At 68.1% G+C, this 57547-nt stretch carries 51 protein-coding genes and 2 pseudogenes (1 of these 53 running past the window's edge); 16 read left to right on the top strand and 37 right to left on the bottom strand.

All coding sequences use genetic code 11. The features are described 5' to 3' along the window. The 5 genes in view from ACFVHY_RS13765 to ACFVHY_RS13745 are tightly spaced (at most 29 nt apart) and all read right to left on the bottom strand, a layout consistent with a single transcriptional unit that may run on beyond the window. A protein-coding gene (locus ACFVHY_RS13765) for an ABC transporter ATP-binding protein (RefSeq protein WP_390272558.1) crosses the window boundary here: on the bottom strand, positions 1-355 show its beginning. It extends 758 nt beyond the left edge of the window; the window shows 355 of its 1113 coding nt (coding positions 1-355); it begins with the start codon at positions 353-355; its stop codon lies beyond the left edge, outside the window. Beyond that, positions 348-1367, bottom strand: a complete 1020-nt coding sequence (locus ACFVHY_RS13760; protein WP_390272556.1) for an ABC transporter ATP-binding protein — start codon at positions 1365-1367, stop codon at positions 348-350. The genes ACFVHY_RS13765 and ACFVHY_RS13760 overlap by 8 nt, the downstream gene beginning before the upstream one ends. Then, on the bottom strand, positions 1364-2362 hold the full coding sequence (locus ACFVHY_RS13755) for an ABC transporter permease (protein ID WP_390272554.1): 999 nt from the start codon (positions 2360-2362) through the stop codon (positions 1364-1366). Before ACFVHY_RS13755 ends, ACFVHY_RS13760 begins: the two co-directional genes overlap by 4 nt. 29 nt (positions 2363-2391) lie before the next feature. Then, complete coding sequence (locus ACFVHY_RS13750) at positions 2392-3318, bottom strand: ABC transporter permease (RefSeq protein ID WP_137808530.1); 927 nt, start codon at positions 3316-3318, stop codon at positions 2392-2394. A 17-nt stretch (positions 3319-3335) separates the two neighbouring features. Beyond that, a complete protein-coding gene (locus tag ACFVHY_RS13745; protein WP_137808529.1) occupies positions 3336-4910 on the bottom strand; it encodes an ABC transporter substrate-binding protein in 1575 nt (524 codons plus the stop codon). Between the two features lie 370 nt (positions 4911-5280). Here ACFVHY_RS13745 and ACFVHY_RS13740 point away from each other — a divergent pair, with 370 nt between their 5' ends. Together ACFVHY_RS13740 and ACFVHY_RS13735 are read left to right on the top strand one after the other, a co-directional pair. Beyond that, entirely contained in the window at positions 5281-6321 is a 1041-nt protein-coding gene (locus ACFVHY_RS13740) for a 2-hydroxyacid dehydrogenase (protein ID WP_390272552.1), read from the top strand. After that, on the top strand, positions 6321-6716 hold the full coding sequence (locus tag ACFVHY_RS13735; protein ID WP_390272550.1) for a universal stress protein: 396 nt from the start codon (positions 6321-6323) through the stop codon (positions 6714-6716). The genes ACFVHY_RS13740 and ACFVHY_RS13735 overlap by 1 nt, the downstream gene beginning before the upstream one ends. Positions 6717-6856: 140 nt before the next feature. On the opposite strand, the gene ACFVHY_RS13730 is transcribed toward ACFVHY_RS13735, so the two are convergent. The 4 genes from ACFVHY_RS13730 to ACFVHY_RS13715 form a co-directional block, all read right to left on the bottom strand. After that, the gene (locus ACFVHY_RS13730; protein ID WP_390272547.1) at positions 6857-7750 is read right to left on the bottom strand and encodes a LysR substrate-binding domain-containing protein; all 894 of its coding nucleotides are present in this window, start codon (positions 7748-7750) and stop codon (positions 6857-6859) included. Positions 7751-7953: 203 nt separating this feature from the next. Next, on the bottom strand, positions 7954-9291 hold the full coding sequence (locus ACFVHY_RS13725; protein WP_390272545.1) for a glucarate dehydratase family protein: 1338 nt from the start codon (positions 9289-9291) through the stop codon (positions 7954-7956). A gap of 6 nt (positions 9292-9297) precedes the next feature. Further along, a complete protein-coding gene (locus tag ACFVHY_RS13720) occupies positions 9298-10230 on the bottom strand; it encodes a 5-dehydro-4-deoxyglucarate dehydratase (protein ID WP_390272542.1) in 933 nt (310 codons plus the stop codon). A gap of 25 nt (positions 10231-10255) precedes the next feature. After that, on the bottom strand, positions 10256-11866 hold the full coding sequence (locus tag ACFVHY_RS13715) for an aldehyde dehydrogenase (NADP(+)) (protein ID WP_390272541.1): 1611 nt from the start codon (positions 11864-11866) through the stop codon (positions 10256-10258). Between the two features lie 414 nt (positions 11867-12280). On the opposite strand from ACFVHY_RS13715, the gene ACFVHY_RS13710 reads away from it, so the two are divergent. From ACFVHY_RS13710 to ACFVHY_RS13680, 7 genes and pseudogenes are all read left to right on the top strand, one after another. After that, a complete protein-coding gene (locus tag ACFVHY_RS13710; protein ID WP_159370997.1) occupies positions 12281-12880 on the top strand; it encodes a hypothetical protein in 600 nt (199 codons plus the stop codon). A 1277-nt stretch (positions 12881-14157) separates the two neighbouring features. Beyond that, positions 14158-15417 carry a DUF222 domain-containing protein gene (locus tag ACFVHY_RS13705; RefSeq protein WP_390272538.1) on the top strand — a complete coding sequence of 420 codons (1260 nt, stop codon included), beginning with the start codon at positions 14158-14160 and terminating at the stop codon, positions 15415-15417. A gap of 449 nt (positions 15418-15866) precedes the next feature. Further along, positions 15867-17102 carry an alkane 1-monooxygenase gene (locus tag ACFVHY_RS13700; protein ID WP_390272535.1) on the top strand — a complete coding sequence of 412 codons (1236 nt, stop codon included), beginning with the start codon at positions 15867-15869 and terminating at the stop codon, positions 17100-17102. Next, positions 17099-17248 (top strand): annotated as a pseudogene (locus ACFVHY_RS13695) (rubredoxin); the annotation flags it as partial. The gene ACFVHY_RS13700 and the pseudogene ACFVHY_RS13695, both read left to right, overlap by 4 nt. 95 nt (positions 17249-17343) lie before the next feature. Then, entirely contained in the window at positions 17344-17523 is a 180-nt protein-coding gene (locus tag ACFVHY_RS13690) for a rubredoxin (RefSeq protein ID WP_058251790.1), read from the top strand. Further along, complete coding sequence (locus ACFVHY_RS13685) at positions 17520-18716, top strand: NAD(P)/FAD-dependent oxidoreductase (protein WP_390272533.1); 1197 nt, start codon at positions 17520-17522, stop codon at positions 18714-18716. The genes ACFVHY_RS13690 and ACFVHY_RS13685 overlap by 4 nt, the downstream gene beginning before the upstream one ends. Further along, on the top strand, positions 18713-19315 hold the full coding sequence (locus ACFVHY_RS13680; protein WP_390272531.1) for a TetR family transcriptional regulator: 603 nt from the start codon (positions 18713-18715) through the stop codon (positions 19313-19315). Before ACFVHY_RS13685 ends, ACFVHY_RS13680 begins: the two co-directional genes overlap by 4 nt. A gap of 2 nt (positions 19316-19317) precedes the next feature. Here ACFVHY_RS13680 and ACFVHY_RS13675 read toward each other — a convergent pair whose 3' ends face one another. Further along, the gene (locus tag ACFVHY_RS13675) at positions 19318-20802 is read right to left on the bottom strand and encodes a phospholipase D-like domain-containing protein (RefSeq protein WP_390272529.1); all 1485 of its coding nucleotides are present in this window, start codon (positions 20800-20802) and stop codon (positions 19318-19320) included. Positions 20803-20992: 190 nt separating this feature from the next. On the opposite strand from ACFVHY_RS13675, the gene ACFVHY_RS13670 reads away from it, so the two are divergent. The 4 genes from ACFVHY_RS13670 (at position 20993) to ACFVHY_RS13655 (ending at position 24833) form a co-directional block, all read left to right on the top strand. Beyond that, positions 20993-21586, top strand: a complete 594-nt coding sequence (locus tag ACFVHY_RS13670) for a CHAP domain-containing protein (RefSeq protein ID WP_390272579.1) — start codon at positions 20993-20995, stop codon at positions 21584-21586. A 2-nt stretch (positions 21587-21588) separates the two neighbouring features. Next, positions 21589-22224: a DUF2461 domain-containing protein gene (locus ACFVHY_RS13665; protein WP_390272526.1), complete on the top strand. Its 636-nt coding sequence runs from the start codon at positions 21589-21591 to the stop codon at positions 22222-22224. Between the two features lie 193 nt (positions 22225-22417). Continuing rightward, on the top strand, positions 22418-23815 hold the full coding sequence (locus ACFVHY_RS13660; RefSeq protein WP_390272524.1) for an amidohydrolase family protein: 1398 nt from the start codon (positions 22418-22420) through the stop codon (positions 23813-23815). 88 nt (positions 23816-23903) lie between these two features. Next, the gene (locus tag ACFVHY_RS13655) at positions 23904-24833 is read left to right on the top strand and encodes an antibiotic biosynthesis monooxygenase (RefSeq protein ID WP_390272577.1); all 930 of its coding nucleotides are present in this window, start codon (positions 23904-23906) and stop codon (positions 24831-24833) included. A 7-nt stretch (positions 24834-24840) separates the two neighbouring features. Here ACFVHY_RS13655 and ACFVHY_RS13650 read toward each other — a convergent pair whose 3' ends face one another. Beyond that, a complete protein-coding gene (locus tag ACFVHY_RS13650; protein WP_390272574.1) occupies positions 24841-25230 on the bottom strand; it encodes a YchJ family protein in 390 nt (129 codons plus the stop codon). A 113-nt stretch (positions 25231-25343) separates the two neighbouring features. Here ACFVHY_RS13650 and ACFVHY_RS13645 point away from each other — a divergent pair, with 113 nt between their 5' ends. From ACFVHY_RS13645 to eutC, 3 genes are all read left to right on the top strand, one after another. After that, entirely contained in the window at positions 25344-25571 is a 228-nt protein-coding gene (locus tag ACFVHY_RS13645; RefSeq protein ID WP_065632361.1) for a dodecin, read from the top strand. A 163-nt stretch (positions 25572-25734) separates the two neighbouring features. Then, the gene (locus ACFVHY_RS13640) at positions 25735-27144 is read left to right on the top strand and encodes an ethanolamine ammonia-lyase subunit EutB (RefSeq protein WP_390272522.1); all 1410 of its coding nucleotides are present in this window, start codon (positions 25735-25737) and stop codon (positions 27142-27144) included. Next, the gene (gene eutC / locus ACFVHY_RS13635) at positions 27141-27944 is read left to right on the top strand and encodes an ethanolamine ammonia-lyase subunit EutC (RefSeq protein WP_390272519.1); all 804 of its coding nucleotides are present in this window, start codon (positions 27141-27143) and stop codon (positions 27942-27944) included. The genes ACFVHY_RS13640 and eutC overlap by 4 nt, the downstream gene beginning before the upstream one ends. A 418-nt stretch (positions 27945-28362) precedes the next feature. On the opposite strand, the gene ACFVHY_RS13630 is transcribed toward eutC, so the two are convergent. The 26 genes and pseudogenes from ACFVHY_RS13630 to hisD all read right to left on the bottom strand — a co-directional run bounded on the left by ACFVHY_RS13630 (position 28363) and on the right by hisD (position 57446). Continuing rightward, positions 28363-28668 (bottom strand): SHOCT domain-containing protein, encoded by a 306-nt coding sequence (locus tag ACFVHY_RS13630; protein ID WP_065632358.1) that lies wholly within the window; start codon positions 28666-28668, stop codon positions 28363-28365. Positions 28669-28709: 41 nt separating this feature from the next. Then, positions 28710-29180: a DUF6325 family protein gene (locus tag ACFVHY_RS13625; RefSeq protein WP_390272516.1), complete on the bottom strand. Its 471-nt coding sequence runs from the start codon at positions 29178-29180 to the stop codon at positions 28710-28712. A gap of 53 nt (positions 29181-29233) precedes the next feature. After that, positions 29234-31063, bottom strand: coding sequence for an AMP-dependent synthetase/ligase (locus tag ACFVHY_RS13620; protein WP_390272514.1), 1830 nt, complete (start codon positions 31061-31063; stop codon positions 29234-29236). Positions 31064-31171: 108 nt separating this feature from the next. Further along, the gene (locus ACFVHY_RS13615) at positions 31172-33157 is read right to left on the bottom strand and encodes an ABC transporter ATP-binding protein/permease (protein WP_390272512.1); all 1986 of its coding nucleotides are present in this window, start codon (positions 33155-33157) and stop codon (positions 31172-31174) included. A 221-nt stretch (positions 33158-33378) separates the two neighbouring features. After that, positions 33379-33888: a hypothetical protein gene (locus tag ACFVHY_RS13610; protein ID WP_390272510.1), complete on the bottom strand. Its 510-nt coding sequence runs from the start codon at positions 33886-33888 to the stop codon at positions 33379-33381. Positions 33889-33913: 25 nt separating this feature from the next. Next, on the bottom strand, positions 33914-34795 hold the full coding sequence (locus ACFVHY_RS13605) for an acyl-CoA thioesterase (protein WP_390272508.1): 882 nt from the start codon (positions 34793-34795) through the stop codon (positions 33914-33916). Between the two features lie 64 nt (positions 34796-34859). Continuing rightward, positions 34860-36284, bottom strand: coding sequence for a pyruvate kinase (pyk, locus tag ACFVHY_RS13600; protein ID WP_390272506.1), 1425 nt, complete (start codon positions 36282-36284; stop codon positions 34860-34862). Positions 36285-36458: 174 nt separating this feature from the next. After that, on the bottom strand, positions 36459-37964 hold the full coding sequence (locus ACFVHY_RS13595) for a glutamate synthase subunit beta (protein WP_390272504.1): 1506 nt from the start codon (positions 37962-37964) through the stop codon (positions 36459-36461). Further along, positions 37957-42528 (bottom strand): glutamate synthase large subunit, encoded by a 4572-nt coding sequence (gene gltB, locus ACFVHY_RS13590; RefSeq protein ID WP_390272502.1) that lies wholly within the window; start codon positions 42526-42528, stop codon positions 37957-37959. Before gltB ends, ACFVHY_RS13595 begins: the two co-directional genes overlap by 8 nt. Positions 42529-42856: 328 nt before the next feature. Continuing rightward, a complete protein-coding gene (locus ACFVHY_RS13585; protein ID WP_390272500.1) occupies positions 42857-43432 on the bottom strand; it encodes a hypothetical protein in 576 nt (191 codons plus the stop codon). A 333-nt stretch (positions 43433-43765) separates the two neighbouring features. Then, positions 43766-44527, bottom strand: a pseudogene (lgt, locus tag ACFVHY_RS13580) (prolipoprotein diacylglyceryl transferase); the annotation flags it as partial. Positions 44528-44628: 101 nt separating this feature from the next. Further along, on the bottom strand, positions 44629-45438 hold the full coding sequence (gene trpA / locus ACFVHY_RS13575) for a tryptophan synthase subunit alpha (protein WP_390272498.1): 810 nt from the start codon (positions 45436-45438) through the stop codon (positions 44629-44631). Then, positions 45435-46781 (bottom strand): tryptophan synthase subunit beta, encoded by a 1347-nt coding sequence (gene trpB / locus ACFVHY_RS13570; protein ID WP_390272495.1) that lies wholly within the window; start codon positions 46779-46781, stop codon positions 45435-45437. Before trpB ends, trpA begins: the two co-directional genes overlap by 4 nt. A 62-nt stretch (positions 46782-46843) precedes the next feature. Next, positions 46844-47662, bottom strand: coding sequence for an indole-3-glycerol phosphate synthase TrpC (gene trpC, locus ACFVHY_RS13565; protein ID WP_065632347.1), 819 nt, complete (start codon positions 47660-47662; stop codon positions 46844-46846). Positions 47663-47827: 165 nt separating this feature from the next. Further along, positions 47828-48631, bottom strand: coding sequence for a TIGR02234 family membrane protein (locus ACFVHY_RS13560; protein ID WP_390272491.1), 804 nt, complete (start codon positions 48629-48631; stop codon positions 47828-47830). Next, complete coding sequence (locus tag ACFVHY_RS13555; RefSeq protein WP_390272488.1) at positions 48628-50202, bottom strand: anthranilate synthase component I; 1575 nt, start codon at positions 50200-50202, stop codon at positions 48628-48630. Before ACFVHY_RS13555 ends, ACFVHY_RS13560 begins: the two co-directional genes overlap by 4 nt. Then, positions 50199-50378: a tautomerase family protein gene (locus ACFVHY_RS13550; protein ID WP_004021167.1), complete on the bottom strand. Its 180-nt coding sequence runs from the start codon at positions 50376-50378 to the stop codon at positions 50199-50201. The genes ACFVHY_RS13555 and ACFVHY_RS13550 overlap by 4 nt, the downstream gene beginning before the upstream one ends. Before the next feature lie 75 nt (positions 50379-50453). Next, complete coding sequence (gene hisI, locus ACFVHY_RS13545; protein ID WP_390272485.1) at positions 50454-50855, bottom strand: phosphoribosyl-AMP cyclohydrolase; 402 nt, start codon at positions 50853-50855, stop codon at positions 50454-50456. 40 nt (positions 50856-50895) lie between these two features. Beyond that, positions 50896-51669, bottom strand: coding sequence for an imidazole glycerol phosphate synthase subunit HisF (hisF, locus tag ACFVHY_RS13540; RefSeq protein ID WP_390272483.1), 774 nt, complete (start codon positions 51667-51669; stop codon positions 50896-50898). Continuing rightward, positions 51666-52532, bottom strand: coding sequence for an inositol monophosphatase family protein (locus ACFVHY_RS13535; RefSeq protein ID WP_390272480.1), 867 nt, complete (start codon positions 52530-52532; stop codon positions 51666-51668). The genes hisF and ACFVHY_RS13535 overlap by 4 nt, the downstream gene beginning before the upstream one ends. Further along, entirely contained in the window at positions 52532-53275 is a 744-nt protein-coding gene (gene priA / locus ACFVHY_RS13530) for a bifunctional 1-(5-phosphoribosyl)-5-((5-phosphoribosylamino)methylideneamino)imidazole-4-carboxamide isomerase/phosphoribosylanthranilate isomerase PriA (protein WP_058251759.1), read from the bottom strand. The genes ACFVHY_RS13535 and priA overlap by 1 nt, the downstream gene beginning before the upstream one ends. Positions 53276-53355: 80 nt before the next feature. Continuing rightward, a complete protein-coding gene (locus tag ACFVHY_RS13525; protein WP_390272478.1) occupies positions 53356-53691 on the bottom strand; it encodes a hypothetical protein in 336 nt (111 codons plus the stop codon). Further along, positions 53688-54329, bottom strand: coding sequence for an imidazole glycerol phosphate synthase subunit HisH (hisH, locus tag ACFVHY_RS13520; protein WP_068970342.1), 642 nt, complete (start codon positions 54327-54329; stop codon positions 53688-53690). Before hisH ends, ACFVHY_RS13525 begins: the two co-directional genes overlap by 4 nt. Then, on the bottom strand, positions 54326-54964 hold the full coding sequence (hisB, locus tag ACFVHY_RS13515; RefSeq protein WP_390272475.1) for an imidazoleglycerol-phosphate dehydratase HisB: 639 nt from the start codon (positions 54962-54964) through the stop codon (positions 54326-54328). The genes hisH and hisB overlap by 4 nt, the downstream gene beginning before the upstream one ends. Further along, a complete protein-coding gene (locus tag ACFVHY_RS13510) occupies positions 54961-56106 on the bottom strand; it encodes a histidinol-phosphate transaminase (protein WP_390272473.1) in 1146 nt (381 codons plus the stop codon). The genes hisB and ACFVHY_RS13510 overlap by 4 nt, the downstream gene beginning before the upstream one ends. Continuing rightward, entirely contained in the window at positions 56103-57446 is a 1344-nt protein-coding gene (hisD, locus tag ACFVHY_RS13505; protein ID WP_390272470.1) for a histidinol dehydrogenase, read from the bottom strand. Before hisD ends, ACFVHY_RS13510 begins: the two co-directional genes overlap by 4 nt. Positions 57447-57547 lie beyond the last annotated feature (101 nt).

Raw genomic sequence — 57547 nt, 5'->3', positions numbered from 1 at the left:
CCTTGCCCTTGAGCCGGTAGGGGTCGGTGCCGTCCCAGCGGACGGTGCCGGTGTCGGGCCGCTCGAGCATCATCAGCGTTCGGGCGAGAGTGGACTTGCCGCAGCCGGATTCGCCGACCAGACCGAGTGTCTCGCCGCGGCGGAGATCGAGATCGATCCCGTCGAGCGCCCGGAGTTGTTTGCGGCCGCCCTTGCCGGACACCGCGAAGGTCTTTCCGACGTCGCGTACTTCGAGGACCCGGCTCGAGTCGAGCGGGGCCGCGGCACCGCGCGCCTTGTCGAGGCCGGGCGTCTTGGCGAGGCCGGGCGTCTTGGCGAGGCCGGGCGTCTTGGCGAGGCTGGTCGTCTCAGGCATTGTCGATCTCCTCCGAGAAGTGGCAGGCCGCGGCCCGGTTGGTGCCGGTGGTCGTCAGCGTCGGCCGTTGCTGCACGCACTGCGCGCGGGCCAGCGGACACCGCGCCTGGTACACACAGCCAGTCGGGATCGAGTGCAGGTCGGGCGGCGTACCGCCGATCGACTTGAGATCGGCCCCCCGTTCGGCGCTGACGGGAACGGAATCGAGCAGTCCTTTGGTGTACGGATGCTTCGGACTGCCGAAGACCTCGGCCACCGGCCCGGTCTCGACGACATTGCCCGCGTACATGATCGCGACGCGGTCGGCCTGCTCGGCGACGAGCGCGAGGTCGTGGGTGATCAGGACGACCGCCATGTCGTGTTCGGCCCGGAGGCGCCCCAGCAGCGCCATGATCTGGGCCTGCACCGTCACGTCGAGCGCGGTGGTGGGTTCGTCGGCGAGCAGCACCTTGGGGCTCAGCGCGACCGCCATCGCGATGAGCAGACGTTGCCGCATCCCGCCGGAGAACTGGTGCGGGTAGGAGTCGACCCGCGACTCCGGTTCCGGGATGCCCACGTGCCGCATCAGTTCGATCGCCTCGAGGCGGGCCTTCTTCTTCGACATCCCGCGATGGATGCGGAACGGTTCGGCGAGCTGGGTCCCGACCGGGTACACCGGGTTGAGGGCGGTCAGCGCGTCCTGGAACACGATCGCGAGTTCGGTGCCGGCCATCTCGCGTCGCTTCGACGCCGAGGCGGAGACGAGGTCGACGGAGTCGAGGACGATCGATCCGTCCGAGACCGAGGCGATCGGGTCGAGCAACCCGACGAGCGCCTGTGCGGTCATCGACTTGCCACACCCGGATTCGCCGAGCAGCGCCAGGGTTTCGCCACGACGGGCGCGGAAGGACACGTGGTCGACCGCCCGCACGGTACCGGTGGGCGTTCGCAGATCCACGGTCAGGTCGACGACGTCGAGTGCGACCCGGTCGTCGGTGCCGGCGTCGGGCCGGTCGAGGGCAGGAGCACTCATCGCAGCGCCTTTCGTGAGGAGAAGAACCGCTTCCGGGCGTTCGGGGTGGTCAGTCGCCACCGCTGACCGGGGTCGGTCGCGATGCGGGCCCACGCGGCCAGCATCGTGGCCGACACGGTCGTGATGACGATCGCCAGGCCCGGGAAGAACGACAGCCACCATGCGGTCTGCAGGTAGGTCCGGCCCTGCGACACCATCAGGCCCCAGCTGACGTCGGGCGGTTGGATACCGATGCCGAGGAACGACAGCGACGACTCCGCGAGCATCACGTAGCAGAAGTCGAGGGTGGCCACGGTGAGCAGCGTGGGGAGCAGGATCGGCAGGACGTGACCGCGGAGGATCGCACCGCTGCTCGCACCGAAGGTCCGCGCCGCGTCCACGAACACGCGACTCTGCAACTCGGCGGATTCGGCCCGCGCGGTCCGTAGGTAGATCGGGATCCGGGTGATCGCCAGCACCGCGATGATGTTGGCGGCGCTCGGCGAGAACACGTACAGGATCACGACTGCGAGCAGGAGCGACGGGAAGCTCATGATGACGTCGGCGATGCGCATCGCGGTGGTCTCACGCCAGCCGCGGTGGTATCCGGCCCACATGCCGATCGCCGAGCCCACGACGCACGAAATGATCACCGCGGGTAGGGAGACCATCAGCGTGGTCTGGCAGGCGACGATGAGCCGGGCGAGCATGCTGCGACCCAGTGGGTCGGTGCCCAGGACGTTCATCCAGCCCGTGTCGAGGTTGAACGGCGGGAGGTTCGACTCGTCCAGGTTCTGGTCGGTGGCGGCGTCCCCGACCAGCCACGGACCGAAGATCGCGGTGAGCAGGATGAAGGTCAGGATGCCGGCGGCGACGGTCGCGAACTTGTCGCGGAGCAGCAGCCGCCACAGCGGCAGTTGCCCGCCGGGCACCTTCTTGGTGGCGACGGAGTCGCCGGTGATGTCGGTCGAGGCGACGGGACTCGTCGTGTCGACGGGATCGGTGACGATGGACATGTGTCAGTACTCCTCGATGTGTCCGGCGACTAGACCGTGGCCTTGTCACGAACGCGTGGGTCCAGGAGGGCGAGACCCGCGTCGATGACGATGTTCAGAATGAAGATGCTGAGGGCGGTGAGGAGCACCGCGGCCTGCAGGACCGCGAAGTCGCGTTGCAGGATCGAATCGATCATCAGCTTGCCGATGCCGGGCCAGCCGAAGATGGCCTCGACGATGACCGCACCGTTGATCAGGCCGACCGCGAGGTCGCCGGCGACGGTGAGGGCGGGGGCGGCCGCATTGCGCAGTGCGTGGTGGGTGACGATCCGGAAATCTCCGGCCCCTTTGCTCCTCGCCACCTTGACGTAGGGGGCCGACAGGGCGGAGACCATGGCGCCGCGCACCACCTGGGTGAGAACGCCCAGCGGTCGGATCATCAGTGTCGCGATCGGCAGGACCCAGGCCAGCACCCCGCCGGTCCCGGACGTCGGCAGCCAGCCGAAGACAACCGCGAAGATCCAGATACCGGTGATCGCGAACCAGAAGTCGGGGACGCTGGCCGCGGTCATCGACAGCAGGCTCGAGAAGCGGTCGGCGAGTGAGTTCGGTCGGTAGGCCGCCCAGCAACCGATGATGATCGAGCCGAGGACGGACAGCACGAGCGTGACGAAGGCGAGCTGCAGAGTCGCCGGGAACGCTGCGAGCGCCATGCTCGCCGCCTGCTGGCCGGTCTTCAGTGACTCACCGAAGTCGAGGTGGAAGACGCCGGCGAGGTAGTCGGTCATCTGTTGCCAGATCGGTTTGTCGAGCCCGTTCGCGGCGGCGAACTCGGCGCGCTGCTCCGGGGTCGCGGAGACCGGGAGGTAGAGATTGGTGGGGTCGCCGGTGAGCCGGGCCATGAAGAACACGCCGAACAAGACGATGATCAGCGGGATCAGGCTGGTGAACATCCGGCGCCGGAGGAAGGTGAGCATCGGTCATCGCCTCTGTTTCAGTCGTTCTGGGCTGGCGCGTGGGTCATCTCGGCGAGACGCATCTCGTCACCGGTGGCCGAATTGGGCCGATAGGCAACACGATTCGCTTTCGCGAGAACTGCTTGCATGTGTGCGATATACGCGTACTGGCGGATCTCGCGCGGCTCGGCGGCCAGGACCGCGGCGAGTGCGTTCTGACGGGCCGGGCCGGTGAGGGCCTCGGCGGCACGGATCTGTTCGTCGTAGGCGGCTGTGCCGTAAGTGCTCTGGTAGCCGTCGGACAGCATGTACTGGTCGAGGGTGAACTGGGTGTCACCGGCCTGGTTGCCGTGCATGATCATCAGCAGCACCGGCCCCGACCCGGGCACGAAAGGCCGTGTCTGGTACTGCATCTGACCGGAGGTGTCCATCATCTCGATCTTGACGTCCAGCCCGATCTTGCTGAGCGTGAACTGCAGGTTCTCGATGGTCTCGTTGATCTTCGGGAACTGACCGGTACGGCCGATGAGGCGGATGGTCCGGTCGACCGGCACCCCGTCCGCACGGGCTTCGTCGACCAGGCGCTTGGCGCGGTCGAGGTCGTACGGCGTCGGGGTCAGCTGGTCGTTGTAGCCGACGATGCCCTCCGCGACCAGCTGGGCCGCGGGTGTACCGAGCCCCTGGAACAGGGCGTCGACGATGCCGACGCGGTTGACGGAGAGATCGATGGCCTCGCGCACCCGGTAGTCGGTCAGGGGCGCATCGGTGGCCTGCATGCGCAGGGCGGTCGTCTCGTTGTTGGTGTAGGCGATGCCGAGATCACCCGCTCCGTCTTCGGGGCCGAGTGAGGTGGCGATGTCCGCTTCGTCGTTGGACACCATCGCGGCACGGACACTGCCCTCCGAGCGCCATTGGTAGACGGCACGGGTGAATGCGGGGGCGTCGCCGTGATAGTTCGGATTGGCTGTCAACGCCACGCGCTGGCCCGAATCCCAGAAGTCGACCATGTAGGGGCCGGTCCCGATCGGCACGCGCACCTTGTCGTCGGCGACGGTGGTGCGCGGAACGATCTCGATGAACGACAGGCGCAGCGGGAGAATCGGGTCGGGGGTCTCCGTGCGGACCTCGATGGTGCTGGGGTCGACCACAGTCACCTCGCGGGTGCTGTCGTCGAAGACGTAGCCGTTGACGTCGCAGCCGATCGCCCCGTTGAACGTGCGGCGGATGGAGAACGCCGCGTCCTCGGCGTCGAACGGCTGGCCATTGCTGAATCGAATGCCCGAAGCCGTGGTGAAACGCCAGACGTTCGGCTCCACCTGGGTCCACGCCGTAGCGAGACCGGGCTGCAGTTCGCCACTGTTCGGATCCCGTTCGATGAGCGGTTCGGTGATGTTGGACCGGACCACGACACCGGTGGCCGTGAGGGAGGCGTCGCAGGGTTCCAGCGTCGGCGGCTCCTGGGGCAGGACGATGCGCAGGGTGTCCGGAGAGGCGCTCTCGCTCGCGGTCGTGTTCGCGACGCTGCAACCACTGGCCGCGAGCACGGCCACCGCGGACAGTGCCAGCAGACACCCGGCGGGGCGCTTCCGGGATCGCAGAGCTGCGATCTGCATGGGGACCTCCGATGAAAGAAAGACTGCGAGTGATCTCGCGGTGGGCTCGACCGCGTTTGTGACGGTAGACACACGCTATGAGCGTCGCGATGACGGCGTCAACAGAGCAAAAGCCCAGCAAAAGGCCATTTCGGCGGGTTTGGAGGTCTTTCGAGAGCCCTCGGAACCGGGTGCTCCGCGAGTCGAAACCATCGCTGACCTGACGGTTCTTCGCTGCTCTCTTGCGCTGGACGAATCGACAGCCCCGTATCAATACAGTTTGAGTATCGGTCCATGTTATTTGCGTGTTGGACAGGTATCCGCGGCACTTCTAGCGTTGACCACATCCACCGAAGGACCGGTCTGTGTCCTGCACTCCTGGAGGTCAAGCATGACGAGCAGTTCGGCCGGCACCGCGACGGCAACGGAAACCATTGGGCTGAAGGACCTTTCGTCGTTCCACGGCTCTGTTCTCCGCGTCGGCCCGCTGAAGCCCTCGCTCGAGGAGCGTCTCGAAGGTACCTACGGCGCCCAGCGACTGCCCGATGACCGGGAGGCGCGGAAGGCCTTCCTCGCGCGAAACGCCGACGCGGTGACCGCGGTCGTGACCTCGGGACGGACCGGGGTGGACGCCGGCTTGATGGCCGAGCTCCCGAACCTCGGCGCCATCGTCCACTTCGGCGTCGGTTACGACACCACCGACGTCGCCCGTGCCGCCGAGCTCGGCATCGGCGTCAGCAACACCCCGGACGTCCTCACCGACTGCGTCGCCGACACCGCAGTCGGACTACTCCTCGACACCATGCGCGGACTCGCAGCGGCCGATCGGTTCGTCCGGGCCGGGCGCTGGCCCGTGGAAGGCAACGTTCCGCTCACCCGGAAGGTCTCCGGCACCGACGTCGGCATCCTCGGGCTTGGCCGTATCGGCTCGGCGATCGCCCACCGCCTGACCGCCTTCGGGTGCCGGATCACCTACCACAACCGCCGCCCGGTCGACGGCTCACCGTATCGCTACGCGGCGTCGCCGGCCGAGCTCGCCAGCCAGGTCGACGTGCTGATCGTGGCCGCCGCCGGCGGTGCCGACACGCGCCATCTCGTCGACCGGGACGTCCTCGAGGCGCTGGGCGCCGACGGCTTCCTCGTCAATGTGGCGCGCGGCAGCGTCGTCGACGAGGACGCCCTCGTCGACCTGCTGCGGCGCGGCCGACTGGCCGGCGCCGGGCTCGACGTGTTCGCGCGCGAGCCGGAGGTGCCCGAGGCGCTGCTGTCCATGGACAACGTCGTACTTCTCCCCCACCTCGCGAGCGGAACGGTCGAGACACGTGCCGCCATGGAGGAACTCACCCTCGCCAACCTCGATACCTTCCTGCGGACCGGTGACCTGTCGACACCGGTCGTCGCACCGAATCACGCTCTGCGAAAGGACATCTGATGTCTGTCGTCCTCAGCTACCTACCGACACCCGAGGGGCGCGGCGCACTCCCGTTCGGCTTCGCCGAGGCCCGCATGCGCGGCACCGACGTCGTGATCATCGCCGATGGTGACAACGCCTCGTCGCCGGAGTTCCTGGTCGACCTGGAGAACGCGCGCGAGGTGGCCCAGGCCGGTGACGTCGAATACCGTGTCGCCGAGAACGATCCGGGCCTCTCGCACGCCGACCAACTCATCGACGCATCGTACGACGACGCAGCGGAGCTCCTGGTGATCGGCCAGCGCAGGCGTTCACCGGTCGGGAAACTACTGACCGGCAGCGTCGTCCAGCGCGTGCTGCTCGACGCACAGTGCCCGGTGGTCGCGGTCAAACCACCCGTGCGCGCCGCGGTCTGATCAGGCTTTTCCACCGCAACCCCTGCTGGTCGAGCAGCGTCGAACGAGCGAAGCGAGTCCGCCGCGCCCGTCGAGGCCACCGAGGTGAGGTCGTCGACGAGTTCCGGTGCACAGTCGACGAACTCGTCCCGAGGTCGCCGTCAGATCCATTCCCGTTCGGGGAGAACGTCTCTCATCAATCGTGCGAGAGCCGGGTTGGTATTGTCGGCGCGCCACGCGATGTTCATCTGCACGGGACGATCGCGGATCGCGGTGACCTCCTTGAACACCACCCCGTCGGGATGCATGGTCATGGCCGACTCCGGAACCAGCGCCATGCCCAGCCCGGAGTGCACTAGGACGAGCATGGTGTGCACCTGGGTGACGTACTGGACATAGCGGGGCGACGCCCCGACCGCGGTGAAGGTGCTGATCAGCAACTCATTGAAATACCGCGCATCCGTGGGCGAGTACATGATGACCGCCTGACCGTCGAAGTCCTCGATCGCGAGGTGCTCGACGTCGGCGAACTCATGATCGGCGGGCAGTGCGGCGACCAGGCGCTCATGGTGCAGCGGACGGGAGTTCACACCCGGGCGAGAGATCGGCGGGCGGACGATCCCGAGGTCGAGATCACCGCGGACCAATGCCTCGACCTGCGCGATGGTGACCATCTCCCGCAACACGAGCCGCACATCGGGAAGCTTCTCGCGGGCCGTCTGCATGAGCCGGGGCAACACCGCACGCGCCGACGCCCCCGTGAAACCGATGTTCACGGTGCCCAGATCACCCGCAGGCACGCGGCGGACCGTCAGGGCCGCCCCCTCCGCGAGCGCGACGATGCGTCGTGCGTCGGGTAGGAAGGCCGCGCCGGCCGCCGTCAGCGACACTGCCCGGCTGCTGCGTTCGATCAACTGGACGCCGAGTTCGTGCTCCAGCTGCTGAATCTGCCTGCTGAGCGGGGGCTGCGTCATGTGGAGCCGCTCGGCCGCTCGGCCGAAGTGCAGCTCCTCGGCGACCGCGATGAAGCAGGAAAGGCGCGAGAGAGAGAACATCGATCCACTTTCGGCATCGTCACCCGCAATCTGCGGAGTGGTGTGGATGACGCTAACCCACACCCACGGTGACGGTCGAGGGTTCGCTCACGCTCACCACCGCGGGCTGGAGTTCACCCAACCGCCGCGGCGGTGCTCGTGGATACGTTCACCACCGCGGGCTGGAGTTCACCCGACCACCGCGGCGGTGCTCGTGGATACGTTCACCACCGCGGGCTGGAGTTGACGAAGCCCGGATCGATGGACTGCATGTAGCCGGTGTCGTCCCGATCGCGGATGCCGCAGTCGAGATACTGCTGGTGCAGGGCCTCCAGCGACTCCTCGTCGAGTTCGACGCCCAGACCCGGGCCGGTCGGGACCGGCACCGCACCGTCGACGATGCCCAGGACGCCGGGCTTCACCACATCCTCGGTCTTCCAGGGCCAGTGGGTGTCGCAGGCGTAGGTGAGGTTGGGTGTCGCAGCCGCGAGATGCACCATCGCGGCGAGGCTGATGCCCAGGTGCGAATTGGAGTGCATCGACAGGCCGAGTCCGAAGGTCTCACAGATACCGCCGAGGAGACGCGACCGCTGCAGGCCGCCCCAGTAGTGGTGATCGGACAGGACGACCGAGACCGACCGCTTGCGCACCGCCGGTTCGAGGTGATCGAAGGCGACCACGCACATGTTCGTCGCGAGCGGCATGGACGCCTGCTCGGCGACGCGCGCCATACCGTCGAGGCCCGGGGTCGGGTCCTCCAGGTACTCGACGACGCCCTCGAGTTCCGCCGCGACGCGCACCGAGGTCTCCACGGTCCACGCCGCATTGGGGTCCAGGCGCAACGGGATTCCGGGGAACTCGGCGTGCAGCGCCTTGATCGCGGCGATCTCTTCGTCGGGGGCGAACACGCCGCCCTTCAGTTTGATCGCGGTGAACCCGTAGCGGTCGATCATCCGGTGCGCCTGCCGGATCAGGCCGCTCGGATCGACGGCCTCGCCCCACTCGTCCGGCAGTCCGTTGGTCCCGGCCGCGCCGGGGTGGGCCGCCCACTTGTAGAACAGGTAGGCGCTGAACGGCACCCGGTCCCGCACGCGGCCGCCGAGCAGATCACTCACCGGCCGACCGAGGACCTTGCCCTGTATGTCGAGGCACGCGACTTCGAAGGGCGAGAAGACACGATCGGTGGTGCTGGCCGTGGTGATCATGCCGGCCACTCCGTCGCCCCCGGTCACCGACAGGGTCGAGACCCGGAGGTCGATCGCATCGCGCAGGTTGTGGAGCGCGAAGGCATCGAGTCCGATGATCGCCTCGGCGGCGGCCTCCATCCGCGCGAGATGAGCGGTGTCGGCGTAGGTCTCGCCGAGCCCGCGGATTCCGCCGGCCGTCTCGATCACGATGATCGCCCGCAGTGCGTAGGGCTGGTGCACACCCACCGTGTTGAGCAGCGGCGGGTCGACGAAGGCGACCGGGGTGACCGTGACCTCGGTGATCGTGGTGTCGGTGTACGGACTCGCCACGGTTCGCGTCCCGACCGGCACCGACTGGAAGGTGTTCGTCGACATCAGATCTCAGACCGTGGCCTGCGCGGCGAGCGTCGTCGCGAGGACGGCGCGCCCGGCGGCGGTGATCCGCTCCAACTCGGCCTGGTGCTCCGGCGTCGGCTGAACCAGCGGCGCGCGCACCGGACCCGCTTCGATGCCCTCCATCGTCACACCGTGCTTCACGAGTGCGACCGCATATCCCGGCACCCTGTTGCGCAGCCGGACCAAGGGGTGGAAGAAGTCTCGCAGCAACGCCTCGGTCAGCTCGACGTCGCCGTTCTCCAACGAGTTGTAGAAGGCCAGGGCCAGCTCCGGGGCGAACGCGAACGTCGCCGACGAGTACAACGTGACACCGATGGCCCGGTAGGCCTGCTGGGTGATCTCGGCGGTGGGCAGGCCGTTGAAGAACAGGAACTCCTTGCTGTCCCCGAGTGCTTCCTTCACCGCGATCACGATGCGCGACACGTTGTCGAGGTCACCGGTGCCGTCCTTGAACCCGATGACCGTCGGCAGCTTGGCGACCTCGATGGCCGACGCCTCGTCGAACACGGCGTTGCCGCGGTTGTAGACGATGAGCGGCAGATCCGTGGTGGCCGCGACCGACCGCGTGTACTCGGCGAGGCCGGCAGGCGGCATCGTCACCAGGTACGGGGGAAGGAGCAGGATGCCGTCGGCCCCATTGGCCTTCGCACTCACCGCGAACTCGCGGGCCTGGACGAGGGAGCCGCCGGCACCGGCGAACACCGGGACGCGACCGGCGACGGTCTCGACCGCACAGCGGACGATCCGCCCGAACTCCTCGAGTCCGAGGGCGTGGAATTCGCCGGTGCCGCAGGCGACGAACACGCCGCCGGGACCGGCGGCAACCCCGCGGTCGATGTGTTCGGCGAGGCGACGGTAGTCCACCTCTCCGCTGCTGTCGAAGGGTGTGACGGGAAAGAACAAGACGCCGTTGAGCATTGGGACTCCTTGGATGGGGTGAGGATCAGTCGCGGATGAGTTCGCCGTCGACACGGCGCCAGATCTGTTCGGGGTTTCCGTCGGCAATGGGGTCCGGCAACAGCGCCGTCGGAACGTCCTGATACGCCACCGGCCGCAGGAAACGCTCGATGGCGAGCGACCCGACGCTAGTGCTACGGCTGTCGGAAGTGGACGGATAGGGTCCGCCGTGGACCATCGCGTGTCCGACCTCGACGCCGGTGGGCCACCCGTTGAAAAGGATTCGCCCGGCCTTGAGTTCGAGTGCCTCGAGAAGCACCCGGGCGTCGTCGAGGTCGGAGTCCGCAGCATGAACGGTCGCGGTGAGCTGACCTTCGAGCTCGGCGGTCACCTCCCGCACCTGTTTGAGGTCGCGACACCGCACCACGAGGCTCGACGACCCGAAGATCTCCTGCTGCAACGTCTCCGAAGCGAGAAAGGTCTCGGCCCGCGTGCCGAAGAGCGCGGCGGCGCAGGTGTTCGGACCCGTCGCTTCCGCCGATCGGGCGAGAACCTCCGCGGCCGAACCGAACTCCTCCACGCCGGAGGCGTAGCTCGCGGCGATCCCCGGGGTCAGCATCGGCGTCGGCGTCGAGGCGGCGATCGCCTCCGCGGCAGCGGCGATGAATGCATCGAGATCGGGACCGTCGACCGCGACGACCAGGCCGGGATTGGTGCAGAACTGTCCCGAACCCATCGTCAGCGAGCCGACGAATGCGCGGCCGAGGCCGTCGGCATCGGCACGCAGCGCCCCCTCCAGCGGGTAGACCGGATTGATCGAGCTCATCTCTGCGTACACCGGGATGGGTTCGGCTCGCGACGCCGCAGCGGCGACGAGAGCCGTTCCGCCCGAACGCGACCCGGTGAAGCCCACCGCCTTGATGCGCGGGTCGGTCACGAGGGCGATACCCAGGTCGGGCCCGCTGCCGTAGAGCAGGGAGAAGGTGCCGGCAGGCATTCCGGTGGCGGCCACCGCCTCGGTGATCAGACGTCCCACCAGTTCTGATGTGCCGGGATGGGCGTCGTGGGCCTTCACCACCACGGGACATCCGGCGGCCAATGCCGACGCGGTGTCGCCGCCGGCGACCGAGAACGCGAGCGGGAAGTTACTGGCGCCGAACACGGCGACGGGTCCGAGCGGCACCTTGCGCTGCCGGATGTCGGCGCGCGGCAGCGGCGTCCGATCCGGCCGTGCGGGATCGATACGGGCGCCGTGCCAGCTGCCCTCGCGCAGCACCGAGGCGAACAACCGGAGCTGACCCGACGTCCGTCCCACCTCACCGGTGATCCGCGCCGCCGGGAGTCCGGTCTCGGCCACGGCACGCTCGACGAGGACCTCGGTCGCCGCATCGAGGTTGTCCGCGATCGTCGAGAGGAACCGCGCCCGTTCTTCGGACGAGGTGGCGCGATACGGTCCGAACGCTTCCGCGGCCGCAGCGGTGGCACGGACGACGTCGGCTGGGGTTCCGTGTGTGTACGCGGGCAGGAGACGAGTGCCTGTCGTCGGGTCCACGCCGTGGACGGCCTTCCCCGCGCCGGTCACCCGCTCACCCGCGATGATCAGTTGTCCGGTGAGGTCCTGCGTCGTCAGCGGTGCGGGGTGCTGCGCAATGGTCATCGTGGTCCCATCCGTTGTGCGTTGGCATTCCGCCGAGGTGGCCCGGCCGCGGCGGCGCCACGAGAGAGGTGTCATCTGCTCTCGATGGCGGGTCGCCGTCGGCGCGGCTGTGCGGTGAGCTCGGCCTTGCCCCGACCGTAGAACCCACGATCCATACATGTCCAAGTCAAATATGGACGTCTTCAATGCTCAGAGTGAATCGACCCAGGTGTCCGGTTCAGTCGGGACGCGCTCGCTTGTCAGCCGATACGTCATCCGGCCGGCCCACGCCGCGCCGCGTACCGGACCAACAGCAGTCGACAGTGGGACAATCACTGCGCCGAATCCGACATACCGCACATCGCCGAGCCACGGCGAGCGCCGGCTGTCGGAGCGGGCACACCACCCATTCGACGAAAGCGGAATCCAGAACCGATGAAGCGCATTCGCCTCCTCGCCGTCATGGCCCTGGCCATCTCGGCACTCACCGTCTCCTACGGCACCGCACACGGCGCTCCCGCGCCCGCGGCGCCGTCCCACTTCTCCAGCGCATCCGCCGACGGGACCTCCATCACCTCCCAGCTCCGCAACGCGACGTTCGTCGCAGGCGAGCAGGAACTCCGGGTCGTCGACTCACACGGACGGACCATCGAGCGGATCGGACTGGTGCTGCCGTTCGACGGCGCCGCTGTCCCGATGCGCGCGAAGGTCTCCGCCGACCGCACCCAGGCGACGTTCACCCCGATCCTCACCCCCGAAGCGCGCGCAGCGATCGCTGCCGGCGTCCGTCCGGCCTCGGCGAAGAAGGACCGCGCCTACCAGCAGATGATCTGGCACATCACCAACGGGTGGAACCGCGGCGGCAACGTCACCACCGCCATCGGCGCGCTCGCCGGCCTCATCATCGGCTGCATCATCATTGTCGGCTGCGTCTGGGGCGCCGGCGTCGGCGCAGCCATCGGCGCGGTCATCGGCATCAACAACGGCGACCCCCGCGCCGGGCAGTCGATCCTGAACTGGATCAACACTCCGTAAGACCAGCGAGCAGGGCCTCGCTACTCGGGTCCCAGAAGCTGCAGAATCCCCAACTCCGCGTGCGGGGTTGGGGTTTTCTGTTTCTTCCAGCTCGCGGACGCGCATTCGGCGGTGGGGCCGGCATGCACCGTGCCCTACGAAGTCGGCGGCCGTCAGTGACCGTGCCGGTAATCGGCGACGAACGTCCGACCCCGGGTCACACTCGCGCATCTCACCCAATGCAGATGCGCGTGTTCAGTCCGGTGGCGACGTCTCAGATGCAGCAGACCAGTGAGTTCTCACGTCGCCGAGCCCCTCGATGACCCGCCGAACCTGACCGGCCGGGGCCCGATGATGGGTTGATCGATGTACGTCACGGCTCGTTCCATCAACGAGTTCACCGCCGCGCACACTGGTGGAGGTCGGTGCGGCTCTCTCGACCCACGTGCTCCCGCCGACGATTCGTCGCCGAAAAGACCCCTCCGCGAACCGAGTTCGGCGCACCTCGAGACGAGGTAGCCCGGACGACTGGACATCGACCCGACGTCTATCGACTTCAACCGACCCGAACCGACGCCGACCTCCGGCATCGGATCGGATGGAGACCGCCGGATACATGTCTCACACCCAGGACCCGGCGGGTCACCGCGACCGGAGAACACCGGGTCGTAACCCCGCCGCGCACCCACCCACGGGGCGCCACAAGAGTGCCTCATCGCACCAGGGCGAGAACCGCCGGCCGGCCACACCCGAGGGATACGCCCTCAACAGCCAACGCGCCCACATCGATACCTGGACAGGGGTGTAGCCATCGCTGAAGATGCGGTAGGCGACGCCACCGCGACACAGCTGTTTCACCTCCAGCGAGTAATGCTGACCTTGCCCCCCGGATAAGCGGCACGACGGCTCCGCCGGTCCTACGTATCGCCCGCACCATCGAGGCGACCGTTTCGACGACCCAGTCAGTGTCTCGGCGATAGCCTTTCCCGCATACTCAGCGGTATCTGAAATTGCTGAGCGCTGAGCCGGACGATACCCCTCGGCCCCCAACATATGTCGCCGCTACCTTCCGCACGCCGGCGACGCCAGTCCGGTCGCCGCCTGGGACGTCGAGACTGCTCCATAAGTGAACATGCACACCCGATCCGGGCGTATTCGAAAAACTGGAGCGACTTGAACCAGGCACTGATCACAATCCACGCACGGTCAACGCGAATCGACGCTCAGTCAACGAAATATGCTGCGCAGTTGATGAATTCGCGGTTCTCTGCTTGTGGAATTCCCTCCCAATCGAACGCATGTTCCTGTACTGTGGAGTCATGCCAGAGCTCGCCACTCTCCTCGATCAACTCATCGAGACCACCCCGCCCGCCGACGACCCAACCGGCAGAGCAACATTCGACTCCCTCCACACGTGGCGTCTGATCCGCAACCTTGCCGATCACCAGATCGTCGCGCACGCAGCACAACTCGACGACCTCGGCGTCGCGCAGAAGACCGGCAGCACCACCAAGAAGCTGCTGATCGAGTCCGGCCATGCACCGGCCGCCGCCCTCCGCACCATGCGCAGTGTCGACGCTCTGCCCAACCTGCCCGCTGTGGCGCGTCACGCAGCCGACGGACGACTGTCGAGCGAGATCGTCGACGCCATCGTCCGCGGCATGAACGAGATCGATAGACGTTGCGGGGAAGCGCTTTCCGTCGACAAGCGCTCACGGTATGAGATCGAACTCATCGCCCAAGCACTATCCGGTGCAACACCGACTGAAGTGCTCAAGCATGCTCAGGCCATCGGCAACGCCCTCGCCGATGCTTCTGACGCCGGAACCCCAGCATCGGACGATGCAAGCTTGAACGCGGTGAACGCACACACCACCGACGACGGCCGCGTCAAAATCCGCGCCGACCTCACCCAGGTCGTCGGCGAGAAGCTCCTGGCGATGATCGACGAACGGTCCTGCCCACGGCCCGAACCCGACGGCGCCGAAGATCGACGCACCGCAGAGCAACGTCGCGCCGACGCTTTCGAATTGATCCTCGACCAAGCCGCGATCGGCGCGACCCTCGACACCGTCGGTTCGCCCCGGACGCAACTCATGCTGACCATCCCCGCCACCGGAGACCTCGCAACGCTGCCGTGGACCGGGACGGTCAGCCAAGCGACCGCGAAGCAGGTGTCGTGCGACGGCTCGCTGACCGAGATCATCCTCGACAGTGAGGGCGTACCGCTACAGATGGGTCACACCCACCGGTTGTATCCGGCGCACCTGCGCAAAGCAATGATCGTCCGCGACGCCTGCTGCATCAAATGCGGTGCGCCACCGTCACATACACAGGTCCACCACGTCACCCATTGGGCCGACGGCGGCGCCACCGACCTCGACAACGGGTGTCTGCTGTGCCAGCGCTGCCACACCCAGGTCCACCACCACGGCTGGGACATCGTCATGGGATTCGACCGGCACCCCTGGCTCGTCCCACCCACCTCGATCGACCCGCACCGCCGACCACTACCCGCCTACAACCGCCGCACCATGCGCCTCGACGACGCCGCCTGACCGGCCGTCCGACAACCACTTTCGCGTAGCACCCTCCGCACCCGGGCCATACCCGGGACCGCATCCGTACTTTGACAACTCCACAGCGGAACACGACCGACCCGCTCCCACTCGGCCATTCGAGCGGGAGCGGGTTCCGGGCAGCCGAACCCGACGTCGACGTTGATCACTGAACAGACCTCGGTCGAGCACCATGACGGCGGCAGTCGCACAGGCAACAGCCTCACGGCGCGGTTCGTGACCACGTAGGCATGCGCGAACCCGCGCCGAACTCCAGAACACAAGAACTGCCGCACGCGTCGGCGAGCAACCTTCCTGCCGCCCAGGTCCTCGTCGTGCGTCCCCGCAGCGTTGCTTCTTTACAAATTGACGTCAATGTCTAGACAACGGACATTGTCGCAGTTAATGTCTAGTGGCGTAGAACACAGCCCGCCCAGACAGGAGTGCGTATGAGTACCGCACCGACCCCGTTCACCGCGGATGACTCCGCCGCCGAGTGGAAGGACCGCAAACGCCATCTTTGGCTGCTCGGCCTGATCCCACCGACGTCGATCTTTCTCGCAATGGGTCTCGTCGCCGGCTTCAATGCGACCGGCCATGGTTTCGACGTCGTGTCGCCGGTGTGGTGGTGGATCGGGCCGCTACTCGTCTACGTCCTGCTCCCGATCCTCGACGTGTTCTTCGGGCCCGACGGATCGAATCCGCCCGAAGAGCTGATGGAGCAGCTGGAGAACGACAGGTACTACCGCTACTGCACGTACGTGTACATCCCGTTCCAGCTCGCGAGTCTCGTGATGGCCTGCCACCTGTGGACGGCCGACGACCTCAGTTGGCTCGGCATCGACGGCGGGCTCGGGCTCGCGTCGAAGATCGGGCTGGCGCTGTCGATCGGCGCGATGGGCGGGATCGGGATCAACACCGCTCACGAACTGGGGCACAAGAAGGACGATCTGGAACGCTGGTTGTCGAAGATCACTCTCGCCCAGACGTTTTACGGCCACTTCTACATCGAGCACAACCGTGGGCACCACGTGCGGGTCGCGACGCCCGAGGATCCGGCCAGCTCGCGTTTCGGAGAGTCGTTCTGGCGCTTCCTCCCCCGTAGCGTCTGGGGAAGCCTCACGTCCTCCGTCGAACTCGAACGCAAACGCCTCGAGCGGGCGGGCAAGCCCTTCTGGCATCCGAGCAACGACGTCCTCAACGCATGGGCGATGTCGATCGTGCTGTGGGGAGCGCTCACCGCGATCTTCGGCTGGAAGATCCTCCCCCTCCTCGTGATCCAGGCCGTCTACGGTTTCTCACTGCTGGAGACCGTGAACTACCTCGAGCACTACGGTCTACTCCGCCAGAAGACGCGGACCGGCCGCTACGAGCGGTGCACGCCCGAGCACAGCTGGAACTCCGACCACATCTGCACCAACATCTTCCTGTACCACCTCCAGCGCCACAGCGATCACCATGCGAACCCCACCCGGAGGTATCAGACCCTGCGCAGCTTCGACGGCGCGCCCAACCTGCCGAGCGGATACGCGAGCATGATCACGCTCGCCTACTTCCCGCCGATCTGGCGGCGGGTGATGGACAAGCGGGTGCTCGACCACTACGACGGAGACGCCGAACGGATCAACATCGCACCGCACCGCCGCGAACGCGTCCTGGCCGAGCACGGGGTGTCGCCGCGATGAGCACCTTCCGTTGTCCGGTCTGCGATTACGTCTACGACGAGGCCGTCGGAGCTCCCCGGGAGGGATTTCCGCCCGGCACCCCCTGGGCCACCATTCCCGACGACTGGCCGTGCCCCGACTGCGGCGTGCGGGAGAAGATCGACTTCCTCGGCGTCGGGAGCGAAGCGAGCGGGCCGGATGATTCCGGCGCCGGGAGCGAAGCGAGCAAGTCGAATGAATCCAGCGAAGGGAACTCTGTGCGATGAACTTCAAGCTCTTCCGTTGTGAGGTCTGCGGTTTCGAGTACGACGAAGAGCTCGGCTGGCCGGAGGACGGCATCGAGCCGGGCACCCGCTGGGCCGACATCCCCGACGACTGGAGCTGCCCGGACTGCGGTGCGGCCAAGGCCGATTTCGAGATGGTCGAGGTGGCCCGTCCGTGAGCGCCGCCACCACCCGGGGCGGTTCGGTGGTGATCGTCGGCACCGGGGTAGCCGGCATCACGGCTGCGGAGTCGCTGCGTTCCAACGGTTTCGACGGAACAATCACCGTGTTCGGGGAGGAGCCACAACTCCCCTACCGACGAACGGCGCTGAGCAAGAACCTCGTCGACGGCGACCTGACGGATGCCAAGATCACGCTCCGTCCGCCCGGGTACTGGTCGGATCGGGGCATCGAGATCGTGACCTCGACGCGCGTCGCCGACGTCGACACCTCGTCGCGGCGGGTCTGCCTCGCCGACTCCTCCCAAGTGGATTACGACGCGCTGGTCCTGGCCACCGGAGGGCGTGCCCGGCGACTCCCCGGCACGACGTCGTCCCCGCTCGCCCTGCGCACCCGGCACGACGCGGCGGAGCTCCGGCACGCGATCCAGGACGGGCCGGTGATCGTTCTCGGCGGCGGACTGATCGGACTGGAGATCGCCGCAGCCGTGGCGTCGACCGGTGACGGTTCGCGCGTCACCGTCATCGAGCGCGAGTCGTCGCTGTTGTCACGGGTCGTTCCGGCAACGGTGGCCGAGGCGGTGGCGACCCTGCACCGGGAACGCGGGGTGCAGATCCTCACCGGCGTGGTGCCCACCACGATCACCGCCGAGTCCGTGGCGTTGGCGGACGGGCGGACGTTGACCGGAACGGTGATCAGCGCGATCGGAATGGAGCCCGATCTCGAATTGCCGCGCATCGCAGGGATTCCCGTCGATGCGGCCGGGATCGTCGTCGACGATTCGCTGCGAACCCGAGTCCCCGGCGTCTACGCGGCCGGCGACGTCGCGGCGCGGCCCCATCCGTTGACGGGCGCACCGATGCGTGCCGAGCAGTGGCTCACCGCGACCGAGCACGGCAGACTGGTCGCCATGACGATCGCCGCCGACCTCGGGCTGGACACCGGCATCAGCACTGCGGTACCGCGTGTGCCACTGGCCTGGACGATGCAGTACACGATTAACATCCAGATCGTCGGGTGGCCGACATCGGGAGATCGTGTGGAGGTCGACCTGGACGACTCCTGCTCTGTCGTGCGGGCTTTCGCCGGCAGTCGTCTCGTCGGCGCGGTCTGCCTGGGCAGGGGCGGCTCGGGACGATCCCTGCGCGCCGAGATCGAGTCATCTCTCCAGCCGGTCGGTGCGCGCGGATGACGACTCGCAACTATGCGCAGGACAGCAAAGCCCTGCTGCACAACTCGCTGCTCGACGGACTGCACGACCTGCTGCTGGACCGGGACTGGGCGGCGGTGCGCATGTCCGATGTGGCCGCCGCGACGGGGGTCAGCCGCCAGACCGTCTACAACGAGTTCGGTTCCCGGTACGGCCTCGCGCAGGGCTACGCGGTGCGGTTGGCGGGCCGTTTCGCCGGCCATGTCGCGGACTCACTGGCGAATTCGGTCGGCGACGTCACCGACGCCCTGCACAAGGGTTTCGGTGAATTCTTCGCCGGGGTCGCCACCGACCCGCTGATCGCCTCGCTGCTGTCCGGCGAGGCCAAACCCGATCTGATGAAGCTGATCACCACTGATGCGGCACCGATCATCACCACGGCCGCCGACCGGCTGGCCGAGGCCTTCCGCGAGTCCGAGTGGCTGTCGATGCCGGAGTCCGACGTCGTGCGGATCTCGCGCGCGATCACCAGGATGGCGCTGAGTTACATCGCGATGCCCCCGGAGGGCGATCGCGACGTCGCATCCGACCTCGCCGAGGTCATCGCCCCCGCCATCGAGGCGGCCCGCACGCGGGTGTGACGTCAGCGCCGCAGCAGGTTCCGCGTGCCTCGACGGATCACCGCGCGGTAGATGCGGTCGATCGTGCCGATCCGCGCGTCCTCCGGGTCCACGAGTTCGTTCTCCGCGATGAGGGACTCCTCGCCGTCGATCGTCTCGTGATCGAATGCCTCGAGTGTCCGGCCCGGGCCGGTCAGCCGATCGACCGCCCCGACGAGTGAGTTCTCCTGTGCCACAGCATCGTCGAACACCTCGTGGTCGATGCCCAGATGCTCGGACAACAACCGCGTGCGCATGGACAGGATCGTCTCGCGCAGGTCGCCGTCGGCAGGGTCGTTCGGATCGGCCTCGATGGCGACGTCACACTCGCTGTCGAATCCGAGCGACCGGTTGTTGAGGTTCGAGGATCCGATGCGCAGGAGGACGTCGTCGACGATGAGCACCTTGGCGTGCACGTAGATCGGGTCCCCCTCGGCGGTCACCGGGTAGAAGGCGCGGAACCTGTCGTACTTGTCGGCGCGCCACAGGAGTTGCAGCAGTTTGTGCCGCGCACCGTCCATGGCGAGCCGTTCCACCGGACTGTCCGCATGCCTCGGCAGCACCAGGACGATCTCGGGACCCTCGGGCTCGGCGAGCCGTTCCGCCAGGGCGTCCGCGACCTCGCGCGCCGCCAGGTACTGGCTCTCGATGTAGATGGTTCGGCGGGCGGCGGCGAAGGCCGCGCGGTACAGGCGTCGGATCTCCTCGACCTGGGGCCGGTCGTCGTACTGCGGAATCGTCCGGGCCACCGCGACGTCGCAGTCGGTGAACGTGACGTCGAGATTCGTCGGCCAGATGTCGGGGCCGTCGGTGTCGACGAGGGGTTTGAGGCTCTCGCCGGTGGCGGCCTCCCACCGGTCGAGCGCGACTGACGCGACCACGCGCGCGGCGTCGCCGTCGAGGGCGACGGTGACGTCGTGCCAGGGCCCATGCGGCCGGTCATCGGGATCCCGGCGGAACTCGTTGTGCGACAGATGTTCCGAAGTGTCCCACCGGTTCACCGTCATGTCGATGCCGCCACAGAACGCGAACTGGTCGTCGATCACCGCGATCTTCTGATGATGCGCGGCGGAGACGGGGTGGGCGGCGTCGATCCGGTAGTGCAGACGACGGCCGGTGAGCAGATCCTGGATGAAGGGCGGCGCGACTCCGCGCAGGATGCCGGTGAACGCGCCGGTGCTCCAGCGCAGGACGTGGATCTCCAGTTCCGGACGGTTGTCGATGAGCCACCTCAGGAAGTCACCGAGCACGTCGGGGACCTCGTCATCGGCGGTCCGCGGATCGAGCCGGATCCGGGTGTCCACGTCCCAACCGATGAGGACGATGCGGCGCCGGGCCTGCAGCAACGCCGACTTGGCGTGCAGGAAGTAGTCCGCCGCGTCGACGATGCATGCGACGCGGTCGGCGGTCGCGATCTCCCGGCACGTGTCCCCGGCACGCAGGATCGGCTCGTGATCTGACTCGTCCACCGCGTTCTCCTTGAATCGCCTTGGCCCCCCGACCGGCGCCCATTGTGCCAAGCGCGCATGTCGCCCGCGCGGGCGAGGCGCCGGGCGAACGCCGGCGAAGACGAGAAACGAGGCGCGGCCACGGACGATGCCTACACTCTTCGAGGTGAGCGCCGACACGACTGCAGACCGACCCGCAGGCAGTGCGGGCATGCGCCCGGTGCGTCGACGTGGTCGGCGGACGCTGATCGCCGCGGCGCTGGTCGTGATCGTCGTCGCGGGCATCGGTCTCGTCGCGTGGCGGGCCGTACCCGAACGGTGGTTGCCCTGGGATACCGCCGAGTTCCCGCAGATCGACGCCGCGGAACTCACGCCGGCCCAGCGCCGCGTCGTCGAGGCGGTGCGCCACGAACACACCGCCCAGCGTCCCGGGACGTTCTACTCCGAGGGCGTCGACGAACCGTGGTGCGCGAACTTCGTGAGCTGGATCATGCGGACCGCCGGCAATCCGCTGGTCAACCCCCACTCCGGTCACTGGCGCATCCCCGGCGTGTACACGCTGCAGGAGTACTACGAGGCCGCCGGCCGGTTCGACGCGGTCGGCGAGCAACCGCCCAGAGTGGGCGACGTCGTGCTCTACGACCGGTCATCGGGATTCGGACAGCACACCAACATCGTCGTCGCGGTCGATGGTGAGTCCGCCGTCACCGTGGGCGGCAACGAGATGGGCCGCATCCGGGTGCATTCGCTGGACTGGCGCTCCGACGGCGGTGTCGTCGGGTTCGGTCGCGGATTGCCGGGGTGACGATGACTGACTTCACCGGGTTCCCGGAGGCCGCTCTCGACTTCTACGACGATCTGGAGATCGACAACTCCAGGGTGTTCTGGGAAGCCCACAAGGACACCTACCGTGCCGCGGTGGCCGAACCCATGCGCGCCATGACCGACGCGCTGGCCGACGAGTTCGGCCCGGCCAAGATCTTCCGACCGCACCGCGATGTCCGGTTCTCGAAGGTCAAAGCGCCGTACAAGACCCATCAGGGCGCGTTCGTCGCCGTGGCCCCGGCCACCGGGTACTACGTGCAGATCGGCGCGCCGGGTGTTCGCGTCGGCGCGGGCTTCTACGAGGCCACCCCGGCCCGACTCGCCGAGATTCGGAAGTCCATCGACCACGACCGCAGCGGACCCGAGCTCGAGAATCTGCTCCGGCGGCTCACGGAGGACGGCTGGGAGCTCGCCGGGGACCGGCTGAAGACCGCACCTCGCGGGTACGACGTCGCTCACCCGCGGATCGAACTGCTCCGCCACCGATCACTGTCGGTGGGCCGCGACTACGGATTCGACGAGATCATCCATTCGGCGGAACTCGTCGATCGGGTGCGGCGGGACTGGCGGGCGACGGTCCCGTTGGTCGAATGGATCGCGGCCCGCACCGGTAGCTGAGAGCCCGCACCGACCGGTTCGCGCGCCACATGGAAACGACCAGACGGCGACTTCGACGGTTGGCGCGCGCGTGCGACGGGAGGCGGGTGATACTGGTCGCCGACCGCGTCCGAGATCCGAGGACGATCACAGGCACCCGGGTGGACCTCCGATGACGATCCGAGTTTGGACCCCGATGCCCCGAGGAGCACCGATGACCGACACCGTCCACTACGGGCACATCTTCCATCTCGCCGGCAGTCCCGCGATCACCGAGGCGGTGGACGCGCTGGTGTCGATACCCGACGGAGCCCTGGTCGTCGGAGCCGACGGTACGATCCGGTTCGCCGGCCAGAGATCGGATCTCCCTTCCGAATTCGCGACCGCGGAGGCGCACGAGCACCCGAGCGGGTATCTCATCCCGGGCTTCGTCGACACCCACATCCACTTCCCCCAGACCTACGCCGGCGACTCCTACGGCGGCGGGCAACTGCTCGAATGGCTCAATCTGTGCATCTTCCCGTCCGAATCCAAGTTCGCCGACCCCCAGTTCGCCCAGGCCGCCGCGGTCGAGTTCACCCGGCGACGGGTCGCCGCGGGTACGACGGCGATGATGGTGTTCGGTTCCGCCTTCCCCCACGCCCAGGACTCCCTGTTCACCGAGACGCAGAAGGCCGGGCTGCGTATCGTGGCCGGCCGCGGCATCCAGACCGTCGGCGGTGACACCGCCAAGCCGCTGCTGACCTCGGAGGAGGAGGCGATCCGCCTCACCCGGGCCGAGATCGACAAGTGGCATGCCGCCGACACCGGCGACTACCGGACCGCGTTGCTGCACGTCGCGATCGTGCCGCGGTTCTCGCTGTCGGTGACCACCGAGACGCTGAAGAACCTCGGCGACCTGTACGACGAATATCGCGAGCAGGGCGTCTACGTCCACAGCCACCTCAACGAGAACAACCGTCCCGGCACCGGAGAGGTGGACACCACCAAGGAGGTCTACCAGGTCGACTCCTACCTCGACACCTATGACGGGAAGTTCCTGCCCGGATCGCGGGTCGGCGGCAAGAGCCTGCTCGGTCCGCGGACCATCCTCGCGCACTGCGTGCACTGCCAGGATGCCGAACTCGCGCGCATGGCCGAGACCGGTACCTCGATCTCGCATTGTCCGGTGTCCCAGTTGTTCCTCGGATCCGGCACGATGCCGTGGAAGCGCACCGTGGCGGCGGGTGTGAACATCTCCGCCGGAACCGATTTCGGCGGCGGCGACGAATGGCTTGTCCCGCGCGTACTCGGAGATGCCTTCAAACAGCACATCACCGAGCCCGGAGACGCCGGGGTGTCGATGCACCCGGCCGAAATGCTGTTCATCGGGACCGTCGGCGGGGCCCGGGCACTCGACATGGAGAACCGTTTCGGCAACTTCGATGAGGGCAAGGAAGCCGACTTCCTGGTCATCGAACCCGTGGACGCCCTGAAGTCCACGCTGGAGAACGCCGTCCGGTCCGACGATCCCGATCTCGCCCGCGACCAGACCCTGTTCGGCCTGCTGATGGGCCTGCGCGAGTCGTCCATCGCCGAGGTCTATGTCCAGGGGCGTCGGGTCACCGTCTGACCGGCCACCAGAACCCGACCGGCAGGACACGACGATCGTCACCGCACACGACGCCACCGACACCGCAGGCACCACCGCGATCATCGCGGTGTCGGTGTTCCACGCCGCCACCGGCGATTTCGCGGAGTGGGCCGCGACGCTCGCCGCGTCGGCCACCGACTCCGACGGCTGTCTGGGTGTCGCGATCTCGGCGGTGACCGACGGACATTTCGACCCGGCGGTCGCCACCACCTTCGTCGACGAGGACGCCCTGGACCGGTGGCTCGCCGGCTCGGGTCACCGCGCGGCGCTCGAGGCCGGACGAGCGCGCGGCTGGCTACCGGCGGCGCCCGTGCTCGAGCTCGTCGACGGTCGGTCGCCGCCGCCCGGTGTCGGCGCGTTCCGGCACGACATCGTCGCCGGAGCGGTACCCGAATTCATTGCGGCACAACACGTGCTGACCGACGCAGCAAGCGAGTTCGGCGGTTACGAGGGCACCGCGCTGTTCGTCGATGCGCAACAGGAGACATCGCTGTCGGTGTTGCGGTTCCGCACGGACCGCCAGCTGGCGGCCTGGGTCTCGTCGAGCCGACGCAGCGAAGCGCTCGCCGGGCTGCGTTCGAGCCTGACCCATGACTTCGAGACGATGGCCAGCACGACGGCCTTCGGCACCACGGTGCGCACCGATCGCGGCCGGATTCTTCAGACACCGAATTGGAAGTCGGCGATGATGGTGCTGCTGGTCCTGTACCCGACCGTGATGACCCTCTCCAGGTTCCTCGGCCCGACACTCGATCGTCTCGGTGCGGAGCCGTGGCTGGCATTGTGGCTGAGCCAGGTGGTCAGCGTCTCGCTCATGCAGTGGTGGCTGATGCCATGGGCCTCGCGCCCGTTCCGGCGGTGGCTCGATCCGGTAGACGGAAGCAACTGGCGCAGCAACATCGCGGGAGCGGGTACGGTCCTGCTCCTCTACCTCCTGTGTCTGACGGTGTTCGCCAACGTGACGTGGCTCCAGTTCTGGGACTACGCCGACGCCTGATCTCGGCTCACCCCACGATCCCGTCGACGTACAACCAATGGCCGTTCGCTCGAACGAAACGACTGCGCTCGTGCAGCGATCCACGCTCCGCACCTCGCCGATAGTGGGCCGTGAACGTGACCTCTCCCTCGACCTCGAACAGTGACCCGCCACTACTCGACTCGATGTCGAGGCGGTACCAACGCATCGACTCGTCCAGATCGAGTGCGGCGGGGCGGGTGTCGGGATGCCAGCTCGCGAGCAGATGATTCCGATCGCCGAGCGCGAAAGCGGTGAAACGCGAACGCATCAACGTCTCTGCGGTCGGCGCGGCCCGCTCACCGGCGAGAACGGGACCGCAACAGTCGTCGAGCGACAAGCCGGACGTGCACGGGCATCTCTCGGGGACGTCCCGCATTTCCGAACCGCGTTTCACCCCTCGATCGTAGGGTAGACAGGAGTGGCGGCCCGCCCGGGCGGCGGACCCACCGCGGACTATGCCCAGATGTTCTCACGATTGGAGCGATTACCTTGTCGGACAATGTGTATCGAGTCATCGAAGTGGTCGGATCGTCATCGACCGGCACCGACGACGCCATTCGTAACGCGATCGCTCGTGCCTCGCAGACCGTCAAGCATCTCGATTGGTTCGAGGTCACCGAGACCCGCGGCCACATCGAGGAAGGTCAGATCGCGCACTTCCAGGTCACGCTGAAGATCGGTTTCACGCTCGAGTCCTCTGCCGACGCGGCACAGTGACCCGCGACCTCACCGCCGTGAGTTCGCGGCGGTGAGGAACGCACCGATCTCGGCCCCGACGGTGCGAGGAGACGCCCGCGTTCGGCATGCGCCCGGTCGGGTCCGAACCTAGACTTCGGGGGATCATGACGCGCACTCAGCTCCTCCCCGGCCGGTCGATGCGATGAAGTACACACAGACGATCGCCGGCACCACCTATGGGTTCGACGGCCTCGTCGAACTCATGGCGAAGGCCACCCCACGCCGATCCGGCGATGAACTGGCCGGTTGCGCCGCCGGCTCCGACGCCGAACGTGCCGCGGCCGCATGGCAACTCGCCGATGTGCCACTGAGCCGATTTCTCGACGAGCCGCTGGTGCCTTACGAGTCCGACGAGGTGACCCGACTGATCGTCGACACCCATGACCGGACCGCGTTCGCCGAGATCGCCGACCTGACCGTCGGCGGGTTCCGGGACTGGCTGCTGGAGATCGCCACCCGATCCGATGCCGGTGAACGTCTCGCCCGCGTCGGCCCCGGACTGACCCCCGAGATGGTGGCCGCCGCGTCGAAGATCATGAGGAACCAGGACCTGATCCTGGTGGCGGCGGCGACCAGGGTGACGTCCGCCTTTCGCACGACCATCGGACTGCCCGGCCGGATCGCGACGCGCCTACAGCCCAACCACCCCACCGACGACCCACGCGGAATCGCCGCGGCGACCCTCGACGGCCTGCTCATGGGCTGTGGCGACGCGGTCATCGGGATCAACCCGGCGTCGGATTCGCCGCGGGCGACCGCCGACCTGCTCCACATGCTCGATGACATCCGGCAGCGTTTCGAGATCCCGATGCAGTCGTGCGTGCTGTCGCACGTGACGACCACGGTCGACCTCATCGAGCAGGGGGTGCCGGTCGATCTCGTGTTCCAGTCGATCGCGGGCACCGAGGGCGCCAACAAGGGGTTCGGCGTGACCCTGGACATCTTGCGCGAGGCCGACGAGGCGGGACGGTCGCTGCGCCGCGGAACCGTCGGCGACAACGTGATGTACCTGGAGACCGGTCAGGGATCGGCGCTCTCGGCCGGTTCGCATCTCGGCACCGGCGGCAAGCCGGTCGACCAGCAGACCCTGGAGACGCGGGCCTACGCGGTGGCGCGGATGCTGAAACCGTTGTTGATCAACACCGTCGTCGGCTTCATCGGACCCGAATATCTCTACGACGGCAAACAGATCATCCGCGCGGGACTCGAAGATCACTTCTGCGGCAAGCTGCTCGGGCTCCCGATGGGTGTCGACGTCTGCTACACCAATCACGCCGAGGCCGACCAGGACGACATGGACACGCTGCTCACCCTGCTCGGCGTCGCCGGCGCCGCGTTCGTCATCGCCGTGCCCGGGGCGGACGACGTGATGCTCGGTTATCAGAGCCTGTCGTTTCACGACGCCCTCTATGTCCGTGAGGCACTCGGACTGCGGCCCGCGCCGGAGTTCGAATCCTGGCTGGCGCGACTCGGCATGACCGACGGCGCCGGTCGCATCCTGCCGGTCGATCCGGGCGAATCCCCACTCCTGCCACTGGCGTCCGGGCGATGACGCCGACCCAGCCCGCACCCGCGGACGATCAGCCGACCCCGGACCCCTGGACCGAGCTGCGCCGGAGCACACAGGCCCGGATCGGACTCGGACGCGCGGGCAATTCGCTTCCGTCGCAACGAGTTCTCGAGTTCCAGTCCGCTCACGCAGTCGCCCGCGACGCCGTCCACGAGCCGCTCGACGTCGAGGATCTCACGCGCGCGATCGGCGAACTCGACCTCGATCCCCCGATCGTGGTCCGGAGTCGCGCGGCAACGCGCAGCGAGTACCTGCGCCGACCCGACCTCGGCCGGCTACCCGAAGATCTTGCGCAGGTCCCGCACGCCGACGCCGAGATCGGGATCGTGCTGGCCGACGGACTGTCACCGCGGGCCCTCACCGATCACGGCGGCGGCTTGGTCGCGGCACTGTTACGTCAATTCGACGGCCGGTACTCGATCGCGCCGCCGGTCATCGCGACCGAGGCCCGCGTCGCCCTCGGTGATCACATCGGCGAGGCGCTCGGCGTCAGCACGCTCATCGTGATCATCGGCGAGCGCCCCGGCCTCTCGGTCGCCGACAGCCTGGGCGTCTATCTCACCCACCTCCCCCGGCCGGGACGCGCCGACTCCGACCGGAACTGCATCTCGAACATCCACCCGCCCGACGGTCTGCACTACGACGTCGCCGCACGGACGACTGCCGCGCTCATCGACGGCGCCCGGAAACTCGGACGATCCGGTGTCGCACTGAAGGACATGTCGCGCACGGACGCCCTCGCGCAGATCGACGACGCGGAGGCACTCCCGCACGAGTCGTGAGTGCGTTTCACTCCCTGAGGTGCGAGCGAAGCGAGCCTCCTTCTGCTCGCTAATCCGAAAGGACGACACAACCATTGCTCCCTGAGGTGCGAGGAGCGCAAGCGACGAGCCACGAAGGGTTTGACGACGCATCTCACCAAGACCCTTCGTGACGCTCGCAAGCTCGCTCCTCAGGGAGCAGGGGTCGGGCTCGCAAGCTCCGGCCTCCTCAGGGAGCAGTAAATGGGCCCGCTCCGAGCACAACGAGTTCGTTCTAGTCCACGACGGCCGCCAGGTGCAGCTACTGAGGTGCGAGCGAAGCGAGCCTCGAAGGACTCCATACGTGTCTCACCCGGCCCTTCGTGGCTCGTCGCTAACGCTCCTCGCACCTCAGGGACCAGTTGGGTCTGTGCTTCTTTCGGATCAGGGAGCGGAGGGGTCAGGTCCCGAGGATCTTCGCCTTCTGTGCGGCGAACTCGGCCTCGGTGAGGATGCCCTGCTGGTACAGGGCTCCGAGCTCCTTCAGCGCCGAGATGGTGTCCGTCGGGGTCGATGCGGGCGCCTGCTGCTGAGGCGGCGGGGCGTACTGGGGTTGTGCGTACTGCTGTTGTGCGCGTGGGTCCTGGGCAGCGGCACCCTGCTGAGCCCATCGGCTCGCCTGGCGTCGGGACACCCGGTTGCTCACCGCCGTCGCGGTGCCGGAGATGACGGCGGTGCGGGCGACGCCGCGGAGAAGTCCTGGCATGGTCTATCCTTTCGGGGTTTCAGGTCGGTGGTCGCAGTGCGCTACGCGGTCGGAGCGGCCGGCGCCGCCTCGTCGGCCGCATCGAGTTGGGCGAGCAGTGCGTTCACCGGTATCCGGCCCGAAGCGACGAGCTGTCCGCCGCCCTTTCGGACGGCCGTGGCGAACGGAGCAGCCCATGCGTTCTCCCAGACGAGGACGGCCGCGCTCGACCCCGGATCGATCACTGTGGCCGCCTCCGCGAGGTCGGAGTCGTCGAGCAGGGAGGTCGCCGCGCCGTCGAAGATCGCGAAATCCGCGCCGAGCGAGTTGATCTCGAGCCGGGCGACCGTACCGTCGGCGTCCTTGGTGATGAAGGCGATGTCGATCAGTCGCACGATCCCGCGGTCGATCAGATCGATGAGATGTGGAAGTGCCTCACCGGTCGGCTGCTTGCCCGTCCACTCGACCACGATGTAGTCGATGGGTCCGAGTTCGCGGTCAGCCGTCTGGTCGACACCTGCTTGGTCGTCCAATTTCTTCTCCCTGTCTCGTGCCGGCGATGTGACCGTCTTGCAACGGGCCCCGGTCACGACCTCAGATCCACCACCGAACGTCCCGGTTGCGCCTCGTACAGTTCGCCGATCTCACTGGCGTACTTGGTCGCAATCGGCTTGCGGCGCAACTTCATCGTGGGGGTGAGCTCGTCGCCGCCAGGATCCCAGGCGGTCGGCACGATGGTAAATCGTTTGACCTGCTCCACGCGGGACAGTGACCGATTTCCGGCACGGATTGCCACCGCCACCTCTTCCACCACGTCGGGGTGCGAGGACAACTCGGTCAGGTCGGCACCGGACAGGTCGAGTCGCTTGGCCCGCGCGGCCGCCGCATCCGGGTCGAGAACCACGAGCGCGGACACATAGGGCCGGCCGTCGCCGATCGCCGCGACCTGACCGATCAGCGACGACGCCGCCTTCATCGCGTTCTCGATGTTGGTGGGCGACATGTTCTTCCCGGACTCGTTGATCATCAATTCCTTCTTGCGGTCGACGATGGTCACGTTGCCGTCACCGTCGATCGTCGCGATGTCACCGGTCGACAGCCAGCCGTCGGCATCGATCGTCTCGGCCGTCTTGTCGGGCTGTTTGCGGTAGCCGCGCATCACGACCGGTCCGCGGACGAGGAGCTCTCCGTCGTCAGCCAGTCTCACCTCCATGCCGCGGACCGGTTTGCCGACGGTGCCGATCCGGAGGTTGTCGCTGGTCGTCATCGTCGAGACGCCGGTGGTCTCCGACATCCCCCAGACCTCGAGAACCGGGATACCGAGTCCCAGGAAGAACTTCAGCACCTCCGGTGGGATCGCGGCCGCACCCGATCCGGCGAAGGAGACCTGGTCGAGGCCCAGCGCGGAGCGGACCTTGTGCAGCACCAGGCGATCGGCGAGACCGTGTGTGAGACCGCCGGAGCCCTTGCCGTCGATCTGGGCCTGCGCCGCCGAGGCCCCGGCGCGGAACGCCCAGTCGGCGAGCGCCTTCTTGACCGGGCTGGACTCCTCGGCCAACTTCGCCTCGATCCCCGCTCGGATCTTCTGCCACACCCGCGGCACCCCGAAGAAGAACGTCGGGTGCACGTCGGGAAGGGCCGCGGCGATCTCCCGGGGATCGGGCACCGTGGTGATCTGGATGCCGCGCATCATGTTGGCGGCGTGGGAGGAGACCCGGTCGGCGATGTGCGCTGCGGGTAGATACGAGATGGCCCGGTCGTCGAAGCCGGCTTGAACGATCTCGGCGAGCGCCGTCATCTCGGCGACGATGTTGCGATGGGTGATCTCGACACCCTTCGGCGGGCCGGTGGTGCCCGAGGTGTAGATCAGGGTCGCGAGGTCCTCGGGTTCCACCGCCTGCCACGCCGCGGTGAAGTCGAATCCGGCCGGCGGCGGGGACTGTTCGAGATCGGCCATCGACAGCGCGCCCGTCGCGACGCCGTCGACGACGATCGTGGTGGACACCCCGGTCGCCGCGGCGGTGATCGCGGGCAGGAACACCTGCTCGGTGACGACGACGGTGTTCTCCGCGTTGCCGAAGAGGTACTCGATCTGTTGGGGCGAACTGGTGTTGTAGATCGAGAACGGAACCGCGCCGAGGTGAAGCGCCGCGGCGTCGACGAGGTGGAACTCGGGGCGGTTCGTCAGCATGATCCCGACGGTGTCACCGCGCTTGACCCCCAGGGCCGCGAGCCCGCCGGCGATGGCTTCGACGCGCGCGGCGTACTCCGCCCACGTAATCTCCTGCAGCCCACCGACCGTACGGATGGCGACGGCGTCGGGCCGTACGGTGACCGTCTGCTGGAACGCGGCGGGCAGCGTCGCCACTGCGACACCGGTCTGATGGGGGAAGGTGATGGTCTCTGCAGTGGTCATGACAGTCCTCGACTGGCCGAAGTGATGTGTTGCACGTCACATTAGCCAGTCCGGGCGTGCGTCACGGCCGGTTCCGGTGAATGGTGAACGCTTGACAAAAACCCCAGATCAGGACCGTTTGTCGAGCGAAGGATGCTCGGTCAGCGACTCGAAATTCCAGGCGCCGCCACCGGTCAGTTCAAGCAGATCGGTGTGATGCTGGTCGGTGGTGCTGCGATGACTCACCGACACGAGGATCGTGTCCGGGAGCTCCGTGCGGATGAGCGAGTACAGCGAGTACTCCAGCCCCTCGTCCACCGCCGAGGTCGCCTCGTCCATGAACACGGCCTGCGGCCGGGTCAGCAGGATGCGCGCGAACGCGATGCGTTGCTGCTCGCCCGGGGAGAGCACCTTGACCCAGTCCTCCTCGTCGTGGAGCCGGCCGACCAGATGCGGGAGGAAGACCTTCTCGAGCGCCGCCTTGATGGCCTCGTCGCCGACGTCGTCGGGCAGCGCCGGGTAGGCGACCGCCGTGCGCAGATCCCCCAGCGGGATGTAGGGCATCTGCGACAGGAACAGCGTGTGCTCCCCCGGCGGCCGGGTGAACTCGCCGTCGATGAAGGGCCACAGTCCGGCGAGGCCGCGGAGCAGTGTCGTCTTGCCCGAGCCCGACCGCCCCTTGACGACGAGAGCCGCCCCGGGTGCGAGGGAGAGGTTGAGCGCGGTGATGAGTTCGTCGCCGCTCGGGGTCTTCACGTCGACGTCCGACAGAGCGACGGCGCGTTCCCGATCCACGGTCGTGACCTCGGCCATGGTCCGCGACCGTGCATCGGCGTCGGCGAGACCGTCGAGACGGATGATCGACGCGCGCAGAGCGGTGAAATCGTCGTAGGCGTTCCGGAAGAACGACAGGGCGTCGTGCATCTCGGCAAAAGCCGACGACGTCTGCGACACGTCACCGAGTCTGATCTGCCCGTCGAAGAATCGTGGTGCCTGCACGATGTACGGGAACACCACCGAAAGCTGCGAGATGCTGAAGTTCCAGCCGACGAACGCCAATCTCACGTAGATGATCTGCCAGAAATTTCGCACAACAGCGCGGAACCTGGTCATCAGATTCCGGTGTTCCGCACGCTCGCCGCTGTAGAAGGCGACGTTCTCGGCGCCATCGCGGATGCGGACCAGCGCGTAGCGGAAGTTCGCGGTGAGGCGTTCGCGCCAGAAGTTCAACCGGATCAGCGGGCGTCCGATGGCGAACGCCACCACGCTGGCGACGAGCACATAGATCAGAACCAGCCACATCATCATGCGCGGGATCTCGATACCGAAGACGTTCAGCGGGCCCGACAGATCCCAGAGCACGATTGCAAAGGACACGATCGACGCGCATGCGGGCAAGACGCCGTTCGTGGACAACCCGTTCCCGCCCCAGAACAATGACGAGCCGACGGTCGCGAGGTTGGTGATGTCGGCCTCGATACGTTGATCGGGGTTGTCCACACCCGGGTGGATATCGGCGGAGCTACGAGTCGGCTCGGACTTGTCGCGTCCGAACCGCCTGCGCCGCAACAGTCCCGCGCTCAGATCGACGAACCGGTTGCGGTAGAAGGCACGTCCGGCCATCCAGTCGGCCGTGGCACCCTCGGTGAGCCAGTAGCGCAGCCTGATCTCGAACGCCGCCCCTGCATAGATCTCGACCATGGTACGCACGACGTGGATGGTCGCGAGGATGCCGAACACGGCCATCGAGTGCCAGAACGCGCTCTTGCCGATCTCGAGCATCTCAGCACCCTGGGGACCGCCGGCGGCCAAGCCCTCGCCCGCTGTCTGGAGCGAGTTGAAGAGGTCGTTGCTCCAGTACGAGACGAGCACGGTGACCCGTACACCCAGCAGCGACAACAAAGTCAGCGCGATGACGAGACCCCAGGCCGCAACCCGCGTCTCGCGCTCGGTGAAGAATCCGCCGATGACCCGCCACAGTGGACCGGCCCATCGGCTGTACCGCGACAGCAGGTAACCGATGAGGAGAACTGCCACGGCCGAGATCGCGAACGCGGTGGCCAACCACTTCAGACTGGCCCACACCTCGTTGCCCCAGTCGATGCTGTACTCCACGCCCACTCCTCGCGTCGGATGGCCCGGCGGCGGGCATCACGGTCGACAACCCCCCGGTCGATCGCAGCGAGGGCCCCGTCGCCACAACGGGTCCGGGCCTCAACGATGATCCGGCGCAGTTTAACCCGGCGTTCACCCGGTGTCCGGGCAACCGCGTCGACGCGGCGGCGGCCGGTCGCCGGAAGCGCGGAATGTCGGTTTTGTCGACTGGTTCGGTGACGTCAGCCCAGCGGGCGCAGCACCGCGCCCTGCTGGAGCGCCGCGGTCGAGACCGACTCCGCGAAGCGGCGGTCGGCATCGCCGACGCTGACGAGATAACCCGCGTCGGTGTAGTCCACGCCGCTCACCTCGAAGGTGAGTTGGCACCCGTCGTCGCCGCGGAGGAACACCGACAGGGTGGTGGTCGCCACCTCACCGCCGGCCGCGTCGTACAGGACGACCGGTGCGCCGCGAGCCAACGTGCCGCCGTCTGGGAGCGCGGCGTTCTCGGTCAGACAATCCGCAACGACCCCGCCCTTGGCGGTGAACGTGGGCGTGGTCAGGAGGCCGGCGACGACCGCGACACCCACGATGACCGCGAAGACGATCATCGCGGCCGTGGTCGCGACGATGACCGGGACACGCGTGCGTCGCTGCCACGTCCGGCGCGGCAGCGGTGGGCCGGGGTCCAGCCACATCTCGGGTGCGGGGCCGTACCCCGGGGTCATCGACGCGCCCGTGCCGCGATCCATCAACTCCCCCTGCACACCGGTGCGGTCACTTCTTCTTCGGCGGGAAGTACTTGATGAGCGCTTCTTGCACGACCGACGTCGCGAGAGTGCCGTCGCGCATCCAGAACCGGCCCGATCCCATCCCGCGTGACCCGGTAGCGACCGGCGACCGGGTGGCGTACAGCAGCCAGTCGTCGAACCGGAACTCGCGGTGGAACCACATCGAGTGATTGACGGTCGCGGCGAACAACCGGTCCATGCCCCAGGAGAGGCCGTGGGTGGTGATGATCGAGTCCAGCACCGTGGTGTCAGAGGCGTAACACATTGCGGCGACGTGCATCACGGGGTCGTCGGGCATCGTGCCGTCGGCCTTCATCCACACCCGGTTGTCGGTCAGCTTCTCCCCCGCCTCCTTCGCCTTCCAGCTCGGATCGTTCGCGAAACGGATGTCGATGGGGTGCAACGCATTCACGAAGGCCGCGATACGGTCCTCGTAGCCCTTGAAATGCTCCCCGAGAGTGGGTAATTCCTCCGGATACGGCACCTGGGGGATCTCCACCGCGTGCTCGAGCCCAGAAGTGTTGTCCTGGAACGCGACCAACATCGTGAAGATCTCTTCGCCGTCCTGCCTGGCCGTCACCTGACGATTGGCGAACGACCTGCCGTCGCGGAACCGATCGACGTGGTACTCCAACGGTTTGGTGACATCGCCACCACGGATGAAGTGCGCGTGCAGCGCGTGGATCGGCGGGTTGCCCCGACTCAGACTCCGGGCCGCCGCGACGACCCCCTGGCCGAGCAGCTGACCGCCGAACGTCCGGGCGGTGACCTGCTCGGGATGGTGCCCGATGAACAGGTCGTCATCCTGACGTTCGACGTCGAGCAACGCGAGTAGCTTGCCGAGATCTCCGGCCTGGTCCACGGTCATGCCTCACACCCTAGAACCCGGACGCGGCTGCGTCGTGCACCGGCCCGAGCAGGGGCAGGTGCGGTCAGTGGTCCTGCTCGCCGATCCGGTGCACGTGGATCAGGTTGGTCGAACCCACCGTCCCGGGCGGGGCCCCGGCCACGATCACCACGACGTCGCCCTCGCTGAGCCGCCCGATACGCAGCAGCTGATGGTCGACCTGGTCGATCATGTGGTCGGTCGTGTCGACGTGGTCGACGATGAACGTCTCGGTTCCCCAGCTCAGCGCGAGCTGGCTGCGGACAGCCTGGGTCGGCGTGAACGCCAGCAACGGGAGGCGCGAGTGCAGACGGGCCAGTCGACGCACGGTGTCCCCGGACTGGGTGAACGCGACCAGCGCCTTCACCTCGAGGCGCTCGCCGATGTCACGCGCCGCGTAGGAGATGACACCGCGCTTGGTACGGGGCACGTGGGACAGCGGCGGCACGTCGCGGGGGCCGGTCTCGACCGCCCGACAGATCCGGTCCATGGTCCGCACCGTCTCGAGCGGGTACTTGCCCACCGACGTCTCGCCGGACAGCATGACCGCGTCGGCACCGTCGAGCACCGCGTTCGCCACGTCGGAGGCCTCGGCCCGGGTCGGCCGCGAGTTCTCGATCATCGAGTCGAGCATCTGCGTCGCCACGATCACCGGCTTCGCGTTCTCGCGGGCCATCTGGATGGCCCGCTTCTGGACGAGCGGGACCTCTTCGAGCGGGAGTTCGACGCCCAGGTCACCACGGGCGACCATGATCGCGTCGAAGGCCAGCACGATGGCCTCGAGGTTCTCGATCGCCTCGGGCTTCTCGAGCTTCGCGATGACCGGCACCCGGCGGCCGACGCGGTCCATCACCTCGTGGACCAGTTCGATGTCGGACGGGCTGCGCACGAAGGAGAGCGCGACCATGTCCACGCCCAGTTCGAGGGCGAATTCGAGGTCGGCGATGTCCTTCTCCGACATCGCCGGCACCGAGACACTCATCCCGGGCAGCGACAGCCCTTTGTTGTTGCTGACCGGGCCGCCCTCGGTCACGGTGCACACGACGTCGTTGCCCTCGACCGCGGATACGGCGAGGCCGACCTTGCCGTCGTCGACGAGCAGGCGGTCGCCGGGGCTGGCGTCCTCGGCGAGCTGCTTGTAGGTGGTCGAGACGCGGTCGTGGTCGCCCACGACGTCGTCGACGGTGATGCGCACCTGCTCGCCGGTCTCCCAGACGGTCGAACCGTCACAACCGTCGAATCGGCCGAGCCGGATCTTGGGGCCCTGTAGGTCGGCGAGGACGCCGACGGCTTTCTCCGTGGTGTCCGAGGCCTTGCGGACGCGCGCATAGACGGCCGCATGGTCCTCATGCGTGCCGTGGCTGAAGTTCATCCGGGCCACGTCCATGCCGCTTTCGACGAGCTCTTTCAGTCGCTCGTCGCTCGCGGTGGCGGGGCCCAGGGTGCAGACGATTTTGGTTCGGCGTGTCACAAGAACACCTTAGTCCCGTCCATGGTCCATCTCCATGTCGCCGACGACATGTCACCGGCCCGCCACCGGCTGTTACCGCTGGTGGCGAGCCGCTACCGCCGAGTATGAAATTTACTTAACTTGTTGCGGCCGCGTGAGTTCGACCGAGCCCGGCGGATGGCGCCGAGGGCCTGCTCAGCGCACCGACAGGGGTAGGGACGCCGGACGGACCGGAGACGGGAGATCGGACTCGCCGACCAGGAACTCGTCGACCGCACGCGCGGTCGAGCGGCCCTCCGCGATCGCCCACACCACCAGCGACGCGCCGCGATGGGCGTCGCCGCAGACGAACACACCCGGGGCGTCGGTCTGCCAGTCGCTCCCGCAGGAGATGACGCCGCGCCGGTTCGGCTCGATCTCGAGATCGGCGAGCAGCGCCCCACCCCGTACCCCGGCGAACCCGATCGCGAACAGGGCCAGCTCGCAGGGGATCTCGAATTCCTCACTCACCGGCGTGATCTCGCGGCGTCCGTCGGCGTCGCGCGTCACCTCCACCTCGGCGAGCACCATCGTCGTGACGTTGCCGTCCTCGTCACCCTCGAATCGCTGCACCGCGACCTGGTGCAACCGTTCGCCGCCTTCGTCGTGCGCGCTCGAGGTCCGCATGATCAACGGCCACGTCGGCCACGGCGACCGCTCGTCGTCGCGCTGACCGGGCAGTTCCGGGTTGTAGTCGAGTTGCACGACCGAGGCCGCGCCCTGACGGTGCGCCGTACCCAGGCAGTCGGCTCCCGTGTCACCACCGCCGATGATCACGACGTGCTTGCCCGCGGCGGTGATGGGAGACGGCCCGTCGCCCTCGCACTCCTTGTTGGCGGGCACGAGATGCTCCATGGCGAGGTGGATGCCGTTCAGCTCCCGCCCCGGCACCGGGTTGTCGCGTGCCTCCATCGCACCGATGGCCAGGACCACCGCGTCGTGGTTCGCGCGTAGATCGGCGACCGACAGGTCGGCCCCCACGTCGCAGTTGGTGACGAAGGTCGTTCCCTCCGCCCGCATCTGGGCGATACGTCGGTCGATGTCGGACTTCTGCAGCTTGTACTCCGGGATGCCGTAGCGCAGCAACCCGCCGAGCCGGTCGTCGCGCTCGTAGACGGTGACGTCGTGACCGGCCCGGGTGAGCTGTTGTGCCGCAGCCAGTCCCGCGGGTCCCGAGCCGACGACCCCCACCGACTTGCCGGTGGTGGACTCAGGCGGCTCGGGCCCGATGATGCCTTCGGCCCACGACTCGTAGGCGATGGTCTTCTCGATGCGCTTGATCGTCACGCTGCCGCCGGTGGCCGGCTCGGAGATCGAGAGCACGCAGGCGGATTCGCACGGCGCCGGGCACACCATCCCGGTGAACTCCGGGAAGTTGTTGGTCGCGTGCAGCCTGCTGCTCGCGGCATCCCACCGGCCGCGCCGGACGAGGTCGTTCCACTCCGGGATGAGGTTGCCCAGTGGGCAACCCGCGGTTCCGGAATGACAGAACGGGATACCACAGTCCATACACCGGCGGGCCTGTCCGCTGACCTCGTCGAGGACCTTGATCGGATTGTCGGCGTGCTCGTAGACGTCGTCCCAGTCCTGGACGCGTTCGGCGACCGGACGGTACCTCGCCTCTTTCTTCGGGACCTCCAGGAACCCGCGCGGGTCAGCCACGTGCCGCCTCCATGATCGCTGAATCGACGTCGCGCCCTTCGGCTTCGGCCATCCGGGCCGCGTCGAGGACACGCTTGTAATCGGTGGGCATCACCTTGGTGAACGCCAGGCAGCGTCGGGGCCAGTCGGCCAGTATCGACGCGCCGATCGCGGAACCGGTCAGTTCCGTGTGTGTGGCGATGGTGTGCTTGAGCCAGGCGAGGTCCTCCGGGTCGGGACGCAGGAGTTCGACCATGGCCATGTTGACCTTCGCGGGATCGAGGTCGTGCACGAACGCGATGCCACCCGACATGCCGGCCGCGAGATTGCGTCCGGTCGGCCCGAGGACGACCACCCGGCCACCGGTCATGTACTCGCAGGCGTGGTCGCCCACTCCTTCGACGACCGCCGTAGCACCCGAGTTGCGTACCGAGAAGCGTTCGCCCACTCGGCCTCTGAGGTACACCTCACCGGAGGTCGCCCCGTAGAGGATCGTGTTGCCGGCGATCACCTGGTCCTCGGCGACGAACAGCGAGTCGGGATTCGGCGTCACGACGATCTTGCCGCCACACAGCCCCTTTCCGACGTAGTCGTTGGTGTCGCCGGTCAACCGGATCGTCACACCCGGCGGCAGGAAGGCTCCGAGCGACTGCCCGGCCGAGCCCTCGAGCCTGACCGTGATCGTGTCCTCGGCGAGGCCGTCGGCCCCGTACCGCCGGGTCACCTCCGAGCCGAGCAGGGTGCCGACCGTTCGGTTCACGTTGCGCACGGGCAACTCCAGGGTCACCGGGTGTGCGTCCTCGAGTGCACCCTCGGCGAGCTGGATCAGCGTCTGGTCCAGCGCGCGCTCGAGGCCGTGTTCCTGGCCCCGCACCCGACGACTCGGTCCCTTGTCCTCGACCTTGCGGAAGATCGGGCTGAGGTCGAGCCCCTTGGACTTCCAGTGCGCGACCGCGGCGTCGGTGTGCAGACGCTGCGACTGCCCGATGGCATCGTCGAGCGTGCGATAACCCAACCGCGCCAGGTACTTCCGGACGTCCGCGGCGATGAAGCGGAAGAAGTTGACCAGATGGTCGACCTGACCGGTGAAGCGGGACCGCAGCTGGGGGTTCTGCGTGGCGACGCCGACCGGGCACGTGTCGAGGTGGCAGACGCGCATCATGATGCACCCGGCGACGATCAGCGGCGCGGTCGAGAACCCGTATTCCTCGGCGCCCAGCAACGCCGCGGTGATGACATCGCGCCCGGTGCGCAGCGCACCGTCGCACTGCACCGTGATGCGGTCGCGCAGGCCGTTCAGCATCAACGTCTGCTGGGCGTCGGCGAGGCCGATCTCCCACGGAGTGCCGGCGTGTTTGAGCGAGGTGAGCGGCGACGCACCGGTGCCGCCGTCGTGCCCGGAGATGAGGACGACGTCGGCGTGCGCCTTCGACACCCCGGTCGCGACCGTCCCCACGCCGACCGCACTGACCAGCTTCACGTGGATGCGCGCCTGCGAATTCGCGTTCTTCAGGTCGTGGATCAGCTGGGCGAGATCCTCGATCGAGTAGATGTCGTGGTGCGGCGGCGGCGAGATCAGCGCGACACCCGGCGTCGAATGCCGGGTCTTCGCGATCCACGGATACACCTTGTAGGCCGGGAGTTGGCCGCCCTCACCGGGTTTGGCACCCTGCGCCATCTTGATCTGGATGTCGGTGGCGTTGATGAGGTAGTCGCTGGTCACGCCGAACCGACCCGACGCGACCTGCTTGACCGCGCTGCGGCGTTCCGGATCGTAGAGACGCTCGACGTCCTCGCCGCCCTCCCCCGAGTTCGAGCGGCCGCCGATCCGGTTCATGGCCATCGCGATGGTCTCGTGGGCCTCCGCGGAGATCGAGCCGTAACTCATCGCGCCGGTGTTGAAGCGCTTCATGATCTCCTCGACCGGCTCCACCTCGTCGAGCGGGATCGGTTCGCGCGCATCGAGATCGAAGTCGAACAGTCCGCGCAGGGTGCCGCCCTCACGCGAGAGCCGGTCGACCTCGTCGGAGTACTTCTGGAAGATCTCGGCCCGGCCGGTCTTGGTGGCGTGCTGCAGCAGGAAGATGGTCTCGGGCGAGAACAGGTGCAATTCACCCTCGCGGCGGTACTGGTACTCGCCGCCGACCTCGAGCCGACGGTAGACCTGTTCGGTGGGATTCTCCGGGAAGGCCCGGTGGTGGCGGATGCGCACCTCCTCGGCCAGTTCGTCGAGTCCGACGCCCTCGATCCGCGACACCGTACGGGTGAAGTACTCCCGCACCACCTCCGACGACAATCCGACGGCCTCGAAAGCCTGTGCCGCGGTGTAGGAGCTGATGGTCGAGATGCCCATCTTGCTCATCACCTTCAGCACACCCTTGCCGAGGGCCTCCAGATAGTTGCCGATCGCCTTGGCCCGGGTCACCCCGGTCAGCTCACCTTCGGCGATCAGATCTTCGATGGTCTCGAGTGCCAGGTAGGGATTGACCGCGGCGGCCCCGAAACCGATCAGGGTGGCGATGTGGTGGACCTCGCGGGCATCGCCGGACTCCACGACGAGGGCGACCCGCGTCCGCTCCTTGGTGCGGACCAGGTGGTGGTGCACCGCCGAGGTGGCAAGCAGCGACGGGATGGGCGCGTGCTCGGCGTCGGTGAGCCGGTCGGAGATCACCAGCGTCGTGTGCCCCTCGGCGATCGCCTGACTGGCGCGCAGCCGGAGGTCCTCCAGCGCGGCGGCGAGACCCGCACCGCCCTCGGACACCTCGTACAGCGCCCGCAGCACCTTCGCCGACAGACCGGGATTGTCACCGTCGTCATTGATGTGGACCAGTTTGGCCAGCTCGGCGTTGTCCAGTACCGGCCAGTGCACCATGATCTGGCGGCACGACGCCGCGGTCGGCCGCAGCAGGTTCTGCTCCGGCCCCATCACGCGACTCATCGACGTGACGATCTCCTCGCGGATCGCATCCAGCGGCGGATTCGTGACCTGGGCGAACAACTCGACGAAGTAGTCGTAGAGCAACCGCGAACGCTGCGACAGCACGGCGACCGGGGTGTCGGTGCCCATCGATCCGAGGGGTTCGTAGCCCGACGCCGCCATCGGGGTCAGAAGTACGCGCAGATCCTCCTCGGTGTAACCGAAGGAGATCTGGCGGCGGACGACGGTGTCGTGGTTGGGCTGGAAGACCGGCCGGTCCGGGAGCGTGGCGATGTCGAGCAACCCGGCGTGCAGCCACTCGTCGTACGCCTCGGCGTTCATGAGCTCGCCCTTGAGCTCCTCGTCCGGGATGATCCGACCCTGCTGGGTGTCGACGAGGAACATGCGGCCGGGTTCGAGCCGGCCCTTGCTGATCACGTCGTCGACCGGGACGTCGAGCACACCGGACTCGGAGGCGAGGATGACCCGGCCGTCGCGGGTCTGCCACCACCGGCCCGGGCGCAGTCCGTTGCGGTCGAGGACCGCGCCGACGACCGTGCCGTCGGTGAACGTGACGCACGCGGGACCGTCCCAGGCCTCCATGAGCGAGGAGTTGAACTGCAGGAACGCCCGACGACGGGGATCCATGTCGGGCACGTTCTCCCACGCCTCGGGCACCATCATCATCACCGCGTGGTGGACGTCCCGACCGCCGAGGTGCAGGAGTTCGAGGACCTCGTCGAGCGACGCCGAGTCGGAGGCCTCGGGCGTGCAGATCGGGAACGCGCGCTTGAGATCGCCGGGGATGAGGTCGGTCTCGAGGAGCGCCTCCCGGGCACGCATCCGGTTCCGGTTACCGCGCACGGTGTTGATCTCGCCGTTGTGCGCCACGAACCGGAAGGGGTGCGCGAGCGGCCACGACGGGAAGGTGTTGGTGGAGAACCGGGAGTGGACGATGGCGATCGCGCTGAGGCAGCGGTCATCTCGCAGATCCTCGTAGTACAGCGGGAGCTGCATCGTGGTGAGCATGCCCTTGTAGACCATCGTTCGACTCGACAGCGATGGGAAGTACAGCCCGGTGCCGGCTTCGTCGATCTCCGGTGTCACCCGTTCGGCCTGCTTGCGGAACGGGTAGATGAAGCGATCGAGGGCCAGCCCGGCGATTCGGTCGGCGCCGGGCGCCGGGTCGACGGTGACGAACAGCTGCATCATGTACGGCATGCACGCGACGGCCGTCCCGCCGACGTCGGCGTGTTCGTGGTCGACGGGGAGGTCCCGCCAGCCGAGTACGGTGATGCCCTCGTCGGCGGCGAGGGCCTCGACCCGTTCGATCGCCGCTCGGCGGAGATCGGGGTCCATGGGCAGGAAGCACGTTCCCGCGGCGTAGCTGTTCGACCCGTCCGTGGCGGGCGCGGGAAGGTCGAAGTCGACGGTCTCGCGCAGCAACTCATCCGGGAGTTGGATCAGGATTCCCGCGCCGTCACCGCTGTTGGTCTCCGCCCCGGCCGCACCGCGATGCTCGAGGTTCTCCAGCGCCAGCAACCCGTCGGCGACGATCGAATGCGAACGGCGACCGTGGATGTCGGTGACCATGGCCACACCACACGAATCGACCTCGGCCTCCGGGTCGTACAGACCCTGCTTGGCCGGCAGCGCAGAAAACAGCATCACTACCTCCACTCGAACCGAGAACCGGCTCGCTGCTGAGTGTCCAATGGGACAGCACTGGCCCGTGGAGCATTGCGCGGCGTACGAATGACCGTGCCGAGATCGGTACCGGGCTGAGTCGGAACCGTTGAGCGCTCGCGTGCTCTGGAACGGTCGGTACCGGGCGGAGGATCGCGCGCCGTGAGATCCGATCCTATCCGAACACCCGGGCTGCCGTCGTCGACCTGGAGCTGTGACCCTGCCGACGAACTACCGGGGCGACTCATCGGCACCCGGCACGATATCGACCGAGCCCGAGTCGAGGATCAGCTCGTGGCAGGACCGAACGTCAGGACTTGTCTGCGTCAGAGGAACCGGCACCGGCACCCGGTGTGGGGTCGGTGGGGGTGTCCGTCGGGATGTCGGTATCCGACTCCTCAGCGGGATCGGCGGTGTCGGTGACCGCGTCGGCGTCGGTGTCCGGGGCTGCGTCGGGAACCGAGTCGGTGGTCGAGGCGTCCTCGTCGGCCGACTTCTCGACTGCGTCCATGTCGTCGTCGGCCTCGGGGTCCGCGGAGTCCACGGTCTCGTCGGCAGCCGGTTCGTCCGCCGGCGACGTCGCCGTCTCCGGCTGGGCGGGCGCTCCGGCCTCGCTACCGGCCTCGGTACCGGCCTCGGTGGCCGAGGTCGTCTCCTCGTCGGCTCCGAGGTCGACCGCTTCGTCTGTCGGAGTCTCGGGGTGCGTGGTGGTGTCCGACTCGGCCCCGTCGAGCGCTTCGTCGGCCGGCTCGGCGACCGGCTCCTCGCCACCGGCCTCGACGGTGTCCTCGCCTGGTTCGACCGGACCGTCGGCAACCGGCTCCGCTTCGGTCGTCGAGTCCGTGTCCGGTTCGGCGCCCGGCTCCGCATCGCTGCCCGCGGTCACGGGGTCTGCGGCTGCGACCGGGTCATCCGTGTCGGCGGTGTCGTCGGTGGACGGCTCCCCCGCCGCGCCCGCCTTCCGACCCTGGTCGTCGGCATCGAACAGCGATGACCCCGCGGCACCCGTCGCCACCCCGGCGGCGGCCGGACTCGGCTCCGGTTCGATGTCCTCGTCGTACCAGTCGTCGACATACCCGGCGACACCCTGCTCCGCGAGTTCCGCGGCACGGTCGTCGTGATACATCTCCAGTCCCTGTTCGCGTCCCTTGGGCGCGACCACGAAATAGACGACGGCCGCGAGGAACACCAGCGCCGCGGTGAAGAGGTTCGGTCGGATGCCCGCGATGTCGTTGGCGACGGCCGCGCGGTCGTCGCGCAGCAACTCGATGAAGAACCGGCCCAGGCAGTAGCCCGCGACGTACAGCGCGAACAGCCGGCCGTGCCCGATGCGGAAGTACCGGTCGACGACCACCAGGAGCACGACGATGAGCACGTTCCACAGCAGCTCGTAGAGGAAGGTCGGATGGACCACCGCGACCACGACGCCGTTGGACACGCCGTCGATCAGTCCGGGGTCGGAGTACCCGGCGGCGTTCTCACGTTCGTAGATCTCCAGGCCCCACGGGAGTGTGGTCTCGCGTCCGTAGAGCTCCTGGTTGAAGTAGTTGCCGAGTCGACCGATCGCCTGTGCCAACAGGATCGGCGGCGCGATGGCGTCGCCGAAGGCCGGTAGTCGGATGCCCCGGCGGCGGGCGCCGATCCACGCACCCACCGCACCGAGCGCGACCGCGCCCCAGATACCGAGTCCGCCGTCCCAGATCTTCAGTGCGTCGATCGGTTCCTTCAGCGCATCGGCACCGAAGTACGTCTTCCAGTCGGTGATGAGATGGTAGAGCCGGCCACCGATGAGGCCGAATGGGACCGCCCAGATCGCGACGTCGAGAACCTCGCCGTCCTGGCCACCGCGGGCCATCCATCGGCGGTTGGCCCACCAGACCGCGACGATGATGCCGACGATGATGCACAACGCATACGCGCGCAGCGGGAAGGGTCCGATCTCCCACACGCCCTGAGGCGGACTCGGGAGGTAGGCGAGCATCGTCGAGGTCGGCGCGATCACGCTGTCACCCTAGCCGACCGGATGGGACGTTCGACCGGTCGACCGGGACCCGCCGCGTCGATCACGAGGGCGCATTCGGTTCAGACAGACGCCCGACGCGAGCGGACCCCTTCGGCCAGTTCGGAGACGAGCGAGGCCAACCGGTCCTGGCCCGCGTTCGCGGCGGTCACCAGCGCCGAACCCACGATGACTCCATCTGCGTACGAGGCGATCTGGGCCGCCTGCTCGCGGTTGCGAACGCCGAGCCCGACGCCGATCGGGATGTCGGAGTACTCGCGAACCCGCGCGCACAGCTCGGGAGCCATGTCCGACACGGCATCTCGCGCACCGGTGACACCCATCGTGGATGCCGCGTAGACAAACCCCCGGGACGCATCGACAGTGAGCGCGATCCGCTCGGTCGTCGACGACGGAGCGACGAGGTAGATGCGGTCGAGCCCGTGCCGGTCCGCCGCCTCGTGCCACTCCGCGCCCTCTTCGGGGATCAGGTTCGGGGTGATGAGTCCGGCACCGCCGGCCGCCGCCAGATCGCGGGCGAAGTTCTCGACGCCGTACTTGAGAACAGGGTTCCAGTAGCTCATGACCACGGCGTTGCCGCCGGCGGAGGTGATGGCCTCGACGGCGGTGAACACGTCACGGATGCGCACCCCGTTGGTGAGTGCCTGGTCGGCGGCGTCCTGGATGGTCGGGCCGTCCATCACCGGGTCGGAGTACGGCACGCCGACCTCGATGATGTCGCATCCGGCGTCGACCATCGTCCGGAACGAGGTCAGCGACTCGTCGACGGTCGGGAAACCGACGGGGAGGTAACCGATCAGCGCACTGCGGCCCTCGTCCCGGCAGCGGGCGAACACGGGGCCGAGCTTCGACGGGATCGACTGTGTGCTCATGCCTGCTCTCCGGGTTTCTGGACGTCCGACGATTCCGACAGGGTGGCCTCGTCCTGGGACGGCGGGGCGTCGAACAGCCCGAACCAGCGTGCGGCGGTGTCCACGTCCTTGTCGCCGCGACCGGAGAGACTGACGACGATGATCGCGCCCTCCCCCAGTTCCTGCCCGAGCTTCAGGGCGCCGGCCACCGCATGGGCCGACTCGACGGCGGGGATGATGCCCTCGCGGCGACTGAGCAGCGCGAGTGCATCCATGGCTTCGGTGTCGGTGATCGGCCGGTACTCAGCTCGGCCGGTGTCCTTGAGATAGGCGTGCTCGGGTCCGACCCCCGGGTAGTCCAGGCCGGCCGAGATCGAATGGGATTCGATGGTCTGACCGTCGTCGTCCTGAAGCAGGTAGGAGTACGCGCCCTGGAATGCTCCGGGTGTCCCACCGGTGAAAGTCGCGGCGTGGCGGCCGGTCTCGACGCCGTCGCCGGCGGCCTCGAAGCCGACGAGCCGGACGCCTTCATCGTCGATGAACGGGTGGAAGATGCCGATCGCGTTCGAACCGCCGCCGACGCAGGCGGTCACCGCGTCGGGCAGGCGTCCCGCCTTCTCCAGGATCTGGACGCGCGCCTCGAGCCCCACGACGCGCTGCAGATCGCGGACCATGACCGGGAACGGATGCGGCCCGGCAGCGGTGCCGAAGCAGTAATACGTGTTGTGCGCGTTGGTGACCCAGTCGCGCATGGCCTCGTTGATCGCGTCCTTCAGCGTCGCCGAACCGTTGTCGACCGCGATCACCTCGGCGCCGAGGAGTCGCATGCGGGCGACGTTGAGCGCCTGGCGATCCGTGTCGACCCGGCCCATGTAGATCACGCACTCGAGACCGAGGAGCGCGCACGCGGTCGCGGTGGCGACCCCGTGCTGACCGGCGCCGGTCTCGGCGATGACGCGGTGCTTGCCCATCCGCTGGGCCAGGAGCGCCTGCCCGAGAACGTTGTTGATCTTGTGCGAGCCCGTGTGATTGAGGTCTTCGCGCTTGAGGAAGATGCGCGCCCCGCCGGCGTGCTCGGACAGGCGCTTCGCCTCGTACAGCGGAGACGGGCGGCCGGCGTAGTCGCGCTGCAGGCGGTCGAGTTCGGCGAGGAAGTCGTCGTCGGCGCGGACCTTCTGGAAGGTCGTGGTGACCTCGTCGATGACGGCCATCAGCGCCTCGGGCACATGGCGCCCGCCGTAGACACCGAAGTGCCCGTGCTCGTCGGGCTCGATCGAGGTACGAGTGGTGAGCCCGACGCTCGCGGTGGGCAGCGGAGTCGCCTCGGCGGCGTCGGTGCGGACGGAATCAGGATGAGCGGTCACTTCAACTCACAGACGATCGGGCCGACAGGCTCACGCGGACCGATGCCGGCCCGGACGCGTTGTCAGCGAACAGGTTTCGGGCACGACGGGTGCGTGCCCGCGGTGACGAGTTCACGGACCGCAGCACGCGGGTCGCCACTCGTGACGAGACCTTCGCCGACGAGTACCGCGTCGGCGCCGGCACCGGCGTAGGCCAGCAGATCGGCGGTGCCGCGCACACCCGACTCGGCGATGCGGATGGTCTCCGTGGGCAGACCGGGTGCGATGCGCGAGAAGGTGTCGCGCTCGACCTGCAGGGTCTTGAGATTGCGTGCGTTCACGCCGACGACCGAGGCGCCGGCTTCGAGGGCGCGGCTGGCCTCCTCCTCGGTGTGCACTTCGACGAGCGCGGTCATGCCCAGGCTCTCGGTGCGATCGAGGAGTGAGGCGAGCACGTTCTGCTCGAGGGCGGCGACGATCAACAGGATGACGTCGGCGCCATGGGCGCGGGCCTCGTGGATCTGGTAGGTGCCGACGATGAAGTCCTTGCGCAACACCGGGATGTCGACCGCGGCGCGGACGGCGTCGAGGTCGGCGAGCGAGCCGCGGAACCGGCGTTCCTCGGTGAGCACGCTGATGATGCGCGCTCCGCCGTCTTCGTATGCGCGGGCGAGTTCGGCGGGGTCCCCGATACTGGCGAGTTCGCCTTTCGACGGACTGGCGCGCTTGACCTCGGCGATGACACCGATTCCGGGCTGACGCAGGGCGGCCAGCGCGTCCTTGGGGGCGGGAGCCTTGGCGGAGGCCGCTTTGACCGAGGCGAAGTCGACGACGGCCTCACGTGCCGCGACGTCGGCTTTCACTCCCTCGATGATCGATTCGAGAACGTTGGGCACGCTCACAGCGACTTGCTCCCTTCTCCCTCGATGTGTGCTCTCAGGGTAGACGGGCCGTTCGGGCCGGTTGCGTCCGGGTTGGCCGATCTGTGACCTCATCGCGCTGATGCGTCCATCGTCGGAGTCTGCGACCGGGCCCTGCGATCGCCGACCCTGTCATCCGCATATGGTTCAGCGGCGCTCGGGGTCGTTCGGGTCGGTCGGGTCGATGCCGGTGTCGAGCGCGTCCCACATCATCCGTTCGTTCGCCCCGGGCGGCGTCGGCTCCGCTGCCGGGTCGGGGTCGTCCGCCCGACCGCTCGTTCCGGGCTTCGCCGAATCGGATCGGGCCGCGCCTGGCTCCGCGGCCGCGGCCTCGTTCTGCTCCGCGGCCTTGCGACGCTCGTAGTCGGCGAAGATCTCGGTCTCGATCTCCTCGCGGCGAGCGGCCGGAGTGGTGTACTTCGACGATCGGGTGGCCCCCTTCGCGACGCGCAGCAGCATGACCGCTGCCCCGACCGCACTCAGGGTGCCGGCGAGCACGACCACCGCGGCGGTTGGGTTGGTGTCGACGAAGAGCACGATGTAGCGATCCGGGATGCTGCCCGCCTCGGCGGCGTACTCCGAGTCGGTGCCGCCGGTGATCAGCGAGATCGCCGGGAACGCGGCCAGGACCCCGCCGACGGCGACCAGGATCGCCACGACGCGCAGCGCCCAGCCGCGGACCGACAACGCGGCGGCGATACCCGCCAGGTAGACCAGCGCGAGCGGGGTCAGCCACGGGCTCCAGTCCGCGCCGCTGACCTCGAACGCCCGCTGTGGGGACAACCCGTCCTCGGCGGAGACGGTGGCCCAGGTGAGCCGGCTGGCACCCCAGAAGGCCGCTGCGGCTGCCGCCATCAGCAGTGCCGCGACGACCTGTCGGCGCCGGACGGACTTGCGGTGGATGGCCTCGGCGTCAGAACTCGCCGCGGCTCCGGATTCGTCAGAGGTCATGAGTTCTCACCCACCCGTCGCATCGTCGCGGCGGCCGCGACCGCGTTGAGCACCGCGGTGGCCTTGTTACGCGCCTCGTTGTACTCGTACTCGGGCTCGCTGTCGGCCACCACACCACCGCCGGCCTGGACGAACGCCTTGCCGCGCGCGAGCAGCGCGGTGCGGATGGCGATGGCGGTGTCGGCGTTGCCGGCGAAGTCGAGGTAGCCGACGATCCCGCCGTAGAGCCCGCGGCGGGTCATCTCGTGTTCGTCGATGAGTTCCATCGCCCGCACCTTCGGTGCGCCGGTCAGGGTTCCGGCCGGGAAGCACGCCGTCACGGCGTCGAGGGCATGCTTGTCGTCGCGGAGGGTCCCCGACACGGTCGAGACGAGATGCATGACGTGGCTGTAGCGCTCGATGTGCCGATAGTCGCTGACCTTGACCGTGCCGGGTACGCAGACACGTCCGAGGTCGTTGCGCCCGAGGTCCACCAGCATCAGGTGCTCGGCGTTCTCCTTCTCGTCCTCGATCAGGCCCTTGCCGAGCAGTTGGTCTTCCTCCTCGGTCGCGCCGCGCCAGCGGGTGCCCGCGATCGGGTGCGTGGTCGCCACCCCGTCGGCCACGGTGACCAGTGCCTCGGGGCTGCTGCCGACGATGGTGAACGACTTGCGCGCGATCGCGTCGGGCGAGCCGGTGTCGCTGTGCTCCTCGGTGCCGGGCATCCGCAGCAGGTACATGTACGGACTCGGATTGGACGCGCGCAGCACGCGATAGACGTCGAGCGGGTCGGCGTCGGAGTCCATCTCGAAGCGCATCGACGGCACGACCTGGAAGGCCTCGCCGGCCTCGATCTCGCCGACGAGATCGGTGACGATCTCGCTGTACTCCGCGAGCGATCGCTGCGCGGCGAACTCGGGCCGCGGGCGGTCGAAGGTCGACACCGTCGACGGCGCGGGTGCGGCGAGCGCTTCGGTCATCCGGTCCAGCCGGTCGAGTGCGTCGGCGTAGGCGTCCTCGACCCGCTCGTCGGAGCCGTCCCAGTTGACCGCGTTGGCGATGAGCGTGATCGTGCCCTCGTGATGGTCGACCGCGGCGAGGTCGGTGGCCAGCACCATCATCATGTCCGGGAGGCCCAGATCGTCGACCGTGGTCTCGGGCAGACGCTCGAGCCGGCGGACCATGTCGTAGGCCATGAAGCCGACGAATCCGCCGGTCAGCGGCGGCATCCCGGGGAGCGGGTCGGTTTGCAGGAGGCGCAATGACTCCGCGAGGACCTCGAGCGCGTCGCCGCCCTCGGGTGCGCCGACGGGCACCGACCCCCACCAGTGCGCCTGTCCGTCGACGACGGTCAGGGCCGACGGTGCGCCCGCGCCGATGAACGACCATCGGGACCAGGACCGCCCGTTCTCGGCGGACTCCAGCAGGAAGGTCCCCGGACGGTCGCCCGCGAGTTTGCGATAGGCCGACAGCGGCGTCTCGGAGTCGGCGAGGACCTTACGCGTCACCGGTACGACGCGGTGATCGCGCGCGAGGTCCAGGAACTCGGCGAGAGTCGTGGTGTCGGCGGCCCCGCCGGTGGTGGCGGTCATCCGAGCGGCTCGCCGCCGACGCCCCACTGATTACGCGGAACCTCGGTGATCGTCACCCAGACCGAGTCGGGGTTCTTGCCGGTTGCCTTGGCATAGGCCTCGGTGACCGCGGCAATCGTCTCGCGCTTGACGCGATCCGACAGTCCCGGCGTCTGCGAGATCTGGATGAGGGGCATGGACGCACCGCCTTTCGAAGGTCTCGAGCTGTGGCGTGCCCCGGAGTTCGCACCCGGGACTCGTGTCTCGGGGGTCTATTGTGCTGGGTCCGTCGAGCCCGCCCCGGATTCGGCCCCGGAACCCGGCGCCGCATCGATCCCGAACGTCAGCGACTCGGTGTCGAAACAGCTGTGGTTGCCGGTGTGGCAGGCCGCGCCCACCTGGTCGACGATCAGCAGCACGGTGTCGCCGTCGCAGTCGATGCGGGCGTCGTGCACATACTGCGTGTGCCCGCTCGTCTCCCCCTTCACCCAGTACTCCTGGCGTGACCGCGAGTAGTAGGTCCCCTTCCGGGTGGCGAGCGTGCGCTCGAGCGCGACGTCGTCCATCCAGGCGACCATCAGCACCGTCCCGGTGCTGCGTTCCTGCGCCACCGCGGTGAACAGGCCGTCGGCGTTGCGTTTGAGGCGTGCGGCGAGATCGGGATCGAGTGCCATCAGCGACCTTCCGGGTCGGTGCGGGAGGGGACGCGGCGTGTCATCGGACGGTGATCCCGGCGTCGCGCATGGCCGTCTTCACCTCGGCGACGGTGAGTTCGCCGAAGTGGAAGACCGAGGCCGCGAGAACGGCGTCGGCGCCCGCCTGGACCGCCGGCGCGAAATCGTCGATGCGGCCGGCGCCGCCGCTGGCGATGACCGGCACCGACACCGCGGCGCGTACGGCCGTCAGCATGCGCAGGTCGAAGCCCTGTTTGGTGCCGTCGGCGTCCATCGAGTTGAGCAGGATCTCGCCGACACCGAGGTCCTGGCCGCGGACCGCCCATTCGACCGCGTCGATCCCGGTGCCCGTGCGGCCGCCGTGGGTGGTGACCTCCCAGCCCGACGGCGTGGGCTCCGCACCGTCGGGAACGGTCCGCGCGTCGACGGACAGCACGATGCACTGCGAACCGAAGCGCCGGCTCATCTCGGCGAGCACCTCCGGCCGGGCGATGGCCGCGGTGTTGACGCTGACCTTGTCGGCCCCGGCGCGCAACATGGTGTCGACATCGTCGACGGTCCGGATGCCCCCGCCGACGGTGAGCGGGATGAACACCTGATCGGCGGTGCGCTTGACCACGTCGATCATCGTCGAACGCCCGGAACTCGACGCGGTCACGTCGAGGAAGGTCAGTTCGTCCGCACCTTCGCGGTCATAACGCTCCGCCAGTTCGACCGGGTCGCCGGCGTCGCGCAGATTGGCGAAGTTGACGCCCTTGACCACGCGGCCGTCGTCGACGTCGAGGCACGGGATGACCCGGGTCGCCAGCGTCATCGTCGGGTCTCCTTCGAAGTGGTGGATTCTGGGGTGATGACGTCTGCCGTCCATTCCGGGATTGTCCCGCCGATGACACGCATCAGACCGGCGTGCACGGTCGGGGTGCCGGCGACCAGCGACGGCGACGCCACGGTCCACGGACGGCCGGCGATGTCGGTCGCCACACCTCCGGCGGCTCGGACCAGCGCCGCTCCCGCCGCGTTGTCCCAGGGGTGCCGGCCGAAGGCGATCGCCCCGCCGAACACGCCGGCCGCGGTGAACGCCATGTCCACACCCGTCGACCCGGTCATCCGGATCCGGGCGGCGCGCGTGCTGAGTTCGCGCAGGAGGTCGGCCCGCCGCGCTCCCGGGTAGCGGCCACCGCCGCGGGCATCGAACGGACCGAAGGCGATGGCCGCCTCGGCGAGTTCCATGTCGGGGGCCGGCGGGACGGCTACGCCGTTCAGCAGCAGCGGACCGTCGGCGTGTGCGGCGTACCGGCGTCCCACGAGCGGCAGCCACGTCATCCCGAGCGTGGCCTCGCCGTCGACCACCAGACCGAGCAGGATCCCGGTGAGCGGCATCCCCGCGGAGTAGTTGAAGGTGCCGTCGATCGGGTCGAGCACCCACACCGGACCGTCGACGACGTCGGCGCCGCCGAATTCCTCGCCGTGGACCGGGATCTGGGTCCGGTCGGCGAGCTCGGCCCCGATGTGGCGCTCGAGGTCGAGGTCCACCTGCGTGGCGAAGTCGGTGCCGCCCTTGTTGATCGCACTCGGCGCACCCTGACCGTCGACGAAGCGATCGACGGCGGCGTCGAGGATCGACCCGGCGGTGTCGAGCAGCCGGGGCAGGTCGAGGGTGGAGTCCGCCGCGCTCATCAGACCCCGGCGACCGCGGTCAACGCCTCCGGCAGCGTGAATCGACCCGCATAGAGCGCCTTACCGACGATGGCGCCCTCCACACCCTGGCCGGTGAGACCGGCGATCGCGACCAGATCGTCGATGGCCGAGACGCCGCCCGAGGCCACGAGGGGGGCGTCGGTGGCCGCGGCGACCTCAGCGAGGAGATCGAGGTTCGGACCCTGCAGCGTGCCGTCTTTGGAGACGTCGGTGACCACATAGCGGGCGCATCCGTCGCGATTCAACCGCTCGAGGACCTCCCAGAGATCGCCTCCGTCGGTGACCCAGCCCCGCCCGCGCAACCGGTAGGAACTGCCGTCTCGGATCACGTCCAGACCGACCGCGATGCGGTCCCCGTGCTCGGCGATCGCGCGGGCACACCACTCCGGGTTCTCCAGGGCGGCGGTACCTAGATTCACGCGCGTGCACCCGGTGGCGAGGGCGGCGGCCAACGAATCGTCGTCGCGGATGCCGCCGGACAGTTCGACCTTCACGTCGAGTTCACCGACCACCCCGGCCAGCAGCTCGCGATTGTCGCCACGACCGAACGCGGCGTCGAGGTCGACGAGATGGATCCACTCCGCACCGTCCCGCTGCCACGCCAGCGCCGCGTCGCGCGGCGAACCATACGACGTCTCGGTGCCGGCCGCGCCCTGGACCAGGCGGACCGCCTGCCCGTCGGCGACGTCGACGGCGGGAAGGAGTTCGAGGGTGCTACCCATGGGTGAATCTGTCCTGTCTGTTCTGGATCGAGCGCGGTTCTTGATCGAGCGAGTCGGCGGTGGACGTGATCGGGGTCGGGTCAGGCGGGGTGGTGACCGTCGCGCGCCGCGATCAGATCTGTCCGGGCGCGGTCGACCATGCGGTTGGCAACGGTACCGATCGCGGCGATCATCGCCGCCACCGCCACCAGCGCGGCGACCAGTCCGGCGATCGGCGACCAGTGCGCACACAGCGCGATGATCGGGACGGACACGATCAGGACCAGCACTCCCGCACCGAGAGCGTAGAAGGCGAGCTTGGCGATCGAGAAACCGGAGGACGTCGAGGAGGCACTCGCCTGTCCGGACCCGGACGGTCGCCCGACGGGTCCGTCGCCGTACCCGGCGTCGTCCGGGCGCGGCGTGCCGTCGGTCACGAGAGTCCCCGAACCCAGTTCTCCAGCAGGTGCGCACCGGCGTCGCCGGACTTCTCCGGATGGAACTGGGTCGCCGACAGCGGCCCGTTCTCCACCGCGGCGAGGAACGGTCCACCATGTTCGGCCCAGGTCAGCTTGGGCGCGGTCAGCGGCGAACCCTCGTTGTCCATCTCCCAGGTCTGCGCGGCGTAGGAATGCACGAAGTAGAAGCGGGTGTCGGCGTCGAGCCCGTCGAAGAGCACGGTGCCCTCGGGTGCGTCGACCGTGTTCCAGCCCATGTGCGGCAGAACGGGAGCGGGCAACTGGGTCACGCTGCCCGGCCACTCCCCGCAGCCCTCCGCCTCGACGCCGAACTCGACGCCGCGCTCGAACAGGATCTGCATGCCCACGCAGATGCCCAGCACCGGGCGACCGCCGGCCAATCGTCGCCCGACGATCCGGTCGCCCTTGACCGCGCGCAGACCCTCCATGCAGGCGGCGAACGCACCGACGCCGGGCACGACGAGGCCGGTGGCGTTCAGGGCCGTGTCGAAGTCGGAGGTGACCGTCACCTGTGCCCCGGTCCGCTCGAGCGCGCGCTGCGCGGACCGCAGGTTGCCCGAGCCGTAGTCGAGGATCGTGACGTCGGCGACGCTCACAGCGCACCCTTCGTCGACGGCACACCGGTCACGCGGGCGTCGTACTCGGTCGCCGCGCGCAACGCGCGGGCCACGGCCTTGAACTCCGCCTCGGTGATGTGGTGCTGGTCGCGACCGTAGAGGACCCGCACGTGCAGCGCGATGCGAGCGTTGAGCGCGATCGACTCGAACACGTGCCGGTTGATGACGGTCGAGTACGGGACACCCGGGTAGCCACCGATCACGGCGGTGAGCATGTGCTCGGGCTCGCCGGTGTGGACACAGTACGGGCGGCCCGACACGTCGACGACGGCCTGGGCGAGCGTCTCATCCATCGGGATCCAGGAATCGCCGAAGCGACGGATGCCCTTCTTGTCGCCGAGCGCCTGACCCAGCGCCTGACCGAGCACGATCGCGGTGTCTTCGATGGTGTGGTGGCCCTCGACCTCGATGTCGCCCTTCGCCTCGACGGTGAGATCGAAGCTGCCGTGCTGACCGAAGGCGGTGAGCATGTGATCGAAGAACGCGATGCCGGTCGAGATGTTCGTCACGCCGGTGCCGTCGAGATTCAACTCGACGGAGATCGACGACTCCCTGGTGCTCCGTTCGACCTTCGCGACACGGGGCGCGGGGTTGGTCGCAGCGGGGGTGCTCACTGAGTGTTCTCCAGATCTGTGGTGGCGAGCGTGCGGCTGACGTCGAGGAAAGCCTCGTTCTCATGCGCGAGACCGATGGTCACCCGGAGGTGACCGGCGATGCCGACGTCCCGGATGAGGACGCCCTGGTCGAGGTAACGCTGCCAGGACGCCGCAGCATCCCGGAACCGTCCGAACAGCACGAAGTTGGCGTCGGAGTCGATGACGCGGTACCCGAAGCCGGTCAGCGTCGCGACCACGCGCTCGCGTTCGGACCGGATCGCGGCGACGCCGGCGAGGGTGTCGTCGCTGTGGCGCAATGCGGCTCGCGCGGCGGCCTGGGTCAGCACGGACAGGTGGTACGGGAGCCGCACCAGCTGGATCGCGTCGACGACGGCGGGCGCTGCGGCGAGGTAGCCGAGTCGGCCGCCGGCGAAGGCGAAGGCCTTGCTCATCGTCCGGCTGACGACGACCTTGGCCGGGAACTCGTCGATGAGCTCGACGGCGCTCGGTGCCGCCGAGAACTCGGCGTAGGCCTCGTCGACGATCACGATGCCGGGAGCCGCCTCGACGATGCGACGCAGGTCCGCGAGCGGGATCGAACCGCCGGTCGGGTTGTTCGGCGACGTCACGAAGACGACGTCCGGTTCGCGGTTCGCGACTTCGGCGACCGCGTAGTCGGTGTCGAGCGAGAAGTCACCCGCCCGCGCCGCGACCAGCCAGGTGGTGTCGGTGCCGTCGGAGATGATCGGATGCATCGAATACGACGGCACGAACCCTAGCGCACTGCGGCCGGGACCGCCGAAGGCCTGCAGCAGTTGCTGCAGAACTTCGTTCGAACCGTTTGCCGCCCAGAGGTTCTCGACGCCGAGCTGCACACCGGTGGCCCGGGTCAGGTAGGCGGCGAGGTCGGCACGAAGGGCGACGGCATCGCGATCGGGATAGCGGTGCAACTCAGCGGCGGCCCCGCGCACCGACGCGGCGACATCGTCGATCAGTGCCGGCGACGGCGCGTGCGGGTTCTCGTTGGTGTTGAGGATCACCGGAACCCTGAGTTGCGGTGCGCCATAAGCACTCTTGCCACGAAGGTTCTCACGCAGCGGCAGGTCGTCGACGGTGATCGAGCTGCCTGGGGTTGTCGTCACCGGATCGGCGGCCGTCACCGGCCCGCGCTCCCGACGAAGCGCTGCTTCACCGCATCACCGTGACCGGGCAGGTCCTCGGCATCGGCGAGGGTCACCACCTTGTCGGCGACCTCGCGCAGCGCGGCCTCGTCGTAGTCGATGACGTGGACGCCCTTGAGGAAGGTCTGCACCGACAACCCGGAGGCGAAGCGCGCCGAACCCGAGGTGGGCAGAACGTGATTGGAGCCCGCGCAGTAGTCGCCGAGGCTGACCGGCGCATAGGGCCCGACGAAGATCGCGCCCGCGTTGTGCACCCGGTCGGCGACCGCGGCCGCGTCCTGGGTCTGGATCTCGAGGTGTTCGGCCGCATAGGCGTCGACCACGGCGAGCCCCGCGTCGAGATCGTCGACGAGGACGACGCCCGACTGCTCCCCCGACAGCGCGGTGGTCACGCGTTCGCGGTGCTTGGTGGCCGCGACCTGCTGCTCGAGTGCCTCGTCGACGGCGTCGGCGAGTTCGGTGCTGTCGGTGACGAGTACCGACGCCGCGAGGACGTCGTGCTCGGCCTGGCTGATGAGGTCGGAGGCGAGGATGCCCGCGTCCGCCGAGTCGTCGGCGAGGATCGCGATCTCGGTGGGTCCGGCTTCGGAGTCGATGCCGACCACGCTGCGGCACAGACGCTTGGCCGCGGTGACGTAGATGTTGCCCGGGCCGGTGATGAGGTCGACGGGGTCGAGAACGGCATTCGGCTCGTCCGCGGATTCCGTGTCGGCGCCACCGTAGGCGAGCAGGGCCACGCCCTGGGCACCGCCGACCGCCCACACCTCGTGGACGCCGAGGAGCGCGCAGGCGGCGAGGATGGTCGGGTGCGGCCACCCGCCGAAGTCCTTCTGCGGAGGCGAGGCGACGACCAGCGAGCCGACACCGGCCTCCTGGGCGGGGACGACGTTCATGATGACCGACGACGGATAGACGGCATTGCCGCCCGGGACGTACAGGCCGACTCGGCGCACCGGAATCCACTTCTCGCTGACGACGCCGCCGTCGACGACCTGGGTGCGGGTGGTCTCCCGGCGCTGGTCGGCGTGGACCTTGCGCGCGCGGGTGATCGACTCGCGCAGCGCCTCGGCGACCTGCGGGTCGAGCCCGGCGAGAGCGTCGGCGATGACCTGGGCGGGCACCCGCACCGACGCGGGTCGGACACCGTCGAACTTCTCGCCGTAGTCGAGCGCAGAGCTGCTGCCGTTCTCCGCCACCGCATGCACGACCGGTGTCACCGTGTCGAGGACGGCATTGACATCGGTACCCCCGCGGGGCAGCGCACGACGCAACTCGGCGAGTGTCGGCGTGCTACCGCGCAGGTCAATTCGGGCGAGCATGATCTCTCCTGGTGGCTGCGGATTTACCCAACAAGGATACGTGTCGAGTGCCAGCGGGTTTCTGGTGCGGGTGATGCGGGGTTCTCCTGAGGTGGAGCCCG

It is taken from the genome of Gordonia sp. NPDC127522 (genome assembly GCF_042672305.1).
Lineage (GTDB): Bacteria > Actinomycetota > Actinomycetes > Mycobacteriales > Mycobacteriaceae > Gordonia > Gordonia hongkongensis.
Note: the sequence above shows the minus strand (reverse complement) of the source record. Positions and strands in the feature narration are given on the sequence as shown.

What these genes read in the sequence shown, in the direction of transcription:
- ACFVHY_RS13760 (WP_390272556.1), bottom strand. Translation starts at nt 1,367, where the DNA reads ATGAGTGCTCCTGCCCTCGACCGGCCCGACGCCGGCACCGACGACCGG.
- ACFVHY_RS13755 (WP_390272554.1), bottom strand. Translation starts at nt 2,362, where the DNA reads ATGTCCATCGTCACCGATCCCGTCGACACGACGAGTCCCGTCGCCTCG.
- ACFVHY_RS13750 (WP_137808530.1), bottom strand. Translation starts at nt 3,318, where the DNA reads ATGCTCACCTTCCTCCGGCGCCGGATGTTCACCAGCCTGATCCCGCTG.
- ACFVHY_RS13745 (WP_137808529.1), bottom strand. Translation starts at nt 4,910, where the DNA reads ATGCAGATCGCAGCTCTGCGATCCCGGAAGCGCCCCGCCGGGTGTCTG.
- ACFVHY_RS13740 (WP_390272552.1), top strand. Translation starts at nt 5,281, where the DNA reads ATGACGAGCAGTTCGGCCGGCACCGCGACGGCAACGGAAACCATTGGG.
- ACFVHY_RS13735 (WP_390272550.1), top strand. Translation starts at nt 6,321, where the DNA reads ATGTCTGTCGTCCTCAGCTACCTACCGACACCCGAGGGGCGCGGCGCA.
- ACFVHY_RS13730 (WP_390272547.1), bottom strand. Translation starts at nt 7,750, where the DNA reads ATGTTCTCTCTCTCGCGCCTTTCCTGCTTCATCGCGGTCGCCGAGGAG.
- ACFVHY_RS13725 (WP_390272545.1), bottom strand. Translation starts at nt 9,291, where the DNA reads ATGTCGACGAACACCTTCCAGTCGGTGCCGGTCGGGACGCGAACCGTG.
- ACFVHY_RS13720 (WP_390272542.1), bottom strand. Translation starts at nt 10,230, where the DNA reads ATGCTCAACGGCGTCTTGTTCTTTCCCGTCACACCCTTCGACAGCAGC.
- ACFVHY_RS13715 (WP_390272541.1), bottom strand. Translation starts at nt 11,866, where the DNA reads ATGACCATTGCGCAGCACCCCGCACCGCTGACGACGCAGGACCTCACC.
- ACFVHY_RS13710 (WP_159370997.1), top strand. Translation starts at nt 12,281, where the DNA reads ATGAAGCGCATTCGCCTCCTCGCCGTCATGGCCCTGGCCATCTCGGCA.
- ACFVHY_RS13705 (WP_390272538.1), top strand. Translation starts at nt 14,158, where the DNA reads ATGTTCCTGTACTGTGGAGTCATGCCAGAGCTCGCCACTCTCCTCGAT.
- ACFVHY_RS13700 (WP_390272535.1), top strand. Translation starts at nt 15,867, where the DNA reads ATGAGTACCGCACCGACCCCGTTCACCGCGGATGACTCCGCCGCCGAG.
- ACFVHY_RS13690 (WP_058251790.1), top strand. Translation starts at nt 17,344, where the DNA reads ATGAACTTCAAGCTCTTCCGTTGTGAGGTCTGCGGTTTCGAGTACGAC.
- ACFVHY_RS13680 (WP_390272531.1), top strand. Translation starts at nt 18,713, where the DNA reads ATGACGACTCGCAACTATGCGCAGGACAGCAAAGCCCTGCTGCACAAC.
- ACFVHY_RS13670 (WP_390272579.1), top strand. Translation starts at nt 20,993, where the DNA reads ATGCGCCCGGTGCGTCGACGTGGTCGGCGGACGCTGATCGCCGCGGCG.
- ACFVHY_RS13665 (WP_390272526.1), top strand. Translation starts at nt 21,589, where the DNA reads ATGACTGACTTCACCGGGTTCCCGGAGGCCGCTCTCGACTTCTACGAC.
- ACFVHY_RS13660 (WP_390272524.1), top strand. Translation starts at nt 22,418, where the DNA reads ATGACCGACACCGTCCACTACGGGCACATCTTCCATCTCGCCGGCAGT.
- ACFVHY_RS13650 (WP_390272574.1), bottom strand. Translation starts at nt 25,230, where the DNA reads ATGCGGGACGTCCCCGAGAGATGCCCGTGCACGTCCGGCTTGTCGCTC.
- ACFVHY_RS13640 (WP_390272522.1), top strand. Translation starts at nt 25,735, where the DNA reads ATGAAGTACACACAGACGATCGCCGGCACCACCTATGGGTTCGACGGC.
- eutC (WP_390272519.1), top strand. Translation starts at nt 27,141, where the DNA reads ATGACGCCGACCCAGCCCGCACCCGCGGACGATCAGCCGACCCCGGAC.
- ACFVHY_RS13630 (WP_065632358.1), bottom strand. Translation starts at nt 28,668, where the DNA reads ATGCCAGGACTTCTCCGCGGCGTCGCCCGCACCGCCGTCATCTCCGGC.
- ACFVHY_RS13620 (WP_390272514.1), bottom strand. Translation starts at nt 31,063, where the DNA reads ATGACCACTGCAGAGACCATCACCTTCCCCCATCAGACCGGTGTCGCA.
- ACFVHY_RS13610 (WP_390272510.1), bottom strand. Translation starts at nt 33,888, where the DNA reads ATGGATCGCGGCACGGGCGCGTCGATGACCCCGGGGTACGGCCCCGCA.
- ACFVHY_RS13605 (WP_390272508.1), bottom strand. Translation starts at nt 34,795, where the DNA reads ATGACCGTGGACCAGGCCGGAGATCTCGGCAAGCTACTCGCGTTGCTC.
- gltB (WP_390272502.1), bottom strand. Translation starts at nt 42,528, where the DNA reads ATGCTGTTTTCTGCGCTGCCGGCCAAGCAGGGTCTGTACGACCCGGAG.
- trpA (WP_390272498.1), bottom strand. Translation starts at nt 45,438, where the DNA reads ATGAGCACACAGTCGATCCCGTCGAAGCTCGGCCCCGTGTTCGCCCGC.
- ACFVHY_RS13560 (WP_390272491.1), bottom strand. Translation starts at nt 48,631, where the DNA reads ATGACCTCTGACGAATCCGGAGCCGCGGCGAGTTCTGACGCCGAGGCC.
- ACFVHY_RS13555 (WP_390272488.1), bottom strand. Translation starts at nt 50,202, where the DNA reads ATGACCGCCACCACCGGCGGGGCCGCCGACACCACGACTCTCGCCGAG.
- ACFVHY_RS13550 (WP_004021167.1), bottom strand. Translation starts at nt 50,378, where the DNA reads ATGCCCCTCATCCAGATCTCGCAGACGCCGGGACTGTCGGATCGCGTC.
- hisI (WP_390272485.1), bottom strand. Translation starts at nt 50,855, where the DNA reads ATGGCACTCGATCCCGATCTCGCCGCACGCCTCAAACGCAACGCCGAC.
- hisF (WP_390272483.1), bottom strand. Translation starts at nt 51,669, where the DNA reads ATGACGCTGGCGACCCGGGTCATCCCGTGCCTCGACGTCGACGACGGC.
- ACFVHY_RS13535 (WP_390272480.1), bottom strand. Translation starts at nt 52,532, where the DNA reads ATGAGCGCGGCGGACTCCACCCTCGACCTGCCCCGGCTGCTCGACACC.
- priA (WP_058251759.1), bottom strand. Translation starts at nt 53,275, where the DNA reads ATGGGTAGCACCCTCGAACTCCTTCCCGCCGTCGACGTCGCCGACGGG.
- hisD (WP_390272470.1), bottom strand. Translation starts at nt 57,446, where the DNA reads ATGCTCGCCCGAATTGACCTGCGCGGTAGCACGCCGACACTCGCCGAG.